Genomic DNA, 57,671 nt, shown 5'->3' on the forward strand with positions numbered 1-57,671 from the left:
CCCGAGCAGTGCTCAGGACGGTGAAACCAGAAGAAAGGGATGAACCGGCACGCTCACGGGAGTCCGCGTTCGTTTCGCTCGGTCTTCTTCCACTATACCCCCGCCGTACGAGTGCTCGTGACGCTTTCGGGAGGGCCCGTCCGTGGCGTGGTCTACACCGGGTCGGACACCCGCCTCACGAAGCTTCGGGGCTCACGTACGCCGCGTCCTCAGTGCATGACGAAGCATCCGGATCCGGTGTAACAGGGTCCCTCCCGTCGTTATTCCCGGGTGTCGATGTCGCCGGCGAGAAGGTCCACGAGTTTGGCGAAGGCCGACTGTGCGGTCGCGGACGTGAAGGGCCCCACGGCAACGAGTGCGGAGAGCAGGGCCGAGACCTCCCCCGGGGTGAAGGTCTGCGCAGGGACCGCCGTGCGCGCGGCCAGGCGGTATCCGCCGCCGGGCCCGGAGGCCACCGTGAGGGGGATCCCGGCCTCGCGGAGCCGGGCGAGGTCGCGTTCCACGGTGCGTGTGCTCACCCCGAGTCGCTCGGCCAACTGCCGTGCCGTCGTCACCTGGGGATCACGCACGCGCAGGTTCTCGATCAGGGCGTGCTGGCGTTCGACCAGGGGCACGACCTGGTGTGCCTGGATCACAGGGCCGACGGCTTCCGACTCGTTCACGCGAGGAGCATGACACGTCAACGGCCCCTGTTCGACCGTCACAGCCGTGTCGGTCATACCCGTGCAGGATCGAAGGGACAGAAGACACACAGGAGACGGAGCACCCTCATGACATGGACCCGTGAACTCATCGAACAGCTCGACTTCTACTGGGACCACAGCTTGATGCCCCGGTTGGAGGGCCTCACCGACGACGAGTTCCTGTGGGAACCCGTGGAAGGGTGTTGGAGCGTGCGTTCCCAGGACGACGGCACGGGGATGATCGATTGGTCGTACCCGGTCCCGGAACCGCCGCCGTTCACCACCATCGCCTGGCGCCTGTCGCACATCGCGGTCCTGATCTTCGGGATCCGGGCGAGCGCACACTTCGGGGACGGCTCGCTGACCCTGGAGACCGCGGAGTGGCCACTGACCGCCGCCGAGGGGTTGGAGTCGCTGCGCCGCTACCACTCCGAGTGGCGCGAAGGCCTGGCCACGCTCGACGACGATTCGATGCGCGTGCCGGTCGGTGAGGCGGAAGGACCGTGGGCCGAGTACCCGATGTCCGCGCTCGTGCTCCACCTCAACCGCGAGGTGGCCCACCACGGCGGGGAGATCGCACTGTTGCGCGACCTCTACCGCGACGGTTTCCGGCGCGGCTGAACACCGTCGGCGCGTTCGAAACCACGACGGCGGCCCCGCGTCAGCAGTACAGGCCGGTCGGGGCCGCCCGGATCACAGCTTCTGGATCGGGGCGTACTTGACCATGAGGTCCTTCTCCCCGATGTCGGCCCCGAAGTCGATGCGGGCCTTGGTCTTGTCCCCGCCTCCCTCGACGAGCTCCACCCGGCCCATCCCGAAGGAGTCGTGGTTGACGAGATCGCCCACGCTCAGGCTCGGGGCCTGGGCCGCGGAGCCGCGCGAACGGCCGCCGCCCGGCCCCCCACCGAAGCCGGAGGAACCGAAACCGCCGCCGATTCCGCGGCTGGGCGGCGCGGCGAGTGCGGACCCCTCCCGCTTCCACTCCACGTGCTGCGAAGGGATCTCGTCGATGAAGCGCGAGGCCGGGTTGTAGGACGGGGTCCCCCAAGCGCTGCGTACCGCGGCGCGACTGACGTAGAGCAGCCGCTGGGCACGGGTGAGCCCCACGTAGGCCAGACGCCGTTCCTCCTCCAGCTGCTGTTTGTCACCGAGGGTGCGGTTGTGCGGGAAGACACCGTCCTCGAGCCCCGTCAGGAACACGACGGGAAACTCCAGCCCCTTGGCGGCGTGCAGTGTCATCAGTGTGACCACGCCCCCCTCGTCGTCCTCCTCCGGGATCTGGTCGGTGTCGGCGACCAGGGCGATGCGCTCGAGGAAGTCGACGAGGGTGGGCTCGCCCGGGTCGGTGCCGGCTTCCTCCTCGTCGTCCTCGGGGGGTTCCTCCTCGACGAGCGCGGCGAAGGTGCTCTCGAACTCGCGGGCGACGTCGACGAACTCCTCGAGGTTCTCCACCCGCGTCTCGTCCTGGATGTCCTTGGAACCGGCGAGTTCGGACAGGTAACCGGTCTTGTCCAGCACGGCCTCGACGACCTCGGCGGGGGTGCTGTCGGGCACGACCGCGGCGAGTTCGCCGAGCAGGGCCACGAAGTCACGGACGGCATTGGCGGAACGCTTGGCGATACCGGGCACCTCGTCGACGCGGCGCAGGGCCTGGGCGAAGGTGGCGCGTTCCCGGGCGGCGAAGAGCTCGACCGCTTCCTCCGCGCGTGCGCCGATGCCGCGCTTGGGCACGTTGAGGATACGCCGCAGGCTCACGGTGTCCTCGGGGTTGGCGAGCACCCGCAGGTAGGCGAGGACGTCGCGGATCTCCTTGCGCTCGTAGAAGCGCACTCCGCCGACGATCTTGTAGGGCAGCCCGGTGCGGATGAAGACGTCCTCGAAGACCCGGGACTGGGCGTTGGTCCGGTAGAAGATCGCGACCTGGGACGGGGTGGCCACGCCCTCGTCGGTGAGCCTGTCGATCTCGCCGGCGACGTAGGCGGCCTCGTCGTGTTCGTTGTCGGCCACGTACCCGACGAGCGGGACGCCCTCCCCCTGCTGCGACCACAGGTTCTTCGGAGGCCGGCCCTCGTTGCGTTCGATGACGGAGTTGGCGGCCGACAGGATCGTCTGGGTGGAGCGGTAGTTCTGCTCCAGCAGGATCGTGCGCGCGTCGGGGAAGTCGCGCTCGAACTCCAGGATGTTGCGGATCGTGGCGCCGCGGAAGGCGTAGATGGACTGGTCGGCGTCGCCCACCACGCACAGTTCCGAGGGCGCCACCGTGCTGCTGTCGGGGTCCTCGGTGCTTCCGGCGAGTTCGCGCACGAGCGTGTACTGGGCGTGGTTGGTGTCCTGGTACTCGTCGACGAGCACGTGGCGGAACCGGCGCCGGTAGTACTCGGCGACGTCGGGGAACATCTGCAACAGGTTGACGGTGACCATGATGAGGTCGTCGAAGTCGGCGGCGCCGGCCTGGTGCAGGCGGGTCTGGTAGAGGCGGTAGGCCTCGGCGAGCTTCTTCTCCTGGTCGTTCTGCGCCTGACCGGCGAAGGTGTCGTAGTCGATGAGCTCGTTCTTGAGGTTGGAGACCTGCGCCGAGAAGGAGCGGGGCGGGTAGCGCTTCGGGTCCAGGTCGAGTTCCTTGCAGACGAGCTGCATGAGCCGCTGGGAGTCGGCGGAGTCGTAGATGGTGAAGCTGCTCGGGTATCCCAGGCGGTGCCCCTCGCGGCGCAGGATGCGCACACACGCGGCGTGGAAGGTCATCGTCCACATCGTGTTGGCGGCGCGGGCGCCGAGGAGGGCCTGGATGCGCTCCTTCATCTCGGCCGCCGCCTTGTTGGTGAACGTGATCGCGAGGATCTCACCGGGCCGTACCCCGCGTTCGGCCATGAGGTAGGCGATGCGGTGGGTGAGGACACGGGTCTTGCCCGAGCCGGCACCGGCCACGATGAGGAGTGGGCTTCCACTGTGCGTGACGGCGTCGCGCTGGGGACCGTTCAGACCTTCGAGAAGCTGTTCTTGGGACGACACGCCCCCCAGGTTACGGGCGCCCGGGGACGTTCGGGGCCGGTGCACCGTCCGTACGGAGCACCGGGGCCGTGGTGACGATCGCCTCGGTGTCCGCTTTAGGCTGGTTCGGTCCGGGTCCCTGTGCGGGACCGCAGCCATGTCTACGGGGGTTCCTTCACCATGCGTGTGTTCGTCGACTGTGATCCGGGGATCGACGACGCGGTCGCGATCGCCTACCTGGCGGCCCGGCCGGAGGTGGAGATCGCGGGGGTCGGCGCGGTCTTCGGCAACAACACCGTCGAGGTCACCGCCGACAACGCGCTGCGCTTGCTGGAGCTGTACGGACGTCCCGACGTACCGGTGGCCGTGGGCGCCTCGCGTCCGCTCGTGCAGGAACCGCGTCTGGCACCGCACGTGCACGGAGCGAACGGCCTCGGCGACGTGGAACTGCCCGAACCGGCACGCAAAACCGTGGTGGAGTCGGCGCCGGAACTCCTGGTACGGCTGGCACGGGAGAACCCCGGTGAGCTGGACGTGCTCGCGGTCGGGCCGCTCACCAACCTGGCGGTGGCGTCGGGCCTGGAGCCGAAGCTGCCGCAGCTCGTCCGCAAGCTCGTGGTCATGGGCGGCGCGGTGGGTGTGCCGGGCAACGTCGGTCCGCACGCCGAGGCCAACATCGTCAACGATCCCGAGTCGGCCGAGAGCGTCCTGGGCGCCGGTTTCGACCTGGACCTGGTCGCGTTGGACGTGACGATGGAGACGGTCGCCTCCCCCGAGTGGCTGGCGGAGCTGGCGGAGACACCCGGGGAGAAGGCACGGCTCACGTCGGCCTTCCTCGACTTCTACGCGGGTTTCTACAACGGGATCTTCGGCGCGCACCAGTGTGCGATGCACGACCCGCTGGCTGCGGCCGTCCTGGCCGACCCGCTTCTGGTCACGGGGGCCTTCGAGGCGCCGCTGCGGGTGGAGACCACCGGCACTCTGACACGCGGTATGACCGTGGCCGACCGGCGTCCGGTGCCCGGCCGGGACGACCGCCGACCGGCTCGGGTCATCACGTCGGTGGCCGACACCGAGTTCCTGCGGCGGATGCTCGACGCATTGCGTTGAAACACGGCAGACGCGTGTGCCCCCGCGATGGGTCTCCTGCCCGCTTCCCCACCGATACGGCCGCGCCCGCTTCCTCGCAGAGGGAAGCGGGCGCGGCCGTGTCCGGGGACCGGGTCAGACGAGGCGGCGCGCGGTCGCCCAGCGGCTGAGTTCGTGCCGATTGGAGAGCTGGAGCTTGCGCAGCACCGACGAGACGTGGGTCTCCACGGTCTTGACGGAGATGAACAGTTCCTTGCCGACCTCCTTGTACGCGTATCCCCGAGCGATATGGCGCAGGACCTCGCGCTCACGCTGGGTGAGGCGGTCCAGTTCGGGGTCGACCGGCGGGGCGTCGGTCGCCGAGAACGCGTCGAGGACGAACCCGGCGAGACGGGGCGAGAAGACCGCGTCGCCGTCGGCGACCCGCACGATCGCGTTGGTGAGTTCGCGGCCGGAGATGGTCTTGGTGACGTAGCCCCGGGCGCCCCCGCGCACGATCCCGATGACGTCCTCGGCCGCGTCGGAGACCGACAGCGCCAGGAAACGGATCTGCGGGTGCCGGCTCAGGACCCGTCGGAGCACCTCGACCCCGCCGCCCCCGGGCAGGTGGACGTCCAGGAGTACCAGGTCGGGCTGTTTCTCACCGATGACGTGCACCGCTCCGTCGACGTCGCCGGCCTCTCCGACGACCTCCACGCCGTTGCCGAGTTCGCCGCGGACCCCGCTGCGGAAGAGGCGGTGGTCGTCCACGATCACGACACGGGGCACCGCGTCGCCTTCACTGAAGCTGGTCTTGTCATCGTCCACACTGCGGACCCTACCCACAGGAGCGCAGCACACGGTTCCAGCTGTCCGGTTCCGGTCGCCTCGGGGTTCAGAACTGCGGGATGCGTGGCATACGGAGCTGGACCTCGGTGCCTTCCCCCGGGGCGGTGCGCACTCGGGCGGTACCGCCGTGGCGTTCCATACGGCCGAGGATGGAGCCGCGCACACCCATGCGGTCCTCGGGCATCTCCTCCAGTTCGAAACCGACACCGCGGTCGCGCACGAACACCAGGACTTCCCCCTCCTCGACCTCGCCGAAGACGGAGATGGCGTCGGCATCGGCGTACTTGGAGGCGTTGACCATGGCCTCGCGGGCGGCCCGGAGCACAGCGCCGAGACCGTCGTCGATGTCGCAGTCGCCGACACACACCACCTCGATGGGCACACCGTGTTCTTCCTCGACCTCGGCAGCGACCCGTTCCAGGCCGGGGCGGACCGTGGTCTCGGCGTCGGCGGGGCGCCGGTAGAGCCAGCTACGCAGGGCACGTTCCTGGACGCGGGCCAGGCGCTGGACCTCGCGGGGATCCTCGGCGCGGCGCTGGATCAGGGTGAGAGTGTGCAGGACTGAGTCGTGGATGTGGGCGGCGAGTTCGGCGCGTTCGGCGTTGCGGATGCGTTCCCGGCGCTCCTCGTCGCGTTCGCGTACCAGGCCGATGACCCAGGGGGCGGCGACCAGACCGATCCCGGCGATGATGGTGAAGGCGAAGGTGAGGCCGGCGCGGGCGTTCTGGAGTTGTTCCTGGAAGACGAGGAAGCCGATGACGCCCACGACGATGAGGAGCACACCCGCTCCGGCCCGCATGAGGGCCTTGCGCCCCACCGGGACGACGTTGGTGCTCATCCACTCGTCGCGTTGGGCGGGGTTGGCCTGCTGCCAGAGGATGACGGCGCCCAGGGTCCCGAAGACCATGAACCACAAGAGCGGGTCGAAGACACCCCCGAACAGCAGGAACAGGAGCCCGAGGCCGAGGGCCAGGGCGGTGTAGGCGATGAGCTGGGAGACCTCACGGCCCTTGCGCTGGTGGTCGGGGCCCGCCTCCCCGCCCTCCGCTGTCTCCTCCTCGGGCACGAAGAAGTACAGGGCGAGGTAGATCGGTACACCGACACCGCCGATGGACAAGGCCATGAACGCCAGCCGGACCACGACGGGGTCCACCGCGAGGTGCCGGGCCAACCCGGAGGCCACCCCCACCAGAAGTCTGCCGTGCACCGCGCGGGTGTACCGCGGAGTGTCCGTGGGCGCTTGTGCCACCGCCCGATCACCGCTTCCGTCGTCGTCCTTGGTCCGGCGCGCCCCGCGCGGACCGGGCCTGCCACCCAAGGATGCACGGTTCGGGCGCCACCGGTCATCGGGGCACGGCCCTGGCCGGCCCGTGGGGCAGGTCAGGGACACGGTCAGGGTCGTCCCCGATGTGTGTGGGAGCGGTGTCGGGCGAGGATGGAACGGTGCCACCGAGGGAAGACGGTGCTGCCGGGAAGGAAGGCGACATGGTTGACGGCGCGAGGCCGGGGGCGCCCGAGGACGGGGGGCCGCCGGGCCCGTCCGCCGGGCGCACGCCGGAGCTGCGCAAGGGCGAGGACCGTGTGCTCACGGGTGTGTGCTCGGGGTTGGGCGCCTACACGGGTGTGGACCCCGTGGTGTGGCGGGCCGCCTTCGTGTTGACGGCGTTCGCCGGAGCGTCGGGGCTCCTGCTCTACATCGCGGCGTGGATGCTCATGCGCGACACCGGGGGCGGGCCTTCGACACTGGAGCAGATGTTGAACCGGGCGTTCCCGTCGGCGGCCGTCATCAAGCTGTTGGCGCTGGGGTTGGCGTTGGCGACGGCGATGAGCCTGGTCGGCGGGTTCGGTTGGGGGACGATGGTCCTGGCGACCCCGCTGATCATCGGTCTGCTGGCGGCGCGCAACCGGGGGGTGGACCTGCGGGCGACCTTCCTGGGGTTGCGCGGGGAGATGCGCCGGACCGGACCCGCACCGTCGGTTCCGGCCCCCGAACCGTCGCCGTCCTACTACAACCCGGCCCAGCCGTGGGCCTCGGCCTCATCGGGGCCGGTCGACCTGGCGGTGGTCTCGGAGCGTTCCGGACACGGCTCGGAGTCCGAGGAGGTGGAAGAGCCGCAGGAGGACGAGGGGGCCGACGGTGCCGTGCCGGAGCAGTGCGCGAAGGGGTTCCCGTTGGCGTCGGCCGTGTGGTGGTCGATGCTCGCGGCCGTGGTCCTCGCTCCGATGCTCTTCTTCGGGTGGGGGTCGCAGGTCTGGAGCGGGGAGACCGCGCGGCTGCTCATCGGACCGGACACGGGGGTCTTCTTCGTGGCGGGGGCCCTCACGCTCGTGGGGGTCCTCGCGGTCGTGGGCGCTTGGTGGGGCAACACGTCCGGGCTGTGGTTCCTGGGGGTGCTGCTGACCCTGTTGGCGGTGACGGCGTCGGTGGCCGACCTGACCCGGATCGGATCCGCCACGTGGGAGCCGCGCACCGCCGCCGAGTTGGAGGAGGGCGACCATCGGGTGACCTTGGGCAGCGGGGTCATGGATCTGCGGATGTTGCACGGTCTGGAGCCGGGTGAGGCGGTGGACGTGACGATGGCCGTCAACGGACACACCGAGGTGCTCCTGCCCGAGCACGCACGGGTGGTGCTCACCACACGTGTCGGGCTCGGAGGTGTCGAGGAGGACGGGGAGCAGGGGCCTTCCGGCGCCGGAGTGGAGTTCGACCGTGTCTACGAACCCGTCGAGGAGGCCGTCGAGGAAGCGGACGGTGACACTGCCGAGCCGCCGGTGATCAATCTGAGGACCGAGTCCTACGTCGGGCACGTGGAGGTGCAGCATGGCCGTTCGGGGAACTGACTGGGGATCGGTGGTCGCCGGGCTGCTGTTCGTGGGCCTGGCGGTGGCCTTCGTCCTGCGCGGGACCGGTGACTGGTCCTTCAGCGTGTGGTGGGTACTGCCGGTGCTCGTGGTGGGCCTGTCCCTGGCCGCGGTGGCCCGTCGGCTGTCGCGGCGCACCGCCGCGGCAGAGACCGGCAGGGTCACGGAAACCGACGACGGGACGGCGCCGAAGGACTGAGCCGGAGCACCGGGCCGGCGGGGACACGGACGGCCATCGAGCGCGTGGACGAGGAGCGGCGTTCGGTGGCCGTCCCTCGCGTGTACGGTCCGACCGTTCAGCGGATTCCTTCGCGGTAGACAGGCGGGAAGGCCTGGCGGGCCGGTGCAGGGGGCGGCCGGCGTGCGCGGTACGGGAAGGGCCCCGGCCTTGCCGGATCGTTGCCGGTACTGCTGTGACAGCACCGACGACAGTCGGGCGGAGACGAACCTCCGCCTCGCGGTCACTCTCGGCACCGAGGACGACCGCGAAGCGCGCCCGCACCCGCCTGCACCGCCGAACACGCCCACCCGAGCGCCCCGACCGAGAACAACCACCCCGGACGAGAAGCTCAGGACGGACGGTGCTCGGCGATGGCCGCGAACTGCTCCACGGTGAGGGATTCGCCGCGCGCACGGGGGTCGACCCCGGCGGCGCGCAGGGCCTGCTCTGCAGCGGGCGCGGACCCGGCCCATCCCGCGAGGGCGGCGCGCAGGGTCTTGCGGCGCTGAGCGAAGGCGGCGTCGATGGCCGTGAAGACCTCCTCCCGAGTGGCGGAGGTCGCGGGTTCGGGACGGCGGAGCAGCTCGACGAGGCCGGAGTCGACGTTGGGTGCGGGCCAGAAGACACTGCGCCCCACGGTCCCAGCGCGGCGTGCGGAGGCGTACCAGGCGACCTTGGCCGAGGGCACTCCGTAGATACGGCCGCCGGGCTGCGCGGTGATGCGATCGGCGACCTCGGACTGGACCATCACGAGGACCCTCCGGACGCCGGGCAGAAGTTCGAGCAGGTGGAGCAGGACCGGCACGGAGACGTTGTAGGGCAGGTTGGCCACCAGGGCGGTGGGCTCGGGCCCGGGGAGTTCCTGCACGCGCATGGCGTCGGCGGGAACGACGGTGAGCCGGTCGGTGAGGTCGGGGGCGTGGTCGGCGACGGTGCCGGGGAGGGCCTCGGCCAGGGTGGGGTCGACCTCGATGGCGGTCACGTGGCGTACGTGCGGGAGGAGGGCGAGGGTGAGCGATCCGAGCCCTGGTCCGACCTCGACGACCACGTCCTCCCCGGTGACGCCGGCCACGCGCACGATGCGGCGGACGGTGCCGTGGTCGATGACGAAGTTCTGGCCCAGGGTCTTGGTGGGCCGGACACCGAACCGCTCGGCGAGGGTGCGCACATCGGCGGGTGTGAGCAGGCGGGAGCGGTCGGCGGGATCGGGTTCGGGTGTCTGTGTCACCCCATCATCCTGCCATCCCCGCGGGACCGCCCCCGGGCGGTGGCTCCGGCGGTGACGCCCGCGCCCCGCCGGGGCGCGCGGCCCGTGCGCACGTGCAGGACGCGGGCACGGGCCGCGCGGGTCACTCGTGCAGGTGGACCCCGCACTCCGGCCACTGGCTCTGCCAGTTGCCGCCGACGTCGTTGTAGAGCTGCTGGGCCCGCTGGGTCTGCTCGCCCGGGGGAGCCTCGGACGGCAGACCGGTACCGCCCACGGACTGCCAGGTCTGCTCGCTGAACTGGTAGAGGCCGTAGTAACCGCCTGCGGAGTTGACGGCGGTCGGGTCGCCGCCGGACTCGCATTCGGCCAGGCCGGCCCAGTTGAGGTCGCCCGCGGCTCCACCGCCCTCGGGCGCGGTGCCCTCTTCCTCTTCCTCCTGCGTACCGACCTTGACGAGGCCCTCGACGGGTTCGGTGACGATCTCCTCGTCGAGCTCGCGCTCGCGCTCCTCGCCGTTGTGGAGGATCGTCGCAGTCGTGACCTCCTTGACGCCGTCCTCGGCCTCGGTGACGACCTCGCGCTCACCCGCGGGCAGGTCGGGGTCCTCCTCCTCGACCTCCTCGGCCTCGATGGGGATCTCTTCGACCTCGGGCTCGCCCAGGACGGGGGTGATGTCGACGACCATCCCGTCGGTGGCGGGCTCGTCGGGTTTCGGGGAGACGATGTCGTGCTCGCCCGGTTCCACACCGGCGGCGTCGAGGACGTCCTGGACGGTCTCGCCGGTGGTGCGTGTCTCGGTACGCACGGTGTCGTACATGACGCTCATCCGGGGCGCACGTTCGGCGGTGACGTCCAGCCCGTCCTCGGGGATCTCGGTCTCGGGGGCCTCGGACAGCTCGACGCCCTCGAGGTCCAGGCCGAGCTGGGGCAGGCCCTCCTCGAGGGTGGCCGCGTGCACGCCGCCGGAGACCTCGTGTCCGTCGATCTCGACGGTCAGGTCGCGCAGGGAACGCACGACGACGTGGTCCCCGGAGCCGATCTCGGTGTCCAGCGAGGGCGCGATGGCGTCGTCCTCCCCGAGGGTGATGTCGGCGGCGTCGAGGACGTCCTGGACGGTACCGCCGAAGGTGTGCACGGTCTGCTGTTCACCATCGGTGTCGAGGGTGACACTGTCGTCCATGGCGTAGGCGGTTCCACCGCCCACGGCGACCAGGGCCAGGGCGGCACCGGCGGCGACGAGCACCGCTGGTCTGATGCGCCGTCCGCGGCGCGTGCTGCCTCGGCGGCGAGCAGAGGTACGGGTTCCGGACATGACAGGAGTTGCCCTTCCGAGGGACTGGAGCGACAAAAGTGTCTGGCGCGGGTCAACGCCTCACTGCGATTGCACATTAACACCCTTACCGAAACGCCTCGAGATGTCAGCCGAAACTCGACACCGAAGCTGCAGCACGCACGGGCGAAGTGACGGGCGCCGTACAGAGGCGGCACAATGAAACCGAGTCACGTTCTACTCAAGGAGAGCGCCCATGGGCACGGGCCCCCTGCACGGAATCCGCGTCGTCGAGTTCACCGGGATCGGTCCCGCACCCATGGCCGGGATGCTCCTGGCCGACCTGGGTGCGAGCGTCATCCGCCTCGACCGCCCCGCGGCCGCGGACGCCATGAACGACGGTGCACCCGGACCGCACATGAGCGAGGGCCGGACCGTCATGGCGGCCGACCTGAAGTCCGAGGAGGGCATAGCCCTGGCCCACGACCTCGTCTCCCGCGCCGATGTCCTCCTCGAAGGGTTCCGGCCCGGGGTCATGGAACGCCGCGGACTGGGCCCCGAGGACGCCCTCGAGCTCAACCCGCGCCTGGTCTACGCGCGTGTGACCGGGTGGGGCCAGGACGGGCCGCTCGCCCACACCGCCGGCCACGACATGAACTACGTCTCCCTCAACGGGGCCCTGCACTCGATCGGCCGCCGCGACCAGGCCCCCGTCCCCCCTGTCAACCTGCTCGGGGACTTCGCGGGCGGCACCATGTTCGTGGTCACCGGCGTGCTCAGTGCCCTCCTCGAGCGCCAGACCTCCGGCCGCGGCCAGGTGGTGGACGCCGCCATGGTCGACGGCAGTTCCCTCCTTCTGTCGATGATGCTCGAGGACCGCCACCGGGGGAACTGGTCCGACGAGCGCGGCACCAACTACCTCGACACCGGCGCCCCTTGGTACGACGTCTACGAGTGCGCCGACGAGCGCCACGTATCGGTGGGCTGCATCGAGCCGCAGTTCTACGCCGCTTTCCTCGAGGGAGCGGGCCTGGCCGAGGAGGACCTGCCCGACCAGTGGGACCGTGAGGGCTGGCCGGCCCTGCGGGCCCGCTTCGCCGAGGTCCTGCGCACCCGCACCCGCGACGCATGGGCCGAGGTCTTCGACGGCACCGACGCCTGTGTGATGCCGGTCCTCTCTCCCGAGGAGGCCCCCGACCACCCGCACGTGGCCGCCCGCGGCAGTCTCACGCGCGAGGAGGACGGACGGCTCGTCGCCGGAACCGCGCCGCGCTTCGACCGCACCCCCGGCCGGGTCACCCGCGGCCGGGAACAGCCCGACACCTCCAGGACCCTGAAGGAATGGGGCATCGACCCGTCCTGAGCGGATCAGTGCCGAAAACGCCGCTTTCCCCCGTGGGAAAGGGCCGAGGCACTACCCTGAACCGCCGAAACAGCGGAGCACGAGGGGGCCGGGGGCATGATCGCCCTCGTACCCGGGACGGCGGTCCCACGCTGTCAGCGGGCGTGGACGCCGCGGGAGAGCGACGAAGGTCCCGTTCCGGCCGCCGCTATCCAGAAGGCCTGAGGCCAGTCACATCGTCCACGGGGAACGGAACGGCACGGCCACGACCATGCGTCACTCACGTCACGAAACGGCCACATCGCTGTGGTACAGTCCGGGGCTGGACGGTTCTCTCGGCCGCATGAAACGGTACCCGGTACCATGGAAGAGCGGCCGTCGACCCACCATCCCCGGACCCGCACGGCAGGCACCCGCCGACCATCGGGACCCCCATCCGGCCATGGAAGGGGAATGCCCGCCCCCACGGGAGGGTTCTGGATTCTCAAGAGGCAAGGAACCGTCCGGTCCCGGCACACCGCGGACCGGTTCACCCGCCGAGACCGCCGATGGAGCTTCCACACGGAGCGGGACGTTCGACGGACGGCCGTGTTTTCCCAGACAGACCAGGAGACAACAGCGTTCCGTCCCCGACCCCGGCCCGGGCCACCACGCGAGGAACCTCATGAACCGACAGCTTGGCCTTCCCGGAAACACTCCGAAAGCAACGGCCGACACGCACGCCTGGAGCGGTGTTCTACCGCCCACTCCGACCCATCGGGTGCGTCCTGAACTCGCCGGAGTAGCAATGCCCGACCTGACCATCTCCTCCACCCTGCACTCCGCCGGGCGTGTTCTGGCGCTGAACGGGGAGATCGACATGGCCACCGAGGACCGCTTCCAGGAGGCGGTCACCGAGGCCCTGATCACCCAGCCCCACGGCCGGGTCGTCCTCGACTGCACCGAACTCCGGTTCATCGACTCCAGCGGCCTGCGAGTCCTCATCCGGGCGCACAAGACCGCCAAGGAGCAGCAGGCGCGCCTGGCCATCGCCGCACCCATCCGCCGGGTGATGCAGACGCTGCGTGTGACCTCCCTGGACACCCGCATTCCCGTCTTCGGGACCGTCACCGAGGCGCTCACCGCCCCGAGCTCCCTCTAGGGGCACGGCCGCCGCACCGTCGGCGGAGACGACCGGCATCCGTCCGCCGGCCGCCCCGGCGCTGCTACCGGAACAGCAGAAGCCACACGCCCAGCCCGGTCACACCGAGATTGACCAGGGCGAAGATCACCACCCACAGCGTGCCCGGAAGACCCGTGAGCCTGGCCAACTGGTCGGCGTCGGAGTGGGGCGAGGGGTTGCGCAGACGCTGCGACTGCAGTTCGAAGACCGGGCGCACGCCGGCGAAGAGCAGGAACCAGATGAACACGTAGGCGAACGCCGCCTGCACCTCCGGTCCGGTGTACCAGCTCACACCGAAGACCACCGCACCCGTCGCGACGATCGAGACCACGCCGTAGACGTTGCGGATCATCACGAGCATCAGCGCGAGCAGCGCGATACTCAGCCAGAGCAGCGCAGTGATCCGGTCGGCCATGAGCATGAGGATCCCCAACAGCCCGACCACCGACGGCGCCACGTATCCCGCGAACACCGTCAGCATCATGCCCGGACCGGTGGGCCTGCCCCGGGAGACCGTCACCCCGGAGGTGTCGGAGTGCAGTCGGATCCCGGTGAGCTGTCGGCCGCTCAGCAGGGCCACGAGCGCGTGCCCGCCCTCGTGCGCGATGGTGACGACGTTGCGCCCCACACGCCAGGTCGGGCCGAGCACGACCGCCAGCAGCGCCACGACCGCGGCACCGACGACGATCCACCGCTCCGGTTCCGGCTGGACCGCGAGGACCTCTTGCCACACGTCCCCGAAGGTTGTTCCCATCGCTGCTCCCTGAGTCGACTGCGAGCGGACCCGACCGCTGCGCACACGACCTCGTGGGGGAGTCGCGGGGCGCGGGCCCTCGCCGAACTCTAGGACATCTCAGAGATCTCCGCGTGACCGGAGCTTTCCGGGAGGAAGCGGCGCTTCATCCCCGGCTCTCGGCCTCTGCGAGCTCCCGCAGGCGCAGCAGCGTGTGCTCGATCGACTCGGCGTTCTTGCGTGGGAACCCGGTCAGAACGAACCAGAACGAGGGGCCGCGTGAGTAGTCGAAGGTCTCCTTCACCCGCGTCCCGCCGTCCGGGAGATCGCTGAGCTCGTACCCCCAGCGCTGCGGGCCCGCGGTCTTCCAGACCAGGCGGCGCCCCTCCTCGAACTCCACGACCTGGTTGCTCATCCGGTAAGGGACGCCGAACATACGCATGTCCACACCGAAACCGGTGTCCGGACCCAGGCGGTCGGGGCCGAAGGTCTGACCGCCCACCGACCCGGACCCGTCGATCTCGGAGTGGCGTGCGGGGTCGGCGATGATGTCGAAGACCACCGAGGCAGGAGCGTCGATGTCGATACTGCGGGAAACCTTGTGGTTGGCCATGTCCCCATACTGCCAGTGACTTCTGCGCCGTCCTCCTCGGGCGGCATCCCCTTCGGGACCTCTCCCGGGCACGACCGGCGGTCACAACCCGATGATCCCGAAGGTCAGTTCGGGGGACACCAGGAGCACGAAGACCCCGACCCGCATCAGCACGTTGAGCCAGAGGTTGCGAAAGCACGCCCACAGGTACCCGTAGAACAGCCCGGCCGCACCGTAGGTGAGCATGGCCAGGCCGGTCTCGTGGACCAGCCCCTCATCGGGCAGCTGGGAGACCGCGTCGAAATCCTGGATCAGCGCGTAGGTGAGGGCGAAGACCACCGAGGCCGCGACGATGCCGCCCCAGCGCCCCATGTAGATCTCCAGGCGGGTCTGGAGCATGGCCCGGAAGAAGGCCTCCTCACAGATCGAGATGACGGTGAAGGCGACCAGGAAACCGGTGAGGGCGAAGCTCACCTGCGGGTAACCGGTGGAAGGCAGGAACACCGCCCCCATGAGGCCCAGGGTGAGCACGACCGGGAGCAGCCCGCTCCACCTCCACAGCTCGCGCGGTTTGAGGACGATGTTCGGCATCTGTGTTCCGCGTCCGTCGGTGGTCACACCCGAGCGGTCCAGGACCAGCACCGGAAGAGTGAACAGGAACAGCAGCCGGCACACGAGCGAGACCGACATCGCCAGGTCGGCCCCCACCTCGGTCTCGAAGATGGTGAAGAGGCGGCTCAGCACCGCCATGGACAACAGGAACGCCATCAGCAGGAACAGGCACCACACCAGCTCGAAGCGGAGCGGATGCCCGACGAACGCGTGGACGACCTGTGCGTCCAGCCTGCGGCGCTCCCCCAGCGTCCGTACCAGGACCCAGATGAGCGTCCCACCGATCAGCATGGAGGCCCAGGAGCCGAGGTAGAACGGGAGACCGTCGCCGAACACGTGTGTGCGCAGCTCGACGTGCAGTCCCACCGTCAACGCGACGAGCACAACGGCTAGGGCGGCCCACGCCAGGAATCCCCACCTTCGAACCGTGGTCACAAGTGTCCCCCCTGTCTCAGAACACCCATTCTGCCTATGCCGCGACTAAACGCTGCTTAATCACCACGGCATGTCGCATCGCGAAGAACTGGCAACAGCCATACGCAAAAGCACACAGAACGCACATCCCAGAAAAAGGGAAACTCCCTGCGGCACGTCGGAATGCGCCACACGGCGGTGTGAGCAAAAACAGGGAAAACGGCTCGGACACGACACGGCCCCCGCGCGGTACGCGGGGGCCGTGCGGACAGGTGCGCCCGGGGGCGAAACCTCAGTTCCCGTTCTCCAGGACGGACTTCAGGAAGGCCTGGGTCCGCTCGTGCCGGGGATCGTTGAACATCTGGTCCGGGTGCCCCTCCTCGGCGATCCGGCCCTTGTCGAACATCAGCACACGGTGCGAGACGTCACGCGCGAAGCTCATCTCGTGTGTCACGCACAGCATGGTGATGTCGGTGGTCTCGGCGACCTCGCGCAGTACGTCGAGGACACCGGCCACGAGCTCGGGGTCGAGGGCGGAGGTGACCTCGTCCAGGAGCAGGATCTCCGGCCGCATGGCCAGAGCGCGGGCGATGGCCACACGTTGCTGCTGGCCACCGGAGAGCTGCGTGGGGTGCGCGTCGATCTTGTCTCCGAGACCGACGAGGTCCAGCAGTTCCTCCGCGTGCGCGTTGGCCTCCTCCTTGGGGGTGCCCAGGACGTTCACGGGGGCCTCGATGATGTTCTTGCGCACCGACATGTTCGGGAACAGGTTGAACTGCTGGAAGACCATCCCGATGCTCTTGCGGCGGCTGCGCAGGTAACTCTCGCTCGCCGGCGTGAAGCCGCTGCCCCGGGGCATGTGGCTGAACGGCTTCCCGCCGATCCAGATCATGCCCTCGGTGACCTTCTCCAGGGTCATGACCAGGCGCAGGATGGTGGTCTTGCCCGAACCGCTGGGACCGATGAGAGTGACACGCTCGCCGGGGGAGACACTGAAGTCCAGGTGATCCAGGACGGTGAGGTCGCCGAAGCGCTTCACCACCTGGTCGAACACGATCAGGTCCTCGCCCCCGACACCCTGGGGCCGGTCGTTGTCATGGGTATCAGACGGCGGCATAACGCTTCTCCAGTCGACGGATGATGATCGCGGAGGGCACACTCACGGCCAGGAAGAGGAAGCCCACCAGGGTGTAGGCCTCCACGACCCGGAAACTCTCGCTCCCGACCCGCTGTGCCTGGGTGAGCAGCTCCGTCACACCGATGGCGAAGAGCAGCGGCGTGTCCTTGAACATCGAGATCAGGTAGTTGCCCAGTGCCGGGATGACCTTGCGGATGGCCTGCGGCAACACGATGGCGCCCCAGGTCCGGCCGGTGGACAGGCTCAGCGCTCGTGCGGCCTCCCACTGGCCCTTGGCCACGCCCTCGATCCCCGACCGGTAGACCTCGGCCGTGTAGGCCGCGTAGTGCACGCCCAGGACCACCACACCGACCGTGAAGGCCGAGATGTCGGCGGGCGTCATGAGGAACACGAACACAACCTGGATGATCAGGGGCGTGGTCCGGATGAACTCCATGACGAAGTGCACGATGCCGCCGATGATCGGCGTCCGCCGCACGACGGCGACCAGAAGACCCAGCACCAGCGCGATGGAGTACCCGATGAGGGTGAGCTGGATCGTGGTGAGGATGCCGCTGAGCAGGTCGGGCATGGCCTCATAGGTGAACTGGAAATCCCACATCTACTTCGCCACCCCCACCTTGGTTCCGACCGACGGTGGACGCAGCAGGGACAGGATCCCCCCGCCGCCGGTGGGGGCGCGCCCCAGTTTCTTGCCGGCACGGTTCTCGAGTGCGCGCATGCCCAGGATCAGCACCTGCGCGAGCAGGTAGTAGAGCACGAAGGCGACACCGAAGGCCACGAAGGTCTGGCCGGTGGCCGACCTGATCTGTTGGGCGACCGAGGTGAGGTCGACGATGCCCACGAGGTAGACCACGGCGGTGGCCTTCATGAGCTCGATGACCAGGTTGCCGAACGTGGGCAGCATCTGGGCCCAGGCCTGGGGCAGGACCACCAGCCGCATGCGCTGGGTCCACGAATAGTTCAGCGCGACGGTGGCCTCCACCTGGGACGGGGGCACAGCGTTGATCGCCGCGCGCACGACCTCGGCACCGTAGGCGCCGACGTTGAGCCCCAGAGCGAGGATCGCCGCGAACCTCGGGTCCAGCTCGAACCCGGTGAGGTCCGGGAACGCGAAGACGAACCAGAACATCACGACCAGGGCGGCGATACCGCGGAAGGTCTCCACGAAGACCGTGGTGATGGCCCTGGCCCACCAGAACCGGGTGGTCCCCAGGATCCCGATGGCCATCGCCAGGACGAAGGCGAGCGCGGCACCGCCGACGGTGAGCTGGATCGTGATCCAGGCACCGTCGGCGTAGCGCGGTAGTTGTTGTTCGAGGAACTCCAAACCGGATCAGCCCTCGCCCGAGCAGAGCTCTTCGGTGGTGGTCCCGTCGGGCAGATCGTTCTCGGTGAAGCCCCACTGCTCACCGAGCTCGAGCAGGCGGCCGCTCTCGGTGAACTCGGCGATGACGCGGTTGATCTCGTCGAGCATCTCGGTGTCGCCCTGGCGGAGGCACAGGCCGCCCCAGCCCTTCTCCTCGAACCCGTCCATGACGGGGAAGAAGGGCTCGGTGACGTCGAACTCGTCCTCCTGGCCGCGCTCCTGCAGCAGGTAGTTGTGCGAGACCGCCAGCATGGAGACCGCGTCCACACGGCCGGCCTCGAGGTGCTCGAACCCGGTGGTCTGGTCCGGGATGAGCTCCATCTGGTCCTCGGTCACACCGAAGTACTCGGCGTAGGTCTGCTCGACCGAGGCGTTGAGGACCGCGAGCCGGATGTCGGGGTCGGCCGCGATGTCCTCGAAGGTCTGGATTCCGGTGGGGTTGCCGGACTCGACCAGGAAGGCCTCGGGCGAGGTCGCGGTCGGTTCGCTGAAAGCGACCTCCCCGCAGCGTTCGGGGGTGATGAACACACCGGCGGCGAGGATGTCGAACTGATTGTTCTGCAGACCCGGGATCAGACCGTCCCAGCTGGTGGCCGTGGCGACGATCTCCGGGATGCCCAGCTCCTCGAAGACCGCCTTGGCCACGGCAGGCGACTGTCCGGCGGGGTCACCCGCGTCGTCGACGAAGCCGAAAGGGATCTCGTTGGCCAGACCCACCCGGACGAAGCCCTGCTCACGCAGATCGTCCAAGGAGGCGCCTTCCTCGGCCCTGGAACAGGAGGCGAGGGCGGGGGCGAGCGCCGCGGTGGCCAGGCCCGCTCCTCCCAGACGGAAGGCGTCCCGGCGGCCCCAGGTTCCACGGCCTCTCACTCGAACCTTCTTCTTCACGACTGCTCCTCAGAATCACTCGCGGAAGCGGGCCGCCGCCCGGGCAGAACGGGACGGCAGCACCGCGTGTGCGGATGGTGGGACGCCTGTTATGGGCGAACCGCGGTGTGGCACCGGTGAATACCCGCCGCCGGGACAGGGCGCGGCAGGAGCGGTACGGGGTGTCTCTCCCCGGCCCCAAACCCCAGTAACGACCACCATTTGGTCTGTTATGCACTGGTTACGCGATTCCCACCATCGGGTGACAGGATCATTCTGCTACTCAGGGTGCTTTACCTGTGCATTGTGACCCTGTGTCCCTCCTCTTGTCACTCAGGGAAATATTTTCCCATTCGAACCATTCTCGAGCGCGGAATCATTATTTTCTGCAAAGGAGCGGTCACACGAGGATCACACTTCCGGAATTTGAGCCGGAAACTCCGGAAACGACAAGAGCGGGGCCGAGAGACTCTCTCGGCCCCGCTCCGAAGCAGTGCGCGCGTCGGGCGCGTGCCCGACAAGGAGGGATGTCCTACACGTCGTCCTCGACGACCAGCGGGTAGACACCGTTCTCGTCGTGGACCTCACGACCGGTCACCGGCGGGTTGAACACGCACAGGACACGGAAGTCGGTCTTGGGCCGGACGGTGTGGTGCTCGTGGCCGTCGAGCAGGTAGAGCGTGCCCGGGGTGATGATGTGCTTCTCCCCGGTCTCCTCGTTGGTCAGCTCGGCCTCACCCTCGATGCAGTGCACGAGCTCGATGTGGTTGGCGTACCAGAACTTCGACTCGGTGCCCGCGTACAGGACGGTCTCGTGGAAGGAGAAGCCGACCTTGTCCTTGGCCAGGACGATCCGACGGCTGCGCCAGTTCTCCGTCTTGATGTCGGCGTCGGTGTCGTTGACCTCGTCCATGCTGCGAACGATCACTGGTGACTCCTCAATCGCGCTGCTGCGCCTCTTGGTGGTGGACGACACGGTGCGGGGCCGGCCGGGGTCCTGGCTCCAGGATCCTCCGACCGGCCCCGCTCCGTCAGTAGAAGTGGCGGCCATCCGGGAAAAATTCCCGTGGCCCCACACCGGCCGGGTCACGGCCCACGGTGTTCCCCGCCCCTCGGACCGGGCCGGCCCCGGGGGCGGGGAGCACCCGAGGCAGGCTCTAGGAAGTCCGGCTCTGCTTGACCGCGGCCCGGGCGGAGTCGGCGATGATGTCGAGGCCCGTGGTGAGCTCCTCGTCCGTCGCGGTCAGCGGCGGGAGCAGCTTGAGGACCTCGTCATCGGGCCCGGAGGTCTCCAGCAGCAGACCGCGCTCGAAGGCCTCGGCGGCGACGCTGTTGGCGAGGTCGGCCTGCTCGAAGGCCAGACCGCGAGCCATACCGCGGCCACGCACGTGAGCGCCGGTCTCGGGGTGCTCGGCGGCGACCTCCTGGAGACGGCCGGCGATCAGCTCGCCCTTGGCCTTGGTGGCCTCGGCGAAGGAGTCGTCGCTCCAGAAGCGTCGCAGGGACTCGCTGCCGGTCACCATCGCGGGGTTGAAGCCACGGAAGGTGCCGTTGTGCTCGCCGGGACCCCACACGTCGTGCTCGCGCTTGAACAGCGTGAGCGCCATCGGAAGGCCGTAGCCGCTGATGGACTTGGAGAGCGTGACGATGTCGGGAACGATGCCGGCCTCTTCGAAGGAGAAGAAGTCGCCGGTACGGCCGCAGCCCATCTGGATGTCGTCGGCGATCAGCAGGATGCCGTACTCCTTGCACAGATCGGCGAGCCCGCGCAGCCACTCGGCGCTGGCGGCGTTGATGCCGCCCTCGCCCTGGACGGTCTCGACGATGACGGCGGCGGGGGCGTCCAGGCCCGAGCCGCTGTCCTCCAGGAGAGTACGCAGCCAGAGGAAGTCCGGGGTCTGCCCGTCGAGGTAGTTGTCGAAGGGCATCGTGGCGACATGGTCGAGCGGGACACCCGCGCCGCCACGCTTCATGGAGTTACCGGTCACGGCCAGGGCGCCCAGGGTCATGCCGTGGAAGCCGTTGGTGAAGTTGATGATCGTCTGGCGACCGGTGATCTTGCGGGCCAGCTTCAGCGCGGCCTCGACGGCGTTGTTGCCCGCCGGGCCGGGGAACTGGACCTTGTAGTCGAGGCCCCTCGGTTTGAGGATGACGTCCTCGAAGGTTTTCAAGAACTCGCGTTTGGACGCGCTGTACGCGTCCAGGCTGTGCACGATCTTGTCGTCGGTGAGGTAGTCGATAAGCTTGCTCTTCAGCTCCGGGTCGTTGTGCCCGTAGTTGAGGGAGCCGGCCCCGGCGAAGAAGTCCAGGTAAGGCTTGCCGCTCTCGTCATAGACGTGGCTTCCGAGGGCCTTGTCGAAAACGACAGGCCAGCTACGGCAGTATCCGCGGACTTCGGACTCGAGGCGCTGGAAGGTCTCCATCGTGTGTTCCTTGGTTCCTTTCCCCAAGTTCGTGGGCTCATGGCTTGGACGACGGGGCGGTACAGGATCGGTCGATCCGGTGCGGATGGTCGTCACGCTTCTTGACTCGGCCGGGCCCCGAGGGGTCCGATACGGACGAGGTCCTCCGGCTCGTGCGGAGTGCCGTCCTTCGGGAAGTGCTCCTCCCCGAAGAGCGGGCTCCATACGGCCTCGGCCCCCCTGTCCCTGGCGAAGGAACCGAACAGCGCCCGGGAGGCCGAGTTGTCCGGAGTCACGGTCGCTTCGAGATAGCGCAGGCCCTGGTCGGCGATCGCGTCGCCGATGAAGTCGAGCATCCGGCGGGCCAGCCGCTGTCCGCGGTACGCGGAGTCCACGGCGACCTGCCAGAGGAAATACGTGTCCGGGCTGTCGGGACGCACGAATCCGGTGACGTAGGCGGCCACCCGGCCCTCGTCGTCGCGGGCGACGACGCTGGAACGGGAGAAGTCCCGGCACCAGAGCGTGTAGGAGTACGGGGAGTTGACGTCCATTCCCGTCTCGCCCGCCAGCCGCCACATGTGCGGCCCGTCCCCCGGGGACGGGTGCGACAAGCGCACGGCCCCCAGGCCCGCGGCCCCTGTGGCCTCAGAGCCCGTGGCCCCGTCGTCGGTCCGGTCGCGTGCTTGGAGGTCAGTTCGTTGATGTGGCACGTCGATCGAACTTAGCCAACGATTACCGAGTAGGTTTCAGACCGCGCGTTCGGAGATGTTTGGCCACTTCAGAAACGGGTATGGCTAGTCTATTTGGCAGCTTTCCGGGTTCACCCTCGGCACTCGGGGCCCGCCGGGGCGGAGGGGCGACGGTGCGCTCCTTCCCTTGCCCACCAGGGACTCTCGGGTTTCACGCCGGGCCCGCACGCCCCGCTCCCGGCACAGAGCGTCACGGCTCGACAGCGCGCGCCACGGTCAAACATAGGGCCTCGAGGAGACAGTTCAGGCGTGCATTAAGTCACATCAATACGGTGGGAACCTGGGGACATAACACCCCGAGGACTTGAAGCGTACATCACACAGAGGTAACAGCGCAGGGGTTCGGCGCACGAAACCCCCCACCACCAGGGGCCTTCCATCTCTCGCGCCCCTCCCGGCGCGCGGCGACCCCGCCTCTTCCCCTGAGGGTCATGCCACTCGGCCCGGCGCCACAGGTCCTTGCCCTCACGCCGACTTTCGAGCAGACTTCATGTAGTACGACCCCATGTAGTACTACAATTGGTCGCAACGCTGCGGAGGTCCTGGGGCCTCCCGGCGACCACAACTCTTCTCTGCGCCCACCGTGGATCCCCGGCACGGGCCAGGATCAGCACGACGGATCGGAGGCGTCCCATGAACCGCCTGTACCACGACAGCGAGGACTGGGTCGCACAGGGCAATTGCCGCTCCTACGACCCCGAGATCTTCTTTCCCGTCAGCACCACCGGAATCGGTCAGGCCGACACCGAACAGGCCGTCGCCGTCTGCCGCAGCTGTACTGTTCGCCAAGAGTGCCTGCGGTGGGCCCTGCGAGCCGGAGAGGCGCACGGCGTCTGGGGTGGTACCACCCCCGAGGAACGCCGCTACATGCGGCTCGAGCTGGCTCCGGCGAGCTGACACGACGGCACGGGCCGCCGGGTGCGAAAACCACCCGGCGGCCCGCATTCACCGCCTGCACTGCCCTCGTCCCTCCTCCGAGGGCTCTTGCGGCAGCACAGGGCATTGCCTAGGTTCGATCACGTGCGACCCGCCCACGGCACACTCCACGCGCTGCGTACGGCTTTCCTCGCCGGCGCGTCCACAGGGCTCGCCTACGGCGGACACAACCTCTGGGCCCCCGACCCCGCCTCCACCGGCGGTTTCCTCGCCGCGACCGCTTTCCTGTTCCCCGTCCTGTTGTTCTTCACCCGCAGGATGCGCGGGATGGGCGACATCTTCGCGGTCCTGGCCGCCGCCCAGGTCGGCATCCACCTGATCCTGCAGGGCTCGGGAGGCCCCGACCACGAGCTCCTCCACCACGGCACCGACCACAGCGGCCACAGCGTGCTCGCGCACGTGCTGGGTTTCGCGCCGGGGATGCTGTTCGCCCACCTGTGGGCCGCCCTGCTGGCCGCCGCGCTGCTCGCACACGGGGAAGCCGCCCTGTGGGCCCTGGCCTCCCTGCTCACACGATGGCTGCCGCACGGTCCGGGTCCCCGGATCCCGGTCGTGCCCCGGCCCATCGCCCTTCCCCTCCCCCCGAACGCCCCTCTCTCCACGGTCGATCTCTCCACACACGGACCACGAGGGCCGCCCGCTCGGGCCTCCCGTGCCGAACCGGACCGCACCCCCGCGATCCGGCCGTGAACCGAACCTGAGAGAAGGAAGATGACCACCCAGAACCCCGCGGTCCGTACAGCCGCACTGGCCCTCGCCCCGTTCACCGCTGCCGCCCTCGCGCTGGCCCCCTCCCCCGCGCTGGCGCACGACGTGCTCACCGGCTCCACCCCCGAGGACGGCGAGACCCTGGAGGCCGCGCCCGAAGAGGTCGTACTGACCTTCAACAACGAGCCTCTGGAGACCGGGGACGGCAACGCCGTCTCCGTGACCGGGCCGGACGAGGAGACCACCTACGAGACCGGCGACCTGGTCTTCGACGGCAACGAGGTCAGCACCGAGCTCGAGCCCCTGGACCAGGCGGGCGACTACACCATCGGCTTCCGCGTCGTCTCCTCCGACGGGCACCCGATCCAGGAGAGCCTGACCTTCACCGTCCCGGAGGAGGCCGTGGCCGACGCCGCACCCGAGGAAGAGCCGGAGGCCGGCGAGGACGCCCAGGAGGAGGACACCGGCGACGCCGCCGAGGACACCGCCACGGAGGAGGCCGCCGACGAGGGCGGGATCTCCGGCACGACCGTCGGCATCATCGTCGCCGTCGCCGTCGTGGCGCTGGCCGCGGTCGTCCTGGTCGCCGTGCGCGTGCGCAAGAGCACGCAGTAGCGGCGCACCGGCCCTGAGGACACAGGAAGGCCCGGACCCCTTCGGCGGTTTCCAGGGGTCCGGGCCTTCCGCATGCGCGGAGCCGCCGTCAGACGCGGCGCGCGAGCATGATGCTGATGTTGTCTTTGCCGCCGCCCTCCATGGCCGCCTGCCACAGGGCGTGCACGGCGGCCTCGTCGCTGCCGGCCTCGGCCATCATGCGCTCCATCTCATCGGTGGAGACCAGATCGGACAGGCCGTCGCTGCACATCAGCCAGGTGCTGGGGTCAGGGGCCTCGTCCCGGCCCACATGGGGGACCATCGTGCCGCCCGAGCTACCGCCCAGGGACTGCGTGATGAAGTTCGTGGTGACCGGACGCCCGTCCCCGGAAGGGGGCAGCGCCGGGGAGTCGTCCTCGCTGAGCTGGCGCAGCCGCCCACCCTCGACCCGGTAGGTGCGGGAGTCACCGACGTTGAACCAGAAGTTGCCGTCACCGTTGAGGAGCACACCCGCGACCGTGGTCCCCATGCCGGAGAACTCGGTGTGCTGTTTGGCGTGGTCCTTGATCTCCTCGTCGATGTTGCCGAGGATCTGGGCGACGTGGTCGGGGCCCTCCAGACGTGCCCCCACCTCGGCCATGCGGTGCACGGCGTGCTCGGAGGCGATCTCTCCGGCCGCTTGACCGCCGATGCCGTCGGCCACCGCGAGGATGACGGGCTCACCGACGGGGAGAACGCACCGCACGGGCGAGGTCATGTTCGCGCCGGCGACGGTGAGAGCACCCATGACGACGGCGTCCTCGTTGGCAGGGCGGACCGCGCCCCGGTGCGTGAGGGCGGTGACAATGACTTCCCCACCAGCGACACCCATACGCCCTTCCTCCGTTTCGTCGGCCGTGGCCGGTTGCCCGGCACGTGGTGCCGGACCATTGGTCGAGTCCCGTTCAACGTCTGGATTCTGCAACCGTACCGAGCTACCGGCGGAGTCGGTCAAAATCCGCGTACATCATGGCGGAAAACACCCGGATACGCAGTTCCCACCCAGTATTCCGCGCCCAGAAATGGGGCACCGGACACCGACCGGACGTCGCAGGTCCGTTCCGACAGTAACGGTGCGCGGGACCTCCTGGCAGAGGGCATCGGTCCTTGCGCCGGGTTCACCCTGGTTACAGGCCCGAATCGGATTACGGACAGTCCCGAAGCTGGGTTCGGGCCATGAGTGAGCCCGGTCTCACGTTGTCGCCCTCACGAACCTCTGGCAGAATCGAAGCGTTGGGTGTCTAAGACGCAGACACACACGACCGGCCCGATCCGCACCGCCACGCGTGCGCCCGTAGGCCTCTCTTCGACGGTCGTTTGGTGTGATCCGAGTATGCGTCTGCCCTTCCCTCTTTCTTCCTCCTCCACGGAACCGCACGTGCGCCCTGCCCGCACGTCTCACTCCGCCGTGCACACGCTCCCGCCCCCGCACGTACGCATGCACGGGCGCGCGGCGCCGTGTTCGCCCTCCCCGTGACCCTCGGCCGGTCCAGCCACCGACGTTCCGGCCGAACACAGTCCGACCGCCCAGCGGACCCTGCCCCCCGCTCCGGGGTTCACTGGGCGGCCACCGATGCAGGACACCGACCCCAACCCGTGTCCAAGGAGCCATTCCAGTGAAGATCGCCCTGATCGCCGAACACGCCAACCCCTTGCCCGCCCACCGGGGTGAACCTGCGTGCCCGGCGAGCCTGCACGCGTGCGCCCTGTCGCGGCAGCTCGCCAAACGCGGCCACCGGGTCACCGTCTACTCCCGCCGCAGCGATCCCGACCAACCCACCGGACGCACCCGCATGTCGCGCGGTGTCTCGGTCACCTACCTGGACGCCGGGCCGTCCCGTGTTCTGAAGGCCGACGAGGAGGCCCAGCACACCGGAGAGTTCGGCACCGCCCTGGCCGGGGCCCTGGACGAGGACGGCCCGGACGTCCTGCACGCAGTGGAATGGACCAGCGGCCTGGCCGCCCTCCACGCCCAGGCGCACAGCGACCGGGACCAGAGCGGGGTCCCCCTCGTGCAGACCTTCCACTCCCTCAACGCGAGCGAGCAGCGCGCGGGCCTGCCCGAACAACCCGAGCGGGTGCGCATGGAGGCGGTTCTGGCCTCGCGCGCAGACCACGTGCTCGTGGGGTCCACCGACCAACAGGTCGAACTGTCCCGTCTCGGGGTCTCCCGCCACCACATGAGCGTGGTGCCCTTCGGCGTCGACCCCGACCACTTCAGTGTCGAGGGCAGCTCCGCGACCGAACCGTGGAACAGCCGCCGCGAGGAGCGGACCCGGCTGGTGTCGGTCACCGCGCTGAGCGAGGGCGGTGGCGCCGGACGGCTCGTACGGGCCATGGTCCACCTGCCCGAGTGCGAGCTGGTGCTGGTCTCGACCGCCGGCGACCGCGACGTCGCCCTGGACGCCGACGCCCGGCGGCTGGAGCTCATGGCCAAGGAGGCCGGGGTCGACGACCGGGTGCACCTGACCGGACCGATGGAGCGCAAGGAGCTCCCCCGACTGCTGCGTTCGGCCGACCTCTACGTCTCAGCGGCCTCCTACGACCCCTACGGAGGCGGGGTCCTGGAGGCCATGGCGTGCGGTCTTCCGGTCGTGGCCACCGCGACCGGTGCGGTGCCCGAGGCGGTGCTGCACCGGACGAGCGGGGTGCTCATGCGGTTCGGTCGCCCGGAGGAGGTCGTGCGCGCGGTGCGCACCGTCCTCAACACCCCCACCATGAGCACGGCCTACGGGATCGCCGGGGGCGACCGGGCCCGTTCCCGTTTCCCGTGGACACGGATCGCGATCGAGACGGAGCTGGCCTACGAGCGGGCCCGCCCCAGGACCTCCGACGGCCGCGGGGACGAGGGCGAGCACGACGACCTGGCACTTTCCGGTTCCACCCCCTGACATGGACGGCTCCCTGCCCGACCGGTTCCGTCTTCCCGGGCTGCGGCCCGGGAAGAGCGGTCCGTTCCGGGTACATCCCGGACGGGGGCGCCCGAACCCGGGTGCCCGGAAGCCGGAGACGAAGCCACGACCATGACCTTCATGCACCAGGGCCTGATCTTCGCCCACGAACACCGGTTCCGAGCGGTGGCAGGCGGCCGGTTGCGGGCCGCCGTCGCCTCGGAGCGGCCTGCCGTCCTCGCGGTCGCGCCGCACCGTTCGGCCCGCCTTCTCGCCACCCTGCCGCCCCAGGTGGCACGCGAGGTCCGTGTCATCGACCGGGACACCTTCTACGACGCTCCGGGGCGGATGCTCGCCGCGCTGCACCGCATCGTGCTCGCACACGCACCCGAACGCGTCACCGTCGTGGCCGAGCCCCCGACCGCACGCGGCCCCGAGCCGGCCCCCCGGGAATGGCGGCGCCTGGAGGCGGTCCTGGCCACGGCGTTGGGCGGTTCCGCCCTGGACCTGTTGTGTGTGCACGACACCTGCGCCCTGACCGCGGCAGCGCGTACGACCGTGCACACCACCCACCCGGTCCTGGTCGGTGCGGGCGGCCCGCGTGCCAACCACGCCTATCTGGGGCCGGACGCGCACGGTGCACGTTCCCGGACGCCGGCGCCCCTCCCCCTCACCGGGCCGGTGCACCGTGTGGAGATCGGACAGTCACTGCCGCGCCTGCGCCGTGAACTGACCACCCTGGGTTCATCGCTGGATCTGGAACCGCTGCAGGTCGACGGGTTGGTCGTGGCAGCCAACGAGCTGGCCGCCAACGTGCTCGAGCACGGGGCCGGCAAGGGCAGCGTCTCGTTGTGGCGCTCCCACGACCGGTGGGTGTGCGAGGTCTTCGACGAGGCCGGACTGCTCACCGATCCGCTGGCCGGCTACCGTCCCGCCGACGGGGTGCGGTCCCGCGGATACGGGCTGTGGATCACCCGCCAGACCTGCGATTTCCTGGAGATCTGCGGGGACAGGGGCGGCACCCTGGTCCGGTTGCACTTCCTCGACCGTTCCGCGGAGCCGGAGCCCTCCGCCCGGGAGAGCCGGCTCAGCCGCTGAGCGCCCCCACGGCTTCGTCCACGGTCGCTTCGACGGGGATGATCTGGTCGATGCCCGAGATCACGAAGAGCCGGTTGACCTGCTGCTGGGGGTCGGCCGTGCGCAGGCCCACACCGAGGTCGCGCGCCTGGCGGTAAGCGGCCACGAGCACACCGATGCAACGGGAGTCGCAGAAACTCACCTTCGCGAGGTCGACGACGATCCCCCGCGCGGGCCGCTCACCCAACAGGCCGTCGATGACGTCGGCGAGCTCCGGTGAGGCGATCGCGTCCATCTCCCCGACGGGAACGACCACGGCGATGTCGCCCTCGCGGCGGATCGATATGTTTGACATCACACTCGGTTCTCCTTGTCGAGAGACGGCCCCCGCACCATCATTGCCTCCTCCGGTCACGCTGCGGACTCGGTAGGCATCCACCGAACGGGCCCTAACGCCGTCGGGCGGCCGAGTTCTCGGCGACCAGGTCCCGGGCCACCTCCACGACCTTCTTGCGGTTGCGCTGCGCGACCTCGCGCAGGGACACGAAGGCCTGGTCGGGACTGCACCCCCGGGCGTGCATGATGATGCCTTTGGCCTGATCGATAACGGTCCGGGCCGACATCGCACGGCGCATGTGCGCGGTCTCGCGCGCGGCGTCGGTCTGCCGGTCCACGGCGTGCAGAGCGGCCGCCGCGTGTTCGGCGAGCAGGGCCGCCAAAGGGTTCAGGGTCTGTTCATCGAAGGTTTCGGCCCGGCCCGAGTGCATGCCGAAGGTCAGTACACGTTCTCCCCCCGGCAGCGGGCTGGACTGTGTCAGGGAGGAGCGGTCACCGCACTGGATCGCCGTGCTCGTGTACCGGGGCCAGCGGTGCCGCTCGCGCAGGAGGTCGCGCACCTGCACGGGACGGACCCGGCGCACCGCCTCGACCGCGGGCCCCTGGCCGCTGGTGTACTGCTGTTCCAGGGCGGTGGACAGGTCCGCGTGTGAGGCCCCGTAATCGGCGACCACATGCCGCACCGACCCGTCCGGCCCCATGACCTCGCGCCAGACCACCACCAGTGCCGCCGAACATCCCGGCACGTTCGCGGCCGTGCTGCGGCTGATCTGGTCCAGAGCGCGTTCGACCGTCGTACTCTCGGAGTGCCCCAGTTCCCTGAACTCCCGGGCCAGGCGCTCGAACCACATCCGGCCCCTCCTGAAAACGGTCATCGGTCGTGGGACGGGCCACGGTGTCACCGGGTTCCGGCCACGCATCAACCGTAACCTCGGGCGTCCACCCGCCCACACATCCATTAACGTCGGAGGGCGTACCAACGTGCCGGTGTCCGTCTCAGCGGGTGCTGGTGCTCCGCCGCCCCCTACGAGTACCGGGAGACCTGAGCGTGTCGGAGAACCTGGCCGGGCTGCAACGCGAGATCACGGCCCTGGGTGAGCGGGTACGGGCCCTGCGCTCCGCACACACGATGTATCCCGACGACGCACGGAGCACCGCAGAGGCATCACTTGCCGAACTGGAGTACGCCGAACGCCTGCTCAAGGACGCCGGGTCCGAGCTCGCAGGTGCCCTGTCGAACCGTTCCGGACAGCGCCGCGAGGGCGGCAGCGACGAGCGTGCCCTGCTGCGGGCGGTCTTCTCCGAACTGCCCGTGCCCGTCATCCTGCTCGACCAGGACGGGTACATCCGGCGCATCAACAACGCCGGGGCGGACCAGCTCGGCGGCGCCCCCGGCTACCTGGCGGGCAAACCCTTCGCCCACTTCGTGGACCTGCGCAACCGTGCCGCCCTGCGGTCCTGGTTGGCGTCGGTACTGCGCGGGGACGGACCCGCCTCACTGGACACCCGGACCGCCCAGCGCGGGTGGGCCGAGGACGTGCATCTGACCCTGACCCGGTTGGAGCTGCCCACCGAACCGCACCCGCTGGTGCTGGTGGCGCTCTCCCCGCCGATGCACGGGAGCGAGGACGAGGGACCCGCTCCCCTGGAGCCCGAGGTCGAGGACCAGGTCGTGGTGCTGGCCGCGCGCCGCTTGGACGTGCTCACCCGGATGACGCGCCTGCTGCTGCGCCGTCCCGGCCTGGCCCTGGACGAGATCGCCGACCTGCTCGCCGACTCCTATGCCGACTGGGTCGTCCTCGACGTGCTCGACCGGCCCGAACCCGCTCGCGCCCGCCGTGCCGCGGTGGCCGGTCCCGCCGACGCGCCGGACGATCTGCGCTCGAGTGTGGAGCAAGCAGTGACCGAGGAGACCGACGTACCCGGCCGGGTGTTGGCCGAGGGCGAGTCGCTCCTCCATCCCCTCATCGAGGACGAGGAGGTCCTGGGCCACGACGGCGCCGGCGCTCCCCTGCTGGGCCTGATCGGCGCCGGATCGCTGCTGTCGGTGCCCCTGCGCGGGAGCCGGGGCGTGCGCGGCACGCTCACGTTGATCCGGCGCAGCAACCGGAGCAGCTTCCGCCTGGCCGACCTCGGGCTCATCGAGGAGATCGGCGAGCACATCGGCCTGGCGTTGCCGCCGCGCGCGTAGGGCCCGGCCGGAACTCAGCCCGGGCCAGGCCGGAGTTGGGCGGAGCCGGCCGGAGCAGACACACCTCTACTCGGGCCCGTGCAGGGTCTCCACGAGGGTGCCCAGACGGGTGATGGAACGGTCGAGGCGGTGGATCTCCTCCACCAGGGCCCGGTCCTTGTCCCCGTAGGTGTCCTGGACACGTTCGCGGACGGCCGCCAGATCGGCCTGCACCTGTCCGGTGCGCTGCGCGAGCTGTTCGGCCAGGACCTTGCCGGGCTCTCCGGTCTCCTGGCCGAGGTCGCGCTGCAGGGTGCGGGCCTGCTCGCGCATCTGTGCCTGGAGCTGGTGCAGTTCCACGAACACTTCGACCTTGGAGCGCAGCACCCACGGGTCGAACGGTTTGAGGAGGAAGTCGACCGCTCGGGACGCGTAGCCCCGGAAAACCTGGTGCCGGTCGATCTCCTGAGCGGTCAGGAAGATGATCGGCACGTCCTTGGTCTTCTCGCGCTGCTTGATGTGCGAGGCGGTCTCGAATCCGTCCATGCCGGGCATGATGACGTCCAGCAGGATGACCGCGAAGTCGGTGCCCAGAAGGTGCTTGAGCGCTTCCTCACCGGAATTGGCCCTGACCAGGTTCTGGTCGAGGGAGGTGAGGGCCGCCTCCAGCGCGATCAGGTTCTCGTCGCGGTCGTCGACGAGGAGGATGTTGGCCTTCTGGGTCACTGCTCGTTACTCCAGGTCTTCGTTCGGGTCTCTGCCGCTGCGGCCGGTCTCACCCGTCCCCGTGGCTCTCTGTGTCGTCACTGGCGTCGTCGGTCGTGGCGCTGTTCCGGCCGGACGCGGAGGTCTCCGTGGGTCCGGCCCCGTCGGGGAGCGCCGCGTCCTCGGCGGCCACACCCGCGCGTGTCTCGGCGGGGTCGGCCGTGAGCCAGCGTCGCATGACGTCCAGCAGGTGGTCGAGGTCGACCGGCTTGGTCACGTAGTCGGTGGCACCCGCGGCCAGACTACGCTCTCGGTCGCCCTGCAGAGCCTTCGCCGTCAACGAGATGATGGGCAGGTCGGCGAACTGGGGCATGTCCCGGATGGCCCTGGTGGTGGCGTTGCCGTCCAGCTCGGGCATCATCACGTCCATCAGCACCAGGGAGATGTCCTCGTTGGTCTCCAGCCGTTCGATGCCCTCGTGGCCGTTGTCCGCGTAGAGGACCTCCAGGCCCTGTGCCTCCAGGGCGCTGGTGAGCGCGAAGACGTTGCGCACGTCGTCGTCGACGATGAGGACCCTCCGGCCGCTGAGTACCGCCCTTCGCTCGGGGTCGGTGCGGGCCTCGACCGACGAGGGCGTGTTCTCCTCCTCGGCCTCGACGGTCTCGGCCTGTTCGGCCGTCTTGAGTACCGGGACGGTCGGGAGGGGACCGTTCTCGCCGATGTCGGTGAGTGCCCGGATGGCGTCGTCGAACTCCTCGTCGGGCATGGCCCCGGTGGCTTCCTCGGGACCCGGCGCGCTCCCGGTCCCGGGACTCTCCTCCGGGTCGTGCTCGGGGGAGGTGTGCGGGACCGGTTCGATCGCCACCGGCGGGGTGATGAGCGGACGCTCCTCGGTCTCCGCGGTGTCCTCGGGCACGTGGACGGGCAGCAGGAGCGTGAAGGTCGATCCCTGGTTGGCCACGCTCTGCACGCGGATCTCCCCGCCGAGCAGCCGGGCGAAGTTCTGGCTGATGGACAGCCCCAGGCCGGTGCCGCCGAACCTGCGGGAGGTACCGCCGTCACCCTGGTGGAAGGCCTCGAAGACCGCTTGGAGCTTGTCCTCGGGGATCCCGACGCCGGTGTCGGCGACGGTGAAGGCGATGACCTCCTCGTTCTCCACGAACATGTCGAGGTCGGCGTCCTCCAGCGCCCATGCGGGTTCGATGAGCAGCCGGACCTCGCCCTGCGGGGTGAACTTCACGGCGTTGGACAGCAGGTTGCGCAGGATCTGCTGGAGCCGCTGCTCGTCGGTCCACAGGGAGTCGGGGATGTCGGGTGAGACGTCAACGGTGAAGGCCAGGCCCTGGTCGCCGGTGACCGGCCGGAAGGTGGCCTCGACGTAGTCGACGAGCTGGCTGATGGAGACCTCGGCGGGCTGCACCTCGACGCGGCCCGCTTCGACTTTGGACAGGTCCAGGATCTCGTCGATGAGCAACAGCAGGTCGCTGCCGGCCTTGTGGATGGTCTGGGCGAACTCCACCTGCTTGGCGGACAGGTTCTCCTCGCCGTTGTCGGCGAGCAACCGGGCCAGGATCAGCAGGCTGTTGAGCGGTGTGCGCAGCTCGTGCGACATGTTCGCCAGGAACTCCGACTTGTACTTGGAGGAGACCTGGAGTTGGTGGGCGCGCTCCTCCAGGGCGTTCCTGGAGCGCTGGATCTGCTGGTTCTGCAGCTCGATGGCGCGGTTCTGGTTGGCGAGCTGGGTGGCCTTCTGCCGCAGCTCGGCGTTCTTGCCGCGCAGCTCCTCCTGCTGGCGCTGGAGCTCGTTGGAGCGCTCGCGCAGCTGGTTGGCCATCTGCTGCGACTGTTCCAGCAGCATCTCCGTGCGGCTGTTGGCCAGGATCGTGTTGATGGTGGTGGCCACCAGAGCCCCCAGCTGGCGCAGGAAACTCTTGTGGATCTCCTTGAACTCGTCGTAGGAGGCGAACTCCAGCACGCCCAGGGTGCGTTCCTCGGAGACGACCGGGAGGATGAACAGGTACTGCGGCTGCGCGCCTCCCAGACCGGAGTGCACGTCGACGTAGCCCTCCGGCAGGTTGTGGATCTGCAGTTCGGTGCGCTGTTCGACGGCCTGTCCGGCCAGTCCCACGCCCCGTTTGAGGGTGCGGCGCCCCTCGGACGGTTCGAAGCCGTAGCCGGCGAAGAACCGGAAGGTCTTCTGGTTGTCCATGTCCGCGGGCAGGTAGAAGGCGCCGTGCTGGGCGTTCATCAGGGGAGTGACCTCCTCCATGATGAGGCGCGAGAGCTCGTTGAGGTCGCGGTGGCCCTGCAGATGCCCGGAGATGCGGTTCAGGTTGGACTTGAGCCAGTCGGCGTCGCGCTGGGTCTCGGTGGTCTCGCGCAGGTTGGACACCATCAGGTTGATGTTGTCCTTGAGCCCCTCCATCTCACCGCGGGCGCCGACCATGATGTTCTGGGTCAGGTCGCCCTCGGCCACGGCGTTGGCCACGGCCGCGATCGCCCGGACCTGTGTGGTCAGGTTGCCCGCCAGGCCGTTGACGCTGTCGGTGAGCTGCTTCCAGGTGCCGGAGACGCCCTCGACCTTGGCCTGGCCGCCCAGCTGGCCCTGGTTGCCGACCTCGTAGGCCACTCGGGTGACTTCCGTGGCGAAGGCCGAGAGCTGGTCGACCATGGTGTTGACGGTGGTCTTGAGCTCCAGGATCTCGCCCTGCGCGCTGACGTCGATCTTCTTGGTGAGATCGCCGCCCGCGACCGCGGTGGTGACCTCGGAGATGTTGCGCACCTGCGTGGTGAGGTTGTGCGACATCGAGTTGACGTTGTCGGTCAGGTCCTTCCAGATACCGAGCACGCCCCGCACGTCGGCACGGCCGCCCAGCTGGCCCTCGGTACCCACCTCGCGGGCCACCCGGGTGACCTCGTCGGCGAACGCGGAGAGCTGGTCCACCATGACGTTGATGGTGTCCTTGAGCTCCAGGATCTCGCCCTTGGCGTTGACGGTGACCTTCTTGGTCAGGTCGCCGGCGGCCACCGCGCGCGTGACCATGGAGATCTGCCGCACCTGGTAGGTCAGGTTGTTCGCCATGGAATTGACGTTCTCGGTGAGGTCCTTCCAGACCCCGGAGACGTCGCGCACGTGTGCTTGACCGCCCAGCTGGCCCTCGGTCCCGACCTCGCGGGCGACCCTGGTGACCTCGCTGGCGAAGGAGTCCAGCTGGTCGACCATCTTGTTGATGGTGTCCTTCAGGTCGAGCATCTCGCCCTGGGCGTCCACGGTGATCTTCTTGCTCAGGTCACCCTCGGCGACCGCGGTCGTCACCTGCGAGATGTTGCGGACCTGGTAGGTGAGGCTGTTGGCCATCGAATTGACGTTGTCGGTCAGGTCCTTCCAGATCCCCGACACGCCCTTGACGTTGGCGCGGCCGCCCAGCTTGCCCTCGGAGCCGACCTCGCGGGCCACCCGGGTGACCTCGTCGGCGAAGGAGTCCAGCTGGTCGACCATGGTGTTCACGGTGTTCTTGAGGGCGAGCATCTCGCCCTGCACGTCGACCTGCACCTTCTGGGTGAGCTCGCCCCGGGCCACCGCCGTGGTGACCTGTGAGATGTCGCGCACCTGGTTGGTCAGGTTGTCCGCCATCGAATTGACGTTCTCGGTGAGGTCCTTCCAGATGCCCTGGACCCCGCGCACGTTCGCCCGGCCGCCGAGTTTGCCCTCGGTACCCACCTCGCGGGCCACCCGGGTGACCTCGTCACCGAACGTGGAGAGCTGGTCGACCATCGTGTTGACGGTGTCCTTCAGCTCGAGCATCTCGCCCTGGACGTCGATGGTGATCTTCTTGCTCAGATCACCGCGTGCGACCGCGGTCGTCACCTGCGAGATGTTGCGGACCTGGTCGGTCAGGCGGCTCGACATCTGGTTGACCGCCTCGGTGACCTCGCGCCAGGCACCCGAGACACCGTCGACGCGGGCGGTGCCGCCGAGTTTGCCCTCGGTACCCACCTCGCGGGCCACACGGGTGACCTCGTCGGTGAAGCCGCTCATCTGGTCGGCCATCTGGTTCACGGTGTTGGCCAGGCGCAGCAGGTCGCCCTTGAGCTCACCGCGGCGCCCGTCGGTGGAGGCACGGCGGCGCAGGTCACCGGCGGCGACCGAGACGAGGACGTCGGCGACGTCGCTGACCGGCTCGGAGACCTCGTCCATCATGTCGTTGACGGCACGGGCGCTCTCGGCCCATGCTCCTCGGGCGGGATTGACCGCGACACGCTCGCCGAGTCGGCCCTCCTCGCGCACGACCTCGCCCACACGTTGCAACTCACTGTTGAGTTGCTCACTGTGGTCGACCACCTCGTTGAAGACGGAGGCGATCTCCCGGATCGTGCCGTTGCCGCGTTTGCGCAGGCGCACACTGAAGTCGCCGTCACGCATCCGGTACAGAGCCTGCAGAATCTCGTCGAGCTGTTCGTCGGCCAGTCCCTTGACCGCCTCGGGCATCAGACCCCTCCTCAACCTGCCTGTCACCCGTCCCCGTCCGGCCCCGGACAGAAGGCCCCACACCCGCCCCGAGGCAGGGCAAGGCCCGGCCCGCGGCGAGGTGGAAGACACGAACGTGCCCTCGCGCAGCCCGGTGGCACCACGTCACGCTACCGGCGCGAAGTACCACCCGAAAGAAACGGATGTGTCGACTTACACTAACCGGCCACGCCGAGCGTCACAGGCCAGTTGTGCAGACTCGTCCGCACGCAGGACCAGGGGACGGCCACCACGCTGGGGTCACATCCGCGTATCGTGGCAGTGATACCCCCTCCATGGCCCGGCTACGAAGGACACTGACGGCTTGCCACCACACGACGCGTTGAAGGTTGCTCGACGAGAGTTCCCCGCTGCTTCGGAGACCGCTGCGGCCGCCCGTGAGTTCGTTCACGACACCCTGTTGAGCTGGGGTGTCCCCGACCCGTTCGACGACGTGATCCTGTTGGTCAGCGAACTCGTCACCAACGCGGTCATCCACGCGCGCTCGAGCCTGGAAGTGACCGTGCGCCGCGGGGAGGGCTCCACCGAGATCATGGTGACCGATTCCGCACCCGAGCGCCCCGTTCCCCAGGCCGGGCCGCTGTCCGTGGACGCCTCTCCCTCCGACGGAGAGGAGCGGGTCGGGGGCCTGGGTCTGGCCCTGGCCTCCGCGATCGCCTCCAGCTGGGGTGTCAGTTACGGCCGCAGCGACAAGGCCGTGTGGTTCCGTATCGAGGACCAACCCAGCGAACAGCCGTCCCTGCAGTCCCCGCAGGTACGCAAGGGCGGTTCGCGCCCCGCCCGTCCCAGTGCGTGGTCGGCGCTGGACTCCGCACTCGGGTCGCGCCTGAGCCTGCCCCAGCTGTTGGAGCGCACCGTCGAGCACTCCACCAGTGCTCTGGGCGGGGATGCCGCCTACATAGCGTTGGCCACCTCCGACGAGACGATGTGGGAAGTGCGCTCGGCCGTCGGCCTCACCCCGGACGGCGCCCCGTGGAAGCCGATCCGGATCCGGACCGAGGAGGCCTTCCCCTCGGCCGCCCCCGAGCCGGGCCCCGCCATCAACGACGACCTCATGATCGCCCGCGCCAACCGGGGCGCCCTGGCCCGTGCGGGCATGCGTTCGCTGGTGACCGCGCCGCTCATCGTGGACGGCCGTGTCACCGGGCTGCTCGGGGTCGCCTCCACCCGCACCCGCCACTTCGGCAACGTCGCCGCCAAACGCCTGCAAGAGGGCGCCGACCTCATTGCGCTGCCGGTGGAACGCTCCCGTCTGGCCGAGGTGGAGCTGGCCCGGCGCGCCTCCCTGAGTTTCCTCGCCGAGGCCAGCGACCTTCTCGCCGGCACACTCGACGAACGGATGACCGGGGCGCTGGCCGCCCAGCTCATCACCTCCCGGCTCGGCCGCTGGTGCGCGATCCACACCACCAACGACCTGGGGCTCTCCCAGCTGACACACGTGGTGCACAGCGACGAGAACCTCAACGACGCGCTCCGGTCGCTGCTGACCACACTGCCCCCGCGTGAACAGCGCGTGCCGCAGGCACTGTGGAACCCCGCCGAGCTGGCCGCCGAGGGCCTGGACGAGCAGTCCGTGCGCGACCTCGCCCGCAGCCCCGCGATCAGCGTCCCCCTGGTGGCGCACGGACGCCCCCTGGGACGGATGACCATCGGCAAGGACGACAGCGACGAGTTCACCCGCGAGGACATCGACGTCACCGACGACCTCAGCCGCCGGGTTGCCTCCGCGATGGAGAACGCACGCCTGCACGAACGCCAGGCCGCGATGAGCGAGGCACTGCAGCGCAGCCTGCTCCCGGCCAAGGAGAAGGAGCCGGTGATCCCCGGCGTCGATCATGCCGTGTACTACCGGCCCGCCGACGAGAAGAACGTGGTCGGGGGCGACTTCTACGACGTGTTCAAGGCCGAGGAGGGCCGGTGGTGCTTCGCCATCGGCGACGTGTGCGGGACCGGCCCGGAGGCGGCCGCCATCACCGGCCTGGCCCGTCACACGCTCCGCGCCCTGGCCAAGGAGGGCCTGGCACCGGCCGACATCATGAGCCGGCTGAACCTGGCCATCCTGGAGGAGAGCATCTCCACCAGGTTCCTGACGATGCTCTACGGCGAGATGACGCCCAACTACGACGACGAGGGCGGCATGCGGGTCCGTATGGTCTCGGCCGGCCACCCGTTGCCGTTGCGGTTGAACCAGAAGGGCGAGGCGTCCACGTTCGGCGGTTCGCAGCCGCTGCTGGGCGCCTTCGACGACGTCGGGTTCGCCACCGAGACGTACATGGTGCGGCCGGGCGAGCTCGTGCTCGCGGTCACCGACGGGGTCACCGAGCGGCGCAACAACAACGACATGCTCGGTGAGGAAGGCCTGCTGGAGATCTTCGGCCACGCCCAGGGGCTGAGCGCCCAGGCGGTCATCAGCCGCATCGACCGGGAGCTGGAGGAGTACGCGCCCGGCGGGAGCAAGGACGACACCGCGATGCTGGTGCTGCGGTTCCTCTAGACGCGGTGTTCGTCCTCGCGTCGGGCGTGGCCCGGCCGGGGCTCCCCGCAATCCGCTTCGGCACCGGCCCCGCCTGCGTCCCGCGGGGAGGGTGGTGGGGTTTCACGGCGCCTCGGGGTACCTCGGTTCAGGATGTGCGGACCCGGCGTCGTTCCACGCGGCGCACCACGGGTTCTGCGCCCATCGAGACCACCAGGACGACCGCGCCCACCAGGCCCAACGCCGTCATCTGCTCGCCCAGCAGCGCCGCCGACAGCAGGGCCGCGGTCAGCGGTTCGGCGATGGTTCCCACGGCCACGCCGGTGTCGGACGCGGTCCGCAGACCCGTGAAATAGGCCAGATAGGCGAGCACCGTCGGGACGAGTCCGAGGAAGAGCAGGAGACCGAGCGCCGGCGCTTCCGCCGGCGCGGACATACCGAACACCAACGCACCCGGCAGGAGCAGCAGGCCGCCCAGGAGCATGCCCAGGCCCGCGTTGCTGAGAGCATCCAGCCCCTCGACCGGACGGCGGTTGACCAGGCCCATCACGGAGAAGGTCAGGCCCGCGCCGAGCGCACACGCCAGGCCGGCCGCCAGCTGGGCGGGCGGGGCGCCGGTGCTCGGGAACCCGGCGAGCAGAGCCAGGCCCGCCACCGCCAGCACCACCGGAACCGTGAGTACGACCGTGGGCCTGCGGCGGGCCAGCAAGCAGACCCCGACCGTGACGAACACCGGGACACTCCCGATCTTGACCAGGGTCGCGAGTCCGACCGGGATCAGGGCCAGGGAAGCGAAGTAGAGCAGTTGGAAGCCGGCGTGCAGCACGCCGTTGAGGACCAGGCGCCCCACGAGCGGGCGTGACCAGGCCAGCCGGTGGAGCCGTCCCGTGAGCAGGAGGACGAGGGTGATGACCACACCGGCGATGAGCAGACGGTAGACGGCCGCGGACATGCTCGAGAGCCCGTGATCGGTCTGCAGAACGGCCGCCGCGGGCCCGCCGGTCCCCCACAGGACGCCCGCGAGCACGAGCAGCGCGAACCCGCGCTGGGCCGTGCCGCCCCCGGAGGAGGAAGGGGAGGATGCCACGTCGGGGACCTTCTTCCTGGGGCCGGGGCTTCGGGCGTGGTATGCGGTGGGCGGGACTTCATCCGACCACAGGATCTCTCACGTGCGGGACACCGGGGTCGCTTCCGGTACCCGGTCGGCAGAGACGGGGTGCGGTCAGATCGCGAGCATGCGGCTCAGAGCCAGCCCATGTCCTGCGCGGTGCGGATCGCCGCCATCCGGTTGTCGGTCTGCGTCTTGCCGATGGCGTTGGACAGATAGTTGCGGACCGTGCCCTCCGACAGATGCAGGCGGGCGGCGGTCCGGGAGACCGATGCACCGTCGGAGGCCGCGCGCAGCACCTCGGTCTCACGGTCGGTCAGGGGACTCTCCCCACCCGCCATCGCGGCCGCGGCGAGCTCTGTGTCGATGTAACGCCCGCCCTCGTGGACCTTGCGGATCGCCCCCGCCAGCTGCTCCACCGGGGCGTCCTTGGCGAGGAAGCCGCGGGCACCGGCGGCAAGGGCCCGGCGCAGGTAGCCGGGCCGCCCGAAACTGGTGAGGATGACGATCCCGCAATCGGGCGCCGACGTGCGCAGCCGCTGGGCCGTCTCCAACCCCGTCGCGCCCGGCATCTCGATGTCGAGCACGGCGACCTGTGCCCCGTGTTCATGGACCGCGTCCACGACCTGGTCACCGCGGCCGACCTGGGCGACCACCTCCAGGTCCCCCTCCAGGCCCAGTAGGGCGGCGATGGCCCCGCGCACGAGGTGTTCGTCATCGGCGAGCACGATATTGATCAAGGTCAGGCCTTTCACCATGTGTGAGCAGCGACAGCACGGTATCGTTTTTTCCGGACATTACGGTGGGTTGTTCTCAGAGATGCCGGACCGTCACAAGGAGCGACGGGCGGGACCGGCCGGCGGCGGGGCGCCGAGATCGGACCGGACTCGAAACCCTGCTGTATCGGCCTCTCACCCGGTTCTAACCCACCCGGAGCATGATGGTTCCCGACATCGACCACCACCAGTAGACACCGTCCGGCCAGTCGGAGGATGAGTTTGAGTCCCAACGAACCCCACGAGGGAAACGAGCCCGGCGAGGCGGCCGGGGACGAGGGCCCCGAGCAGCGTCCGTCCGAGCCCGCCGACCGAGGGGAAACCGAACAAGACCCCCGTGACGGGGCCGGGCAGGTCGACGAGCACAGCCCGGAACAGCCCCAGGCGCCCGTACAGGCCGAGCGGGTCGAGCAAGCCGATGAGCAGGCCGAGCAGGGTGCGGACGGACCGCGCCCCGACGACGACGGCACCACCGGGGTCCGCGGGGGCGGCTCCGAGGAGGCGTCGCGGCGTTCCTTCGAGGACGAACTCTTCGAGGGTGAGTCCGAAGGGGAGCTGAGCGGTTCCGCCGCGCCCGGTGGAGCGGGGGATTCCGGCGCACCTGTCCCGCCCGGGATCCCCACCACACCCGGTGATTCCGCGCCGTGGCAGCAGCCGCCCGGGTGGGCTGCCGGTCCCAGCGGCGAGGAGCGCCCCGGGTTCGCCCCGCACGCGGAGCAGCAGAGCGGGCCCCCTGCGGGGGCGGGCGGCCCGTTCAGCGGTGCGTCCGGATGGCAGCCGCCGACCGGACACGGGGGTTCCGGCGCGTCCGGATGGCAGCCGCCGGCCGGGCACGGGGGCTCCGGCGCGTCCGGATGGCAGCCGCCGACCGGACACGGGGACACCGGTTCGTTCAGTCGGCCCGAGGACGCCTACGCCGCCTATCGCGGGGGTTTCGCGGGCGGCTACGCGGGCTCGGGCGGGCAGGCCCCGCCTCCCGGGGGACACGGAGGCCCGGGTGAGACCGCCTCCTTCGGGATGGGTGGCCACGGGCAGCCGCCCGGGGGCATGCCGCCCTACGGTCCGGGCCATCCACAGGGGCACGTCCCGCCCCAGGAGCCGCGCAGGCGCACCGGCCATGTGATCACCGTCGCGGCGATCACCGCCCTGGTCACCAGCCTCGTCGTCGGCTCGGTCGCCGCCGTGGGGAGCGCGTTCCTGTTCTCCGGCGGGCTGGGGTCCCCGGTGAGTTCCCTGGAGCAAGAGGGCGAATCCACCGCCACCGAGGGCGAGGCCGGCGACGTCGCCGAGCAGGTCCTGCCGAGCGTGGTCTCCATCCAGGCCTCAGGCGGCGGAGGCAGTGGCGTCGTCATCTCCTCCGACGGCAAGATCCTCACCAACTCCCACGTGGTGCAGGCAGCCGAAGGCGGAGAGCTCGAGGTGATGTTCAACGACGGTTCAGGCGCCCGCGCCGAAATACTCGGGGCGGACCCGGTCTCCGACATCGCCGTGATCCAGGCCGAAGGGCAGAGCGGGCTCACCCCCGCACAGCTCGGCGACTCCGACCAGGTCGGCGTCGGCGGCGAGGTCATCGCGATCGGGTCACCGCTCGGGCTCTCCGGAACGGTGACCACCGGTATCGTCAGCGCGCTCGACCGCCCCGTCAACACGGGGGCGTCCGAGAACCAGAACATGCAGACCTCGACGGTGATCAACGCGATCCAGACCGACGCGGCGATCAACCCCGGAAATTCCGGGGGGCCGCTGGTGAACATGGCCGGCGAGGTCGTCGGCATCAACACCGCGATCGCCGGGGTCTCCCAGGAGAGCGGCTCGGTCGGGCTCGGTTTCGCCATCCCGATCAACCAGGTGCAGCCCATCGCCGAACAGCTCATCGAGGACGGCAGCGCCAGTTACCCCGCGATCGAGGCGACCGTCTCCGGCAACCTCGCGGGCGGTGCGCAGATCGTCGAGGTCAGCGACGGCGGTGCCGCCGACCAGGCCGGTCTGGAGCCCGGCGACGTAGTGGTGGCCGTGGAGGACCGGGAGGTCAATGCACCCGACCAGCTCATCGCGGAGATCCGCTCGAACCAAGCCGGCGACGAGATCTCCCTCGGGGTCCTGCGCGGGGGCAACGGTGACGAGGAAGAGGTCCGGGTGACACTCGGCGAACAGAGCGGCGCGAGTGTCGAGGAGGGCGAGCAAGAAGAGGACTGACGGGTTACCGGTTCTCACTCGCCCACCTGAGGGGCCCGGGTTTCGCCACACCCGGGTCCCTCGCTCATGCTCTCCCCCACCCACAGGGGCCAGGTCCGCACAAGGGCCGAACCCCAGCGCACGTACACGGTGCAAGGTCTCCTGAGCCACAAGAGACCCGGACGCCCAACCACACAAAGAGCCGATCCCCAGAGCACGTGCACCGTGCAGACTCCCCGGCACCGTGCACCTGCATGAGGCTCAACCCCTCACATGGCCGAGCGTTCTCCTCGGGTGCCCGTGGTCAGGGCTCGGGCGGGGCGGACAACGGCAGCCAGAAGCCGATGACCGAACCGCCGCCCTCGCGGTTGCGGGCGAACACGTCGCCCCCGTGGGCGCGGGCGATCTCGCTCACCATCGACAGCCCCAGGCCGGAACCGGGCATCCCGCGGGCCTCCGTGGCCCGGTAGAAGCGCTCGAAGACCCGGCCGAGCTCCCCGGGGTCCACCCCGGGCCCGCGGTCGAGCACCTCGACGACACCCTCGCGCACCCGGATCTCGATGGGCTGCGACCCGTCAGGGTCGAACTTCGCGGAGTTCTCCACGGGGTTGGCAAGGGCGCGCTCCAACGACCCGGGCCGGCCCCACACCACGCTGTCGTCGGCGTCGACCACGATGTCCCGGCCGGTGCGCCGACGGGTCCGCTTGGCCACACGGTCGGCCACGTGCCGGAGTTGGACGGACACCATGTCCTCGTCCTCGTGGTCGCCGGTCGCCAGGCCGACGAGCTCGTTGACCAGGCCGGTCAGCTCACGGGTCTCCCCCTGGAGGTCGTCGATGAGCCGGTCGCGCGCGGGCGGGGTCAGGCGGTCCGCGTGTCCGAGCACCTGCACGTTGGTGTGCAGGCTGGTCAGAGGCGTGCGGAGTTCGTGTGCGGCGTCCTGGACGAGGCTGCGCTGTTCCTCCTTCGAGCGGGTCAGGCGCGCGAGCATCGCGTTGAAGGCGTCCCCGAGCCGGCTGACCTCGTCGTGGCCGCCGACGCCGTTGCGGGTCTCTCCGCCGTTGCCGTCGGGGGCGACCGGGTCCAGGCGCCCGGTGGAGCTCACGTACTCGGCGGCGTCGGTCAGGCGCACGAGCCGGTCCGTCATCCGGTGGCCGACCAGCCAGCCCACCGCGGCCGCGCACAGCGCCACGAACAGTCCCACCCACAGGATCTGGGTGGCCAGGCGGTCGATGATGCCCTCGGTGGGCGAGATGCGCTGCACGAGCTGGACGGCGCCGGTTCCGTCCCCGAGGGAGACCGTCGCCACGCGCAGGCGCTGCTCGTCGGCCTCCGCCTCTCGGATGTCGACCTCGCCGGGGGTCCGGGAGCCCGCGACGTCCATGTCCCGTTGTTCGGGCGGGAACTTGAGGATCTCCGTCGTGCTCTGGTCGGCGACGGCCACGGTACGGCTGCCGTCCGGCCCCAGGTACTGCACCTGGGAGTGGCCGCCGGGGACGATGAGCGCCCCGGAAGGCCCCAGCCCTCCGTCGCGCTCGTAACGGTCCACGACCGCGTCGGCGACCTCGCCGACGGTCCGCTCGAACTCGTTCTGCACATCGGTACGGATCAGTGTCGCGGCCGTGGTGTAGGCCAGTGATCCCACCAGGGCGATGGTGACTGCGGCGACCAGTGCGAACAGGACCGCGAATCGGGTTCCCAGGCGCCAGCTGCGCGGCTTCAACAGCACACCGGTCCGGTGGTGCTCGGGCTGTCGGGTGTCCGGAGCGGTCACGGGACTCACCCCTCGGGTCGGATCGTGTACCCGACGCCGCGCACGGTCTGGATGAGCGGTGACCCGTCGTCCTCCAGTTTGCGGCGCAGGTAACTGATGTAGACGGCGAGGTTCTTCGATTCGGGGCCGAAGTCGTAACCCCAGATCCGGTCGTAGATGGTGGTGTGGTCGAGGACGATGCCGGCGTTGCGCACCAGCAGTTCCAGGAGGTCGAACTCGGTCTTGGACAGCTCGACCTCGCGGTCGTCGCGCCAGACGCGGCGGGCCCGCGGATCGATACGGAGTCCACGCACGGCCAGTGGCCCGTCCTCGCCCGCCTCGGTCGCGGGGGTGGCCCGCCGGAGCAGGGCCCGCAGCCGGGCGAGCAGTTCCTCGAGCTCGAACGGTTTGGCGAGGTAGTCGTCGGCGCCCGCGTCGAGCCCCGCCACCCGGTCGGAGGTCTCCACCCGAGCGGTGAGCATGAGGATCGGGGTGCGGTCGTTCTCGGCCCGCAGCACCCTGGCCACGCCGAGCCCGTCCACGCCCGGCATCATGACGTCGAGGACCAGCAGGTCGACGGGTTCGGCGTGCACTTCGGCGAGCGTGCGCACACCGTCCTCGGCCGTCCGTACCCGGTAGCCCTCCAGTTGGAGTGCGCGTTCCAAGGAGTCCCTGATGGCACGGTCGTCGTCGGCTACGAGCACGGTGGACGTGGATTCCATGGCGCCATGCTGCCGTATCCGGGTGAGAGGCCGGTAAGAGCTCACCGAGATCCCGGTGGAGGTCAGAGCCGGGTGTGCGTGTTCCGGGTCAGTTCTCGGGAGGGGTGAATTCCTTGGTGCGCACCATGCGGGCGGCACGGCCCTTGCCGGCCACGACCAGCGCCATCTTCCGGGAGGCCTCGTCGAGCATCTCCCCGCCCAGCATCACCGCACCGCGCCGGTCCACGGTCGTGGCGTGCTCGTAGGCGTCCAGGATCAACTCGGCGTGGTCGTAGTCGTCCTGGCCGGGTGCGTACACCTCGTTGGCGGCCTCCACCTGCAAGGGGTGCAGCACCCATTTCCCGTCGAAACCCAGGGCGGCGGTGCGCCCGGCCGAACGGCGGAACGCGTCGACGTCCTTGATCTGCAGGTACGGGCCGTCGATGGCCTGCACACCGTGCGCACGGGCCGCCATGAGGATGCGCATGAGGATGTAGTGGTAGGCGTCGCCGACGTCGTAACCGGGCGGCTGTTCCCCCACGACCAGGGACCTCATGTTGATGGAGGCCATGAAGTCCGCGGGCCCGTACACCAGGGTCTCCACGCGCGGGGAGGCCCCGGCGATCGCGTCGACGTCGACGAGTCCGCGCGCGTCCTCGATCTGCGCCTCGATACCGATCCGGCCCACCGGCAGGTCGTGGGCGCGTTCGATCTGGGTGAGGAGGGTGTCGAGCCACTGCACGTCGCGGGCGGCGGTGACCTTGGGCAGTACGAGGGCGTCGAGCCGGGCCCCGGCGCCCTCCACGACGGTGATGACGTCGCGGTAGCACCACTCGGTGGTGATGTCGTTGACCCGTACGGAACGGATCTTCTCGCCCCAGCCGCCCTCGTTGAGCGCCTCGACGACGGTTTCGCGGGCGGCGGCCTTGGCCAGGGGTGCGACGGCGTCCTCCAGGTCGAGGAAGAACGCGTCCACGTCGAGCCCCCGCGCCTTCTCGATGAACCGGGGGTTGGACCCGGGGACCGCGAGGACCGACCTGCGCGACCTGAGCTCAGCCATGTTCCGCCACCACTCCGTTACAGCGAGTTCGTCTCCGCCCCGTACCGGGACGTCCTTCCCATGCTCGCAGCACCCGGTGCGTAGAGTGAGTTCCGGTCCCGTATGGGCAAAATGTGAGGATTCGAGGGAGGAGCCGGGATGGGTGCGAAAGCACACCCGACGAGCGCACACTGGGGCAGCTACCAGGTGGTCGTGGACGAGGGCCGGGTGGTGGGTGTGCGCCCGAACACGGACGACCCGGCTCCCGCCCCCATCATGAACAACGTTCCCGCCGCGCAGCACCACAAGATCCGGGTGGCTCGTCCGGCCGTGCGCCGGCGCTGGCTGGACCACGGTCCCGGTCCGGACCCGCACCGGGGCGACCCCGGGGACGAGTACGTCGAGGTCGAGTGGGAGACCGCCCTGGACCTGCTCGCCCGCGAACTCGACCGGGTGCGCACCGAGCACGGGAACCAGGCGATCTACGGCGGCTCCTACGGCTGGGGCAGCGCGGGCCGGGTGCACCACGCGCAGAGCCTGGTGCACCGGTTCCTGAACTCCATCGGCGGGTACACACGCTCGCGCACGACCTACAGCCACGGCGCGATCGAGATCCTCTTCCCCCGGATCCTGGGCGCCCCGTCGCTCCACCGTCTGCTGCACCAGGCACCGTCGTGGAAACAGATCCGGGAGCACACCGAGCTGCTGGTCACCTTCGGGGGTCTACGGCTGTCGAACACGTGGAACTCCTCGGGCGGCCGTGCCGCCCAGACCGCGGGCCCGGCGATGAAGGAAGCCTCCGACGCGGGGGTGCAATACGTGTCGCTCTCCCCTCTGCGCGACGACGTGCCCGACCACGTCGAGGCCGAGTGGGTTCCGGTACGGCCGGGCACGGACGCCGCGATCATGCTCGCCCTGATGTACGTGCTGTTCACCGAGGACCTGGCCGACACCGGTTTCCTGGACCGTTACACCGAGGGCGCCGACGTGGTGCGTTCCTACGTCCTGGGCAGTCGTGACGAGCACGGGAACCGGCCCGGCCTGGCCCGGACCCCGGAGTGGGCCGAGCGTGTGAGCGGGGTACCCGCGGACGCTCTGCGCTCGCTGGCGCGGCAGATGGCCGAGAAGCGCACCCTGGTGAACGTCGGCTGGTCGGTCCAGCGCGCCCGGTACGGGGAACAGCCGCTGTGGGCCGGGGTCGCGCTGGCGGCCTGCCTGGGGCAGATCGGACTGCCCGGAACCGGGTTCGCGTGCGGCTACGGTTCCGTCGGCGCCTACGGGGGCGGGTCGACGCCGCTCGGACTGCCCCGGTTGCCCCAGGGCCAGAACCCGGTCTCGGAGTTCATCCCGGTGACCGGCATCTCGGACGCGCTGTTGAAACCGGGCGAGCTCTACCGGTACGACGGCCAGGAGCGCCGATACCCGGATCTGCGGTTGGTGTACTGGGCCGGCGGCAACCCCTTCCACCACCACCAGGACCTCAAGCGGCTCACGCGCGCTTTCGGACGTGCGGAGACGATCGTGGTCAACGAGACACACTGGACCGCGTCGGCCCGCCACGCCGACATCGTCCTTCCGGCGACCTCCTCCTTGGAACGCGACGACATCGCCACGAGCCAGGGGGACCTGAGTGTGCGGGTGATGGCCAGAGCCGTGGAACCGCACGGGCAGGCCCGCGACGAGTACGACACCTTCACCGCCCTGGCCGAACGCCTGGGGGCCGGGGAACGGTTCACCGAGGGCCGCACGAGCGGCGAGTGGATGCGCCACATCTACGAGCAGTGGCGGGCGATGATGGCCCGCAACGGCTTCGAGGTGATCCCCTTCGACACGTTCTGGGCCGAGGGCCGGGTGGAGATGCCCGGACGTGTGGACGACGAGGTGCTGTTCGCCGAGTTCCGCGCGGATCCGGAAGGAAACGCGCTGCAGACGCCGAGCGGGCGTATCGAGCTGTTCTCCTCGACCATCGACTCGTTCGGGCTCGAGGACTGCCCGGGTCACCCCGTGTGGTTCGCCGGGCCGTCGGTGGCAGACCGGACGGGCGAGTACCCGCTGGTCCTGGTGGCCAACCAGCCGAGCGGGCGGTTGCACGGGCAGCAGGACATGGGCGCGCACAGCATGTCGCAGAAGGTGCGGGGGCGTGCGCCGCTGCGCCTGGGCCCCGTCGACGCCGCGGCGCACGAGGTGGCCGACGGCGATGTCGTGCGGGTCAGCAGTGCGCAAGGATCGTGCCTGGCCGGGATCGTGGTCAGCGATGCGGTCAGTGAAGGTGTCGTGCAGCTCTCGACCGGCGCCTGGTACGACCCGTCCTCGCCGGACGCCGATTGTGTGCACGGGAACCCGAACGCGCTCACGGCGGACGTGGGGACGTCGGCGTTGAGCCAGGGCTGCACGGGCCAGTTGCTGCGGGTGCGCCTGGAGCGCTTCGCCGGCCCCGAGGACCGGCTGCCTCCGGTACGGGCGTTCGATCCGCCCGCGGGTGTCCCACCCGTGGGGTGAATCCGTCCCTCGACGCCCGCACGCCTCTGGCGTGCGGGCGTTCTCGTGCGCGCAATGCGCTCCGGGTAGGCCATCGAAAGCCGAGGGTGAAAACCGAATTCACCGCTGTCCGTCACAGCAACGTCAATTACGGCCACCTCATCAGCGCCCTTCTAGGGGCTTAAACGGTGAACCTTGTCGACAATGAGGGAATTTACTTTTTTCTCTCCGGGGCCGTGAAAGCCGCGGCGCAAGGCCGGGCTCCCACGGGTGACGGAAGAAAGGGAACGATGAATCAGAGCTGGTAGCGGTGGATGCCCCAGGCGAGGTCGCCGGCCTCGCCGCGAGCGACCCACTCCCGCAGCCCGGCCTTCATCTTCTTCAGGTACTCAGCGCTGATGGTCCCGGAGAGCTCGCTGTCACGGCGCTCGGTCTCCTCCAGAACACGCCCGTAGTGGAGGGGGAGCTGCTTGCTGAGGTCGTCGAAACCCAGGTCCTTGAAGCCCGCATCGGCGGTGGACTTCCGGTAGAAGCCGAGCGTGCCCATGGACGTCAGGTGCAGCCGCTCCAGGATCGGCCCGAGGGTGTCCACGGGGGTGTCGTCGTCGGCCATGAGGTCGGTGAAGACGAACTGACCCCCGGGGGCCAGCACACGGGCGACCTCGCGGACGACGAGGTCCCGCTCGGCGCTGTGGGAGAAAGCGTCCTGGGACCAGACGACGTCGAAGCTGTCGTCCTTGAACGGGATGTCCTCGAAGACGCCGTCCACCACATCGATGAGGTGGTCGAGCCCTGCTGCGCGGTTGGCCTCGCGGTTGCGCTCGTTCTCGACCTCACTGAGGTTGAGGCAGGTCACCTTGCAGCCGTACTTCTCGGCGAGGTGACGGGCCGAACCACCGTAGCCGGCACCAACGTCCAGGATCCTGGTGGAGCTGTCCGGGCCGACGTAGGAAGCCATACGCTCGACGGTCCGCGCGCTGGCCTTGGGGATGTCGTCGGTGTCGGTCAGCCCGTCCACGCCGCGGTAGAGCCCGACGTGGATGTCGGTCCCACCCCAAATCTCGTAATAGAAGGTATCGGCGTCGGTGCTGTTGTAGTAGTCCCGTGCGGTCTGGACGGCGGACGAATACTCGGGGTCTTGAACCGGACGGTTAATGGTCCCTCTCCTTGTGATCGCTGTTAGGTCCTGATCCATTGAAGGGGACATTTCGGCACGGGTCTAGTGCCAAGCGGCGACAACTTATGTTAAAGCTTCACAAAAATTCCCATCCGGCGGTGCGCGACCATGCCGCTCGGAGCGGCCTCGGAGCCACCCCGGAGCAGGCATGCCGGGAGCGGTACCAGTGCTGGTGAACGCGCGTGCACGGGAAGATTCGCATGCGCGGACGAGCGCGCCGGGAACCGCTGCCGATCGAGCGCAAAACCAGCGCGCGGAGACGGCCCCTCCCGACCCATGAGACTTCGGTCACATCGGCTTCTTCCGAATGCGGCCGCAGACACCACCACTCCCGTCACATGCGCCACAAACAACGCGAAAACGCCCACCCGACCCCATGCCCCCACGAAGCCCCACAGAGCGCTCAGCGCTCGGACAGATGCGGGCGCTGCGGCGGCGGATGCGACGGCAGCCGCGGCCTCAGCGGTACAGGAGGCCCTCGACACGGCGCGGCAGCACCAGACCGAGGAGGCTCGGAACGGCGTACCCCACCTGCCCGGGAGCGAGCATTCCCAGTACCGCGCCCGTGTTCGCGGTGGGTGTGCGCAGGAACGAACCGGCCCTCGGGTGCGCGTGCGGAACCCCGTTCCCGGCGGCGAGCAGGCTCAGCACGGCAACCAGGGCAACCCCCGCCCACGCCTGATCGGCGGCGCCCAGACCGGCCAGCCACCGCTGCAGGTGCGCGAACGCGCTGAGGGCGTAGGCCCCGCCGCCCCCGGACGGTGCCTCAGCGACGGGGAACACGAGCGCGAGGGCCATCCCTCCGGTGATCCCCCCGGTCGCTGCCAGGCCGATTCGGCGGGCGATGTCGCGTGCCCCGCTGGTCAGTTCGTCCTCGGACGGCCAGTGGCGCCACTCCCGCCCGCGCGAACGGGCCTCCCCCATGGCATTGGCGCGCCGCCACCGCAGGAACCTCAACGTGTCGCAGTACACGGCGGGACCGCGGCACAGGGCGATGAGAGCGACGGTCAGTTCGTGCACGATCATCGACACGGTCGTGGCGAGCACCGTGGGCAGCTCCACCCACCACAGAGCCATGCGCCGGAACGTCGGGGCGATGTCGGCCGGCACCCGCACACGCCACGCCACCGAACGCCCGCGTGTCCAACGGCGCAGCGGCGCCATGGGCGGCTGCCCGGGCAGCGGCGGGGTGGACTCGGCGGCGGTCGCGATGAGCCGGTGGTCCGTGGCCACCGCGCACACGAGCACCAGGAGCAGGAGTCCGACCGTGAGCGATCCCCCGCCCAGGAGGGTGTGCACGACCTCGGTCGCCGGGTGCAGCGCGGCTCCGGACACCTGCGCGTTGAACGCCAGGTGATCGAGGTGGGCGACGGCGGCCGCGAGCACCGGCAGCGCCCACAGCCACCCACGGCGTCCGACGATCGCGAGCCCGAGCGCACCGCCGAGGAGCCCGCTGGTGACAGCGTGGCCGGCGAACACGGTGAGCTCCTCCCCCGGCCCGGCCACGAGTCCGCTTCCGGGCAACAGGATCCCGCCCGTGGCCATGGGACCGTCGGCACCGGGCGGGATCTGCACGAAGAGGCGTTCGGCCAGTTGGAGCCCGGCCCCCGTGGCGGCGGCGAGCAGCAGATGGTCGACGGCGGCCAGGCGGCGAGCCCTCCGGCGCGCGAACACGAACACGAGCAGGAGCGGGGCGAGTTTGCCCAGTTCCTCCACGGTGACGGCGATGTAGGTGTGGGCGTACACGCCGGCGGGATCGAGGCCGAGCACTCCGGCGAGCGTCCCCTCCGCCAGGGCGAGCGGCCACACGAGGACGAAGCCGACGGCGGTGAAGCGCAGCAGGGTCGCGAACGAGACGGTGCGCGAGCGCGAGACCCAGGCGATCTGGAACAGCAGCACGTAGGTGGTCAGCAGCACCGGCAGGGCCACACCCAGATCGGGCAGGAACCACGGCACCGCCAAGAGCGCGGCGACCATGAGCCAGCTCCACGCGCCGCGCAGGGCCCGTGCGACGCGTACGGGCCCGGGGGCGTTCTCCCGGATCCCGGAGGCACCGCGGGCGAGGCGTTCGGCCAGGTCGGGTCCGGGTCCTCGGGCGCGGGTGTGCTTCGCGCCCGAGGGCAGGCACCGGTAGGCCTGCGCGGCGCGCTGGAGCTCGGGGCCGCCCTCGGCACGGACCCGGTTGCCGAACCGGCGCCGGGCCTGGGGGATGTCGGCGCCGACGAGTTCGCGCACGAAGTCGGCCGGGCCGGCGGCCACGGTCAGTTCGGTGGAGGTGACCAGGACGGCGGCGGAGAAGTCCTCCACGCACACGAGGAAGTCGGTCGGTTCGCGTCCCCAGCCCCGGACGAGGTCGATGAGGACGTCGGTGTCCAGGGGGATCTGGGTGACCGGTTCGTAGGAGTACTGCGGCCGGGTACGGCAGACCAGGAGCCGGTCCACGCCCATGGCGCGTCCGGCGCCGATGATCGCGCGTACGAGGTTGCGGTCGCGGGGCACGAGGAAGGGTGTCGTGACCTTGCCGTCGACACGGATCCACGCGGGGTCGAGCTCGCTCGGGCCGGCGCAGACCCGCAACACGAGGTCGCGGGTCAGCATCGCCTGGTCTTCCATGGGGGTCCTCGTACCGGGGGGTGTATACGACACGGCCGACCCTTCCGGGGCGTTCCGGCCCGGATCGGCTCGCCCGAGCATAGCCGCGGGTCTCGGGGCGGGACCACGCCTGCCCTGTTCCGCGCGAGCCCCGGCCCCGTGCCCGTGTCGCTACGGAGCGGCGGGTTCCCGGCGGGAAGGCCGGGGGCCGGCCCCGAGGGCGTCGGTGCACAGCTGCACCGCGTGCCGTACCAGGGGCAACGACAGCGCCCATCCGGCGAGAGCCCACCCCAGGTGGAGGTGGTCCATCGCGCGGGCCAGGGCGGCGATCCCGCTCCACCGGTTCCCTCTCGTGTCCTCGTAGGTGAGCCGGTACAGCACCTCCGGGTGGCCGGCGGCCGGGAGCACCCGCAACCGCACCGGGCCGCGGGCCTCCACCCACGCACCGGTCCCCCGGCACACGGCACAGTCCGCGGCCACGTACAGGTTCCCCTCGGCCCGGTCGGGCCACGGACGCCACCGGGGGACCCAGGGACGTACACCGCGTCGGTAGTGCTCCCAGCTCTTCCCGAAGGCCGCGCGCAGCTGTCCGCCCTCGTGCCACGCCGCGAGGCCGGCCCCGTAGGCGAGTACGGCCGCGGCCCCCAGGAACAGGGGCGGGTGCAGCGCGCCCAGCACGGTGTAGAGGCACACCATGGTGACCTGCATCGGGTTGCGCACGTAGGCGTAGGGGCCACTGGTGACGAGCCGCACGGGCGGATCGTAGGGCAACGGGGTCCCGCCGCCCACGGCCGCGAACTCCCGGGCGGCAGCGAGCCCGGGCAGGCAGGCGAGCGCCAAGGCCTGCAGCGCGACCGAGAGCACAGGGGCCGATGGGGCCGCCGCTACCGGTGCGACAGCGGCGACCGGCAGCACGACCGTCGTTCCCAGGGCCAGGAACGCCTGCGCCCACACACGTGCGTGCACGAGGGCCCCGCACCGGGTCCAGTGCGCGAGCAGCAGCGCGGGGATCAGACCGGCGAGGGCCCCGGCCGACTCCCCGAGGATCCACCACGGGCCCAGCACCACGACGGGTTCGGCCAGAGGCATGAAGAGCGTGTCGATCCACACCAGTGACACCACGAGCAGTGGCACGGGAAGACAGCGCAGGGCCAAGGCGGGCAGCGCGCCCCACAGCACGGCCCACCCGAGCAGGAGGTCCACGGGGATCCCCTTCCACACGGCGCCCTCCGCGTGGAAGCTCCACCACCCCACGTGCAGCGCCACGAGATTGAGCGGCACGAGGGCGAGCAGCGACCACGCGGTCGCCACGATCATCGCGGCCGTCTCCCGCCGCCCGGGCGCCCGCCACAGGCACAGGGCGACCATCGGCAGGAGGGGGGGGAACAGGGCGGCGCCCCGGACCGCGAGCGCGGGCAGTTCCGCGGGGGCTCCGGCGGTCACCGGCCGCCCCGCGCGTGTTCGAGTGCGGCCTCGCCGAAGGTGTCGGCGAGGTACTCGGCGGCCAGGTCGGTGGCGTAGGACTGCACCGGTCCGAAGTACCAGGAGGGTTCGAAGGTGCGTTCGTACTCCACGGTCCAGTCGATGCGGGTCCCGCCCCCGGCCCGGCGTTCCCAGACGACCTCGGCCCCGCTCATACGCATCCAGCGGTCGAAGGCCGTGCCGTCGGTGACGGCGAAGACGATCCGGCCCCCGTAGGCGTAGGTGTGGCTCTCCACGACCTCGAGCTCCATGTGGCGCGGGGTGGGCTCGGTTCCGGGACGCAGGACCCGCCGGTCGGTGAAGGTGACGTGGCGGGTCTCGCCGACCGCGGATCCGCCGCCGACTGCCTCGACGGGTTCGGGGAAGGGCACGGCCCTCAGGAACAGGGCGTCGGGCGCACCGAACTCGGGCGGCGCTGCGAGGGCGGCGGCCACGTGCTCGGGTTCGGCCGCGACGGTGCGGCCGCCCTCGCCCCGATCGTCCCGGGGCAGCAGGGAGAACCCGCCGACGCCCTCGACCGTGAGCACGATCAGCAGCGGCAGGCCGATCAGGACGTGCGAGGAGCGGTCGTCGGGGCCCCGGGTGATCCGTACCAGGAGCCAGGCCACCAGCGCGGTGATCCCGTACAGGAGCGGCGCGGCGATGACGAGGCAGACCACACCCTCGCCGAGAAGCGGGCCGGCCAGAAGGAGCGCGAGGGTCAGGACCGCGAGGGCGAGACCGACGGCGCTGCGCGGGCGGGCGAAAAGCACCACGAGGACGGCGAGCAGGGCGGGCAGGCCGACGTAGAACAGCGCGGTCTGGTCCAGGCCTCCGAAACCGCTCACCCGGAGCCAGAGCAGGAAGGCGAAGAGGGTCGTGATCAGGGCGGCCGACAGCAGGCGTGCGCGCCATTCCCGCCCCGGGGACGGCTCGGGTCTCGTCATGGGGGCTCCTCGTTCCGGAGAACCGTGTGCGGCCCTGTTTTGATCGGATGATTTAATCGCTCGATTAAACAGTATGATGCACTCGACCGTCGACGAGATCAAGGGAGGGCCATGGCCAAGAGCGGCGGGAACCGCAGGAGCAGCACCGAGACGAAGGAACGCCTCGTCGCGGCCGCGGGCGAGGTCCTGCGAGAGGAGGGCCGGGCCGGGGCATCAGCCCGCGCAATCGCGACCCGGGCGGGGGCCAACTCGGCACTGGTCTTCTACCACTTCGGCGGCGTCGACCAACTGCTCCTGGCCGCGCTCGACCACTCCAGCACCGAACGCATGCGCCTGTACGAAGAGCTCGCCGGACAGGCGCGCACGCTGGAGGAACTCGTCGAGGCGGCCACACGCATCTACCGCACCGACCTGGAACGCGGCTACATCACGGAGTTCTCCGAGCTGGTGGCCGCGGCCGTGACCCAGCCGGAGCTGCGACCGGAGATCCGGACCCGTGCCGAGCCCTGGGTCGCCTTCATCGAACGCCACTGGGACCGGATCCTGGGCGGCTCGGCGCTGGGCCGCTTGCTCCCGGCCCGCGAGGTCGCCAACGCCGCGATCACGTACTACCTGGGCGTCAACCTGTTCTCGGTGCTGGACGAGGACCACAGCCGCACCGAGGCCGTGCTCGACCTGGCCGGGGGCCTCGCCCCGCGCGCCAAGCTCCTCACACTGCGGCTGCCCGGGGCCGGCGAACGGCGCTCCGGCACCTGAGCCCGCACCCGCTGCCCCGGAGAACCCCGCGTGCGGCCCCGTCGCCCCCGGACCTCTCCTAGGCTGGCCGGGGCACACGAGCGGTGAGGAGCAGGATGGACAGGATCACGGTCGCGCCGGGGATCACGTTCCCCGACACCTCCGACGGCCGAACGTACGTGGCGGGCGCGGTGATCACCGACCCCCAGGGGCGGGTGTTCACACAGCGGCGCTCGCCCCACCGCAGGATCTTCCCGCACTGCTGGGACATCGTCGGCGGGCACGTCGAGCACGGCGAATCCATGCTCCAGGGCCTGGCCCGAGAGGTCACCGAGGAGACCGGGTGGCGCGTGAGCGAGGTCCTCGCCGAACTGTTCAGCATCGAATGGGACCCGGGCGACGGGATCACACGCCACGAGAGCGACTACCTGGTGCGGGTCGAGGGCGACCTGCAGGCCCCGCAGCTGGAGCCGGACAAACACACCGAGTACATGTGGGTGGACGACTCCCTCGTGCACCGGCTGCGTGATGAACGCGACCCCGGCGACTACTTCATCACCGACATCGTCCAGCGCGGCCTCGACGCGGCCCGCGGCCTCTGATCCGGCCCGCACGGTGGGCCTCGGCGACGGCGAGCGGGAGCCCGTCCAACAGGTCCGAGGCGCTGACCGGTGCACCGCCGCGCGCCAGGTGAGCGGCGCGCCCGTGCAGATAGGCGCCGCACAGGGCCGCCTCCACCACCGGTGCACCGCTCGCCAACAGCGCACCGACCACTCCGGAGAGCACGTCCCCGGTCCCGGCGCTGGCCAACAACGGGGTACCGGTGGGGTTGACGACGGTCGGCGCGTCCGGGTGCGCGATCACCGTGGTCGTCCCCTTGAGGAGCACCGCGCACCCGAAGGAGCGGGCGGCGCGGCGGGCGTGCTCCAGCCGACGGGCCTCCACGTCCTTGCGCTCCACGTCACCCAGCAGACGGGCGAGCTCACCGGCGTGCGGGGTCAACAGGGTCGGCGCGGCACGCTCCCGCACCCGGTCGGCGAGGTCGCGGCCGTCCTCTCCGGACATCAGGGTCAGTCCGTCGGCGTCCACGAGTACCGGGACGTCGCTGTCGAGCACGGCGTCCAGCTCGTCGGCCTCTCCGGGGTCGGTACCGCGCCCGGACCCGACGACGGCGGCGGCCGCGCGCCCGAGGCCGAGACCGGTGCTCCGGCGCGGGTCCAACGGAACGGCGACGGCCTCGGGCCAGCGGGCGAGCACCTGGTCCATCGCACGCTCGGGGCCGCCGTACCTGACCATGCCCACGCCGGTGCGCAGCGCCCCGCCCACGGCGAGCACGGCGGCGCCCCGGAAACGGTCCGATCCGGCACGGACCGCGAGTACACCCCGGCGGTACTTGTCGGCCTCGGCGCCGGGTCGCGGGAGCAGCCGGGCGATGTCCACAGCCTGTGGGCGAAGCACGTCCGCACCCGGAAGCTCCGGGACGAGCCCGGTGTCGACCAGCCGCACCCGCCCGGCCCGCGCGGAGCCGGGATCGACGAAGAGCCCGGGTTTGTGGGTGCCGAAGGTGACGGTGAGGTCGGCGCGCACCGCGTGCCCGGTCACCTCACCGGTGTCGGCGTCGACCCCGCTGGGCAGATCGACCGCCACCACGGGCGCGGGGGCGTTGGCCGCCTGCGCGGCGAGGCCCGCGTGGAGTTCGCGCAGGCCACCGCGCCCACCGATGCCGAGGAGCCCGTCGACGATCA

General features: G+C 69.9%; 48 protein-coding genes (1 of these 48 running past the window's edge). 17 read left to right on the top strand and 31 right to left on the bottom strand.

The genetic code is table 11. The features are described 5' to 3' along the window. Window positions 1-260 precede the first annotated feature (260 nt). On the bottom strand, window positions 261-662 hold the full coding sequence (locus tag D473_RS0116195) for a helix-turn-helix transcriptional regulator (RefSeq protein WP_017610105.1): 402 nt from the start codon (window positions 660-662) through the stop codon (window positions 261-263). 108 nt (window positions 663-770) lie between these two features. On the opposite strand from D473_RS0116195, the gene D473_RS0116200 reads away from it, so the two are divergent. Further along, a complete protein-coding gene (locus D473_RS0116200) occupies window positions 771-1,304 on the top strand; it encodes a DinB family protein (protein WP_017610106.1) in 534 nt (177 codons plus the stop codon). 72 nt (window positions 1,305-1,376) lie between these two features. On the opposite strand, the gene pcrA is transcribed toward D473_RS0116200, so the two are convergent. Next, window positions 1,377-3,692 carry a DNA helicase PcrA gene (pcrA, locus tag D473_RS0116205; RefSeq protein ID WP_017610107.1) on the bottom strand — a complete coding sequence of 772 codons (2,316 nt, stop codon included), beginning with the start codon at window positions 3,690-3,692 and terminating at the stop codon, window positions 1,377-1,379. Between the two features lie 159 nt (window positions 3,693-3,851). On the opposite strand from pcrA, the gene D473_RS0116210 reads away from it, so the two are divergent. Then, window positions 3,852-4,781, top strand: a complete 930-nt coding sequence (locus tag D473_RS0116210) for a nucleoside hydrolase (RefSeq protein ID WP_026127024.1) — start codon at window positions 3,852-3,854, stop codon at window positions 4,779-4,781. Between the two features lie 114 nt (window positions 4,782-4,895). Here the strand turns inward: D473_RS0116210 and D473_RS0116215 are convergent, their stop codons facing one another. Further along, window positions 4,896-5,567 (bottom strand): response regulator, encoded by a 672-nt coding sequence (locus D473_RS0116215; RefSeq protein WP_017610109.1) that lies wholly within the window; start codon window positions 5,565-5,567, stop codon window positions 4,896-4,898. Window positions 5,568-5,634: 67 nt separating this feature from the next. Beyond that, the gene (locus D473_RS0116220; protein ID WP_026127025.1) at window positions 5,635-6,837 is read right to left on the bottom strand and encodes an ATP-binding protein; all 1,203 of its coding nucleotides are present in this window, start codon (window positions 6,835-6,837) and stop codon (window positions 5,635-5,637) included. 236 nt (window positions 6,838-7,073) lie between these two features. On the opposite strand from D473_RS0116220, the gene D473_RS0116225 reads away from it, so the two are divergent. Continuing rightward, the gene (locus D473_RS0116225) at window positions 7,074-8,429 is read left to right on the top strand and encodes a PspC domain-containing protein (RefSeq protein WP_017610111.1); all 1,356 of its coding nucleotides are present in this window, start codon (window positions 7,074-7,076) and stop codon (window positions 8,427-8,429) included. Next, window positions 8,410-8,649, top strand: coding sequence for a hypothetical protein (locus D473_RS0116230; RefSeq protein WP_026127026.1), 240 nt, complete (start codon window positions 8,410-8,412; stop codon window positions 8,647-8,649). The genes D473_RS0116225 and D473_RS0116230 overlap by 20 nt, the downstream gene beginning before the upstream one ends. A 370-nt stretch (window positions 8,650-9,019) precedes the next feature. On the opposite strand, the gene rsmA is transcribed toward D473_RS0116230, so the two are convergent. Then, window positions 9,020-9,898, bottom strand: a complete 879-nt coding sequence (gene rsmA, locus D473_RS0116235; RefSeq protein WP_017610113.1) for a 16S rRNA (adenine(1518)-N(6)/adenine(1519)-N(6))-dimethyltransferase RsmA — start codon at window positions 9,896-9,898, stop codon at window positions 9,020-9,022. Between the two features lie 121 nt (window positions 9,899-10,019). After that, entirely contained in the window at window positions 10,020-11,189 is a 1,170-nt protein-coding gene (locus D473_RS0116240; RefSeq protein ID WP_051043099.1) for a resuscitation-promoting factor, read from the bottom strand. Window positions 11,190-11,403: 214 nt separating this feature from the next. On the opposite strand from D473_RS0116240, the gene D473_RS0116250 reads away from it, so the two are divergent. Then, window positions 11,404-12,510, top strand: coding sequence for a CaiB/BaiF CoA transferase family protein (locus tag D473_RS0116250; RefSeq protein ID WP_017610115.1), 1,107 nt, complete (start codon window positions 11,404-11,406; stop codon window positions 12,508-12,510). Between the two features lie 766 nt (window positions 12,511-13,276). Continuing rightward, the gene (locus D473_RS0116255; RefSeq protein ID WP_017610116.1) at window positions 13,277-13,630 is read left to right on the top strand and encodes an STAS domain-containing protein; all 354 of its coding nucleotides are present in this window, start codon (window positions 13,277-13,279) and stop codon (window positions 13,628-13,630) included. Window positions 13,631-13,694: 64 nt separating this feature from the next. Here the strand turns inward: D473_RS0116255 and D473_RS0116260 are convergent, their stop codons facing one another. The 10 genes from D473_RS0116260 to ectA all read right to left on the bottom strand — a co-directional run bounded on the left by D473_RS0116260 (window position 13,695) and on the right by ectA (window position 22,395). Further along, window positions 13,695-14,405, bottom strand: a complete 711-nt coding sequence (locus D473_RS0116260; RefSeq protein WP_017610117.1) for a M50 family metallopeptidase — start codon at window positions 14,403-14,405, stop codon at window positions 13,695-13,697. Between the two features lie 145 nt (window positions 14,406-14,550). Further along, window positions 14,551-14,997, bottom strand: coding sequence for an SRPBCC family protein (locus tag D473_RS0116265; protein ID WP_017610118.1), 447 nt, complete (start codon window positions 14,995-14,997; stop codon window positions 14,551-14,553). 81 nt (window positions 14,998-15,078) lie between these two features. Next, the gene (locus D473_RS0116270; RefSeq protein WP_017610119.1) at window positions 15,079-15,972 is read right to left on the bottom strand and encodes a CPBP family intramembrane glutamic endopeptidase; all 894 of its coding nucleotides are present in this window, start codon (window positions 15,970-15,972) and stop codon (window positions 15,079-15,081) included. A 322-nt stretch (window positions 15,973-16,294) separates the two neighbouring features. Continuing rightward, on the bottom strand, window positions 16,295-17,119 hold the full coding sequence (ehuA, locus tag D473_RS0116275; protein ID WP_017610120.1) for an ectoine/hydroxyectoine ABC transporter ATP-binding protein EhuA: 825 nt from the start codon (window positions 17,117-17,119) through the stop codon (window positions 16,295-16,297). Beyond that, complete coding sequence (ehuD, locus tag D473_RS0116280; RefSeq protein ID WP_017610121.1) at window positions 17,106-17,741, bottom strand: ectoine/hydroxyectoine ABC transporter permease subunit EhuD; 636 nt, start codon at window positions 17,739-17,741, stop codon at window positions 17,106-17,108. Before ehuD ends, ehuA begins: the two co-directional genes overlap by 14 nt. Then, complete coding sequence (gene ehuC, locus D473_RS0116285; RefSeq protein ID WP_017610122.1) at window positions 17,742-18,470, bottom strand: ectoine/hydroxyectoine ABC transporter permease subunit EhuC; 729 nt, start codon at window positions 18,468-18,470, stop codon at window positions 17,742-17,744. A gap of 6 nt (window positions 18,471-18,476) precedes the next feature. Next, entirely contained in the window at window positions 18,477-19,337 is an 861-nt protein-coding gene (ehuB, locus tag D473_RS0116290; protein ID WP_394296772.1) for an ectoine/hydroxyectoine ABC transporter substrate-binding protein EhuB, read from the bottom strand. 571 nt (window positions 19,338-19,908) lie between these two features. Then, window positions 19,909-20,304, bottom strand: coding sequence for an ectoine synthase (locus tag D473_RS0116295; protein ID WP_017610124.1), 396 nt, complete (start codon window positions 20,302-20,304; stop codon window positions 19,909-19,911). 229 nt (window positions 20,305-20,533) lie between these two features. Next, window positions 20,534-21,799: a diaminobutyrate--2-oxoglutarate transaminase gene (gene ectB / locus D473_RS0116300; RefSeq protein WP_017610125.1), complete on the bottom strand. Its 1,266-nt coding sequence runs from the start codon at window positions 21,797-21,799 to the stop codon at window positions 20,534-20,536. 92 nt (window positions 21,800-21,891) lie between these two features. Then, on the bottom strand, window positions 21,892-22,395 hold the full coding sequence (gene ectA, locus D473_RS0116305; protein ID WP_083918029.1) for a diaminobutyrate acetyltransferase: 504 nt from the start codon (window positions 22,393-22,395) through the stop codon (window positions 21,892-21,894). Window positions 22,396-23,160: 765 nt separating this feature from the next. On the opposite strand from ectA, the gene D473_RS0116310 reads away from it, so the two are divergent. The 3 genes from D473_RS0116310 to D473_RS0116320 all read left to right on the top strand — a co-directional run bounded on the left by D473_RS0116310 (window position 23,161) and on the right by D473_RS0116320 (window position 24,786). After that, window positions 23,161-23,424 carry a WhiB family transcriptional regulator gene (locus tag D473_RS0116310; RefSeq protein ID WP_017576025.1) on the top strand — a complete coding sequence of 88 codons (264 nt, stop codon included), beginning with the start codon at window positions 23,161-23,163 and terminating at the stop codon, window positions 23,422-23,424. Window positions 23,425-23,547: 123 nt separating this feature from the next. Next, window positions 23,548-24,153, top strand: a complete 606-nt coding sequence (locus tag D473_RS0116315; protein WP_017610127.1) for a hypothetical protein — start codon at window positions 23,548-23,550, stop codon at window positions 24,151-24,153. A 21-nt stretch (window positions 24,154-24,174) separates the two neighbouring features. Beyond that, window positions 24,175-24,786: a copper resistance CopC family protein gene (locus D473_RS0116320; RefSeq protein ID WP_017610128.1), complete on the top strand. Its 612-nt coding sequence runs from the start codon at window positions 24,175-24,177 to the stop codon at window positions 24,784-24,786. 88 nt (window positions 24,787-24,874) lie between these two features. On the opposite strand, the gene D473_RS0116325 is transcribed toward D473_RS0116320, so the two are convergent. After that, window positions 24,875-25,636: a PP2C family protein-serine/threonine phosphatase gene (locus D473_RS0116325; protein ID WP_017610129.1), complete on the bottom strand. Its 762-nt coding sequence runs from the start codon at window positions 25,634-25,636 to the stop codon at window positions 24,875-24,877. Window positions 25,637-26,420: 784 nt separating this feature from the next. Here D473_RS0116325 and D473_RS0116330 point away from each other — a divergent pair. Next, window positions 26,421-27,695, top strand: a complete 1,275-nt coding sequence (locus tag D473_RS0116330; RefSeq protein ID WP_017610130.1) for a glycosyltransferase — start codon at window positions 26,421-26,423, stop codon at window positions 27,693-27,695. A gap of 132 nt (window positions 27,696-27,827) precedes the next feature. Beyond that, window positions 27,828-28,793, top strand: coding sequence for an anti-sigma factor RsbA family regulatory protein (locus tag D473_RS0116335; protein WP_017610131.1), 966 nt, complete (start codon window positions 27,828-27,830; stop codon window positions 28,791-28,793). Here the strand turns inward: D473_RS0116335 and D473_RS0116340 are convergent. After that, on the bottom strand, window positions 28,783-29,127 hold the full coding sequence (locus D473_RS0116340; protein WP_017610132.1) for an STAS domain-containing protein: 345 nt from the start codon (window positions 29,125-29,127) through the stop codon (window positions 28,783-28,785). The two genes, D473_RS0116335 and D473_RS0116340, sit on opposite strands and share 11 nt — an antisense overlap. A 94-nt stretch (window positions 29,128-29,221) precedes the next feature. Continuing rightward, entirely contained in the window at window positions 29,222-29,959 is a 738-nt protein-coding gene (locus D473_RS0116350) for an ANTAR domain-containing response regulator (RefSeq protein ID WP_017610133.1), read from the bottom strand. A gap of 197 nt (window positions 29,960-30,156) precedes the next feature. Here D473_RS0116350 and D473_RS0116355 point away from each other — a divergent pair, with 197 nt between their 5' ends. Beyond that, entirely contained in the window at window positions 30,157-31,299 is a 1,143-nt protein-coding gene (locus tag D473_RS0116355; protein ID WP_017610134.1) for a GAF domain-containing protein, read from the top strand. 66 nt (window positions 31,300-31,365) lie between these two features. Here the strand turns inward: D473_RS0116355 and D473_RS0116360 are convergent, their stop codons facing one another. Further along, window positions 31,366-32,004, bottom strand: a complete 639-nt coding sequence (locus D473_RS0116360; protein WP_017610135.1) for a response regulator — start codon at window positions 32,002-32,004, stop codon at window positions 31,366-31,368. A gap of 49 nt (window positions 32,005-32,053) precedes the next feature. Beyond that, entirely contained in the window at window positions 32,054-36,472 is a 4,419-nt protein-coding gene (locus tag D473_RS24970) for a HAMP domain-containing protein (RefSeq protein WP_017610136.1), read from the bottom strand. A gap of 361 nt (window positions 36,473-36,833) precedes the next feature. Here D473_RS24970 and D473_RS0116370 point away from each other — a divergent pair, with 361 nt between their 5' ends. Next, on the top strand, window positions 36,834-39,005 hold the full coding sequence (locus D473_RS0116370) for a SpoIIE family protein phosphatase (RefSeq protein ID WP_017610137.1): 2,172 nt from the start codon (window positions 36,834-36,836) through the stop codon (window positions 39,003-39,005). A 127-nt stretch (window positions 39,006-39,132) separates the two neighbouring features. On the opposite strand, the gene D473_RS0116375 is transcribed toward D473_RS0116370, so the two are convergent. Together D473_RS0116375 and D473_RS0116380 are read right to left on the bottom strand one after the other, a co-directional pair. Further along, entirely contained in the window at window positions 39,133-40,071 is a 939-nt protein-coding gene (locus D473_RS0116375; protein ID WP_017610138.1) for an EamA family transporter, read from the bottom strand. 155 nt (window positions 40,072-40,226) lie between these two features. After that, window positions 40,227-40,832, bottom strand: coding sequence for a response regulator transcription factor (locus tag D473_RS0116380; protein WP_026127029.1), 606 nt, complete (start codon window positions 40,830-40,832; stop codon window positions 40,227-40,229). A 258-nt stretch (window positions 40,833-41,090) separates the two neighbouring features. Here D473_RS0116380 and D473_RS0116385 point away from each other — a divergent pair, with 258 nt between their 5' ends. Then, the gene (locus tag D473_RS0116385) at window positions 41,091-43,064 is read left to right on the top strand and encodes a trypsin-like peptidase domain-containing protein (RefSeq protein ID WP_017610140.1); all 1,974 of its coding nucleotides are present in this window, start codon (window positions 41,091-41,093) and stop codon (window positions 43,062-43,064) included. 283 nt (window positions 43,065-43,347) lie between these two features. Here D473_RS0116385 and D473_RS0116390 read toward each other — a convergent pair whose 3' ends face one another. From D473_RS0116390 to D473_RS0116400, 3 genes are all read right to left on the bottom strand, one after another. Then, on the bottom strand, window positions 43,348-44,817 hold the full coding sequence (locus tag D473_RS0116390; protein ID WP_017610141.1) for a sensor histidine kinase: 1,470 nt from the start codon (window positions 44,815-44,817) through the stop codon (window positions 43,348-43,350). 5 nt (window positions 44,818-44,822) lie between these two features. Beyond that, entirely contained in the window at window positions 44,823-45,518 is a 696-nt protein-coding gene (locus tag D473_RS0116395; protein ID WP_017610142.1) for a response regulator transcription factor, read from the bottom strand. 88 nt (window positions 45,519-45,606) lie between these two features. Beyond that, window positions 45,607-46,557, bottom strand: coding sequence for an HpcH/HpaI aldolase/citrate lyase family protein (locus tag D473_RS0116400; RefSeq protein ID WP_017610143.1), 951 nt, complete (start codon window positions 46,555-46,557; stop codon window positions 45,607-45,609). Window positions 46,558-46,695: 138 nt separating this feature from the next. Here D473_RS0116400 and D473_RS0116405 point away from each other — a divergent pair, with 138 nt between their 5' ends. Next, a complete protein-coding gene (locus D473_RS0116405; RefSeq protein ID WP_017610144.1) occupies window positions 46,696-49,035 on the top strand; it encodes a molybdopterin-dependent oxidoreductase in 2,340 nt (779 codons plus the stop codon). Window positions 49,036-49,309: 274 nt separating this feature from the next. On the opposite strand, the gene D473_RS0116410 is transcribed toward D473_RS0116405, so the two are convergent. From D473_RS0116410 to D473_RS0116425, 4 genes are all read right to left on the bottom strand, one after another. Beyond that, window positions 49,310-50,209: an SAM-dependent methyltransferase gene (locus D473_RS0116410; RefSeq protein ID WP_241474808.1), complete on the bottom strand. Its 900-nt coding sequence runs from the start codon at window positions 50,207-50,209 to the stop codon at window positions 49,310-49,312. A gap of 441 nt (window positions 50,210-50,650) precedes the next feature. After that, window positions 50,651-52,804 (bottom strand): hypothetical protein, encoded by a 2,154-nt coding sequence (locus tag D473_RS0116415; protein WP_017610146.1) that lies wholly within the window; start codon window positions 52,802-52,804, stop codon window positions 50,651-50,653. A 150-nt stretch (window positions 52,805-52,954) separates the two neighbouring features. Continuing rightward, complete coding sequence (locus tag D473_RS0116420; protein ID WP_017610147.1) at window positions 52,955-54,226, bottom strand: methyltransferase family protein; 1,272 nt, start codon at window positions 54,224-54,226, stop codon at window positions 52,955-52,957. Next, entirely contained in the window at window positions 54,223-55,191 is a 969-nt protein-coding gene (locus tag D473_RS0116425) for an SRPBCC family protein (protein ID WP_017610148.1), read from the bottom strand. Before D473_RS0116425 ends, D473_RS0116420 begins: the two co-directional genes overlap by 4 nt. 111 nt (window positions 55,192-55,302) lie before the next feature. Between D473_RS0116425 and D473_RS0116430 the strand changes: the two genes are divergently transcribed. Then, window positions 55,303-55,947 carry a TetR/AcrR family transcriptional regulator gene (locus D473_RS0116430; protein WP_017610149.1) on the top strand — a complete coding sequence of 215 codons (645 nt, stop codon included), beginning with the start codon at window positions 55,303-55,305 and terminating at the stop codon, window positions 55,945-55,947. 95 nt (window positions 55,948-56,042) lie between these two features. Next, window positions 56,043-56,528, top strand: a complete 486-nt coding sequence (locus tag D473_RS0116435) for an NUDIX hydrolase (RefSeq protein ID WP_017610150.1) — start codon at window positions 56,043-56,045, stop codon at window positions 56,526-56,528. Here D473_RS0116435 and D473_RS0116440 read toward each other — a convergent pair. Continuing rightward, window positions 56,482-57,671: the 3' portion of a bifunctional ADP-dependent NAD(P)H-hydrate dehydratase/NAD(P)H-hydrate epimerase gene (locus D473_RS0116440; RefSeq protein ID WP_017610151.1), read on the bottom strand. It continues 355 nt past the right edge of the window; the window shows 1,190 of its 1,545 coding nt (coding positions 356-1,545); its start codon lies off the right edge, out of view; the stop codon is at window positions 56,482-56,484. The genes D473_RS0116435 and D473_RS0116440 overlap by 47 nt on opposite strands.

Source organism: Nocardiopsis xinjiangensis YIM 90004 (genome assembly GCF_000341145.1).
Lineage (GTDB): Bacteria > Actinomycetota > Actinomycetes > Streptosporangiales > Streptosporangiaceae > Nocardiopsis > Nocardiopsis xinjiangensis.

Bases quoted from the DNA above. Each gene is read 5' to 3' on its own strand.
- D473_RS0116410 (WP_241474808.1), bottom strand. From the start codon at position 50,209: ATGGATCAGGACCTAACAGCGATCACAAGGAGAGGGACCATTAACCGT.
- D473_RS0116320 (WP_017610128.1), top strand. From the start codon at position 24,175: ATGACCACCCAGAACCCCGCGGTCCGTACAGCCGCACTGGCCCTCGCC.
- D473_RS0116200 (WP_017610106.1), top strand. From the start codon at position 771: ATGACATGGACCCGTGAACTCATCGAACAGCTCGACTTCTACTGGGAC.
- D473_RS0116340 (WP_017610132.1), bottom strand. From the start codon at position 29,127: ATGTCAAACATATCGATCCGCCGCGAGGGCGACATCGCCGTGGTCGTT.
- D473_RS0116430 (WP_017610149.1), top strand. From the start codon at position 55,303: ATGGCCAAGAGCGGCGGGAACCGCAGGAGCAGCACCGAGACGAAGGAA.
- D473_RS0116310 (WP_017576025.1), top strand. From the start codon at position 23,161: ATGAACCGCCTGTACCACGACAGCGAGGACTGGGTCGCACAGGGCAAT.
- D473_RS0116400 (WP_017610143.1), bottom strand. From the start codon at position 46,557: ATGGCTGAGCTCAGGTCGCGCAGGTCGGTCCTCGCGGTCCCCGGGTCC.
- D473_RS0116415 (WP_017610146.1), bottom strand. From the start codon at position 52,804: ATGGAAGACCAGGCGATGCTGACCCGCGACCTCGTGTTGCGGGTCTGC.
- D473_RS0116210 (WP_026127024.1), top strand. From the start codon at position 3,852: ATGCGTGTGTTCGTCGACTGTGATCCGGGGATCGACGACGCGGTCGCG.
- D473_RS0116325 (WP_017610129.1), bottom strand. From the start codon at position 25,636: ATGGGTGTCGCTGGTGGGGAAGTCATTGTCACCGCCCTCACGCACCGG.
- ehuA (WP_017610120.1), bottom strand. From the start codon at position 17,119: ATGCCGCCGTCTGATACCCATGACAACGACCGGCCCCAGGGTGTCGGG.
- D473_RS0116435 (WP_017610150.1), top strand. From the start codon at position 56,043: ATGGACAGGATCACGGTCGCGCCGGGGATCACGTTCCCCGACACCTCC.
- D473_RS0116250 (WP_017610115.1), top strand. From the start codon at position 11,404: ATGGGCACGGGCCCCCTGCACGGAATCCGCGTCGTCGAGTTCACCGGG.
- D473_RS0116240 (WP_051043099.1), bottom strand. From the start codon at position 11,189: ATGTCCGGAACCCGTACCTCTGCTCGCCGCCGAGGCAGCACGCGCCGC.
- D473_RS0116225 (WP_017610111.1), top strand. From the start codon at position 7,074: ATGGTTGACGGCGCGAGGCCGGGGGCGCCCGAGGACGGGGGGCCGCCG.
- D473_RS0116350 (WP_017610133.1), bottom strand. From the start codon at position 29,959: ATGTGGTTCGAGCGCCTGGCCCGGGAGTTCAGGGAACTGGGGCACTCC.
- D473_RS0116230 (WP_026127026.1), top strand. From the start codon at position 8,410: ATGGCCGTTCGGGGAACTGACTGGGGATCGGTGGTCGCCGGGCTGCTG.
- D473_RS0116265 (WP_017610118.1), bottom strand. From the start codon at position 14,997: ATGGCCAACCACAAGGTTTCCCGCAGTATCGACATCGACGCTCCTGCC.
- D473_RS0116405 (WP_017610144.1), top strand. From the start codon at position 46,696: ATGGGTGCGAAAGCACACCCGACGAGCGCACACTGGGGCAGCTACCAG.
- D473_RS0116260 (WP_017610117.1), bottom strand. From the start codon at position 14,405: ATGGGAACAACCTTCGGGGACGTGTGGCAAGAGGTCCTCGCGGTCCAG.
- D473_RS0116425 (WP_017610148.1), bottom strand. From the start codon at position 55,191: ATGACGAGACCCGAGCCGTCCCCGGGGCGGGAATGGCGCGCACGCCTG.
- ehuD (WP_017610121.1), bottom strand. From the start codon at position 17,741: ATGTGGGATTTCCAGTTCACCTATGAGGCCATGCCCGACCTGCTCAGC.
- D473_RS0116395 (WP_017610142.1), bottom strand. From the start codon at position 45,518: ATGGAATCCACGTCCACCGTGCTCGTAGCCGACGACGACCGTGCCATC.
- D473_RS0116255 (WP_017610116.1), top strand. From the start codon at position 13,277: ATGCCCGACCTGACCATCTCCTCCACCCTGCACTCCGCCGGGCGTGTT.
- D473_RS0116335 (WP_017610131.1), top strand. From the start codon at position 27,828: ATGACCTTCATGCACCAGGGCCTGATCTTCGCCCACGAACACCGGTTC.
- D473_RS24970 (WP_017610136.1), bottom strand. From the start codon at position 36,472: ATGCCCGAGGCGGTCAAGGGACTGGCCGACGAACAGCTCGACGAGATT.
- ectB (WP_017610125.1), bottom strand. From the start codon at position 21,799: ATGGAGACCTTCCAGCGCCTCGAGTCCGAAGTCCGCGGATACTGCCGT.